Below are 57,671 nucleotides of genomic sequence, written 5' to 3' on the forward strand. Positions count from 1 at the left end.
TCATCGTCCGCCCCCTCTCAGTCCCGCACCATCGGCGCACCCGCGTCCCGCCAGGCGATGATCCCGCCGGACAGGCTGCGCACGTTCCGGTGGCCCATCCGGGTCAGCAGCGCCGCGTACGCCACCGACTGCTCGCCCACCGGGCAGACCAGCAGCACCGGCTGGGACCGGCCGAACGGCAGTCCGCCGTGCAGGAGTTCCGCGAACAGCTCGTCCACGATGTTCACCGACCCCTCGATGTGCAGGGCCGCGAACGCGAAACCGCCCCGCAGGTCGACGACGACGGGCCGCTCCGCCGCGATCCACGAGCGGGCCTCCTCGACGCCGATGACGTGCACCGCGTCGAGTTCCTCCGGGGTCAGCGTGGCGGGGGAGTTGGGCCGCGGGGGCCGCCGCAGCAGCTCGGGCCTGCGCTGCCGCACGTAGCTCATGTAGCTCTCGACCCGGTCGCAGACGATGAACACCGCCGTCCGCCGCCGCCCGTCCTCCCGCGGCCCGCACGCGGCGTCCAGCGCCCGCAGGTGGCGTACGGCCCCGAAGTACGCGGCGCCACCGGTCGGCCCGGCGAGGATGCCGCAGCGCCGCACCAGCGTGAGCATCCCGTCGATGGCCTCGTCGGCGGTCACCGACTCCACCGTGTCGTAGGTGGCGGGGTCGAAGAGGCCGACCTCGTGGACCTCGTCGATGTTCCGGATGCCGGGGATGAAGTCCGACTTGTGGGCGACGAGCCCGATGACCGAGGTGTCCGGGTCGTGGGCGCGCAGCGCGCGGGCCGTGCCGGTGGAGGAGCCGGCCGTGCCCACCGCGGCGACGAACCAGTCGGGGGCCGTGCCGCCCAGGTCCTTGATGATCTCCGGGCCGGTGCCGGAGGCGTGCGCCTCGGCGTTGGCCGGGTTGTAGTACTGGTCGGTGTGCAGGTACTGCCCGTCGTCCGCGGTGAGCATCCCGTGGATGCGGGTCAGCGGGTCCTCGGTCGCCGTCGGGTCGAGGCACTCCGCCTGGCCGGGCAGCTCCTCGATCTCCGCGCCGAGCAGCAGCAGCAGGTCCTTGATCTCGGGGACCTTCATGCGGTTGGTGACGCTCTTGAAAGGCAGCCCGTGCATCCCCGCGATGACGGCGAGCGCCTTCGCGGTGTTGCCGCTGGACAGCTCGACGACCGTGCGGCCCTGCTCCTGCGCCTGCGCGAGGTGCGGGCGGGCCATCCGCCACGCGGCCCGGTCCTTGACCGAGCCGAACGGGTTGAGCAGCTCCAGTTTGGCGTACAGGTCGATGTGGGCGAGCCCGTGGACCTCCGGTGCGATCCGGACGAGGGGCGTGTCGCCGATGGCGTCGGTGATGTGGTCGTACCTCATACGGCGTCCCCCAGGTCGTCGCCCGCGGTGAGGTGGGGCCAGTACTGCTCGTCGAGGCACCAGCGCCAGGCCCCGCCCGGGCCCTCGTACACGGCGGCCTTCCGGGCGACGGGCTGCATCATGGCGTGGTCGGCCGTGAAGTCCATGAAGTACCCGGCGGTGTTGACGAACGCCAGCAGGTCGCCGGGGCGCGGCGCCCGGGGCAGGTACACGGCGCGGCGGCTGATCAGGTCGGACTCCAGGCACAGGTTGCCGAGGAGGTAGGCGCCGACGGGTCCGCCGCCGCCCTCCTCGCGCCGCGGCACGAGCACCGGGTCGACCAGCAGCCCGTGGTCCTCCAGGCCGATGTCCCTGGCGTTCGCGGCGAGCCGCACGAGGTGCTCTCCCGCCGCGGTCACCCGGACCTCCAGCACCTCGGCGAGGGTGAGGCCGCACTGGTCGGTCAGGGCGCGGCCGGGCTCGGTGTGCAGGTCGTACAGGTTCTCCAGGAGCAGGGTGGCCAGCGGCCGGCCCAGCGCGGGCGCTGCCTGCCCGAGCAGCTCGTCCAGGTAGCGCGGACCCGCCACCGGCCGGTGCCCCGGGTAGACACCGAGGGCTCCGCGCAGCGTGCCGTTCTCCCCGCGCAGCCCGTAGCCGTGCCCCTCCCAGGTGATCGGCTCGCGCTTGCCGAGCAGCGCGCGGGTCAGCTCCGTGGTGTACGCCTCCCACTGGGCGCCGTCCGCGAGGTAGTCGACGCCGAAGCCGCCGCCGATGTCGACGGCGCGGGGGCGCAGCCCGCGGCGGCGGCACTCGTCCAGGACCCGCACGGACCCTTCGAGTGCGACGGCCTTCTCGGTGAGGGCCATCGTGTCCAGGTGGAAGGAGACGCCCGTCAACTCGACGCTGTCGCGGTGCTTCTCGGCCAGGTCCAGCAGGGCGTCGGCCTCGTCGGCGGGGATGCCGAAGCGGCTGCGCCGGGTGAGGGTGCGGGTGCCGGGCGAGGAGAAGCCGGAGAGCCGCGGCATCACGGACGCACGGGGCAGCCCGTGGCGCTCGACGAGTGCGGCGAGCGCGGTGAGTTCGCCGGCGGAGTCCACGCAGACGGTGGTGCCGGTGCGGGCGGCCAGCCACAGGAAGGCGGGTTCCTTCGGGCCGGTCGCGGTGATCCGGTCGGGGGTGAAGCCGCAGCCCAGGGCGTGCTGGAGCTCGCCGAGGGACGCCACGTCGACGCCGACGGCCGCCGCCCCGGCGGTGCCCCCGCCGGCCGGGGCGAGCGCCGCCAGCCGGCGGACGAGGGCGCTGGAGCGGTTGGCCTTGTGGGCGAACGCGATCCGCCCGGCGAGCCGGTGCCGGGCGTACACGTCCTGGAAGCGGCGGACGTTGTCCGCGATCTGGTCGGGCAGCACCACGTTCAGCGGCGAGCCCAGGGCGGCCGTCAGGGAGTGGAGGAAGGAGGGGGAGTCCAGCAGCGCCGCCGCCCGTGACTCCAGTCGTGGTGCGAGATACAGCGGTTCGCTCATGCGGGTGTGGTCCTGGTCCTCTCGGAGGGACGGGAGGTCGTCTCGCGGCCGAGTGTGACGGGGCGGTGGACGCAGCACGAGCATGCCATCAACTGACAATGGTTGTCATAAGCACTCCGCTGACGGCCCCTCGGATTCATACAATCGGAATGTGTAGGTCCGCAGTCGGCCGCGGCCAGCTCCGTTCAAGCGCCCCCGCGTGGACACCCGGGCTCATGGGCCCGCTGCGCACCCCCGCCTCATACGGAACGCGTACGCACTGCCGGGACGTACACCGCCCTGCGACGCCCCCGTTTACGGCGTGGAGGGGGAGGCGGCATACGTCATTTGCCGTAGGCGATATGGGGAGCGAGGCGGCCTTGAAAATTCGTTGGCGCCGCCGTCGGTTCCCTGGCTAGCGTGTCGGCGACAACGGACGACCCCTGGGTGCGCCCCTGCGGCGCCGCCTGTGACGACACGGGAGGTGAGGACCTTGGTGACTGTCGCGGTTCCGGGCCCGACCCGGCTTCAGAAGAACACCGATCCCACTTCCGCGGTCTCCGGCTGACACTCCGACACCGTACGCAGCACACGTACGCGGGCGCCGCCGCGCGCCCTCCCACCGGGGACCGCCCTCCCGAAGGGCCATCCCTCTCTTGACTGCTTCTCCTCTCTCCCCCTACGGCTGGGACGCCGAGTGGGAGGCCGAGTTCACCTCCCGCGCCGCACGCGGGCTCGTCCCCGGCCGCGTCGTACGGGTCGACCGCGGCCAGTGCGACCTCGCCACCGAGGCCGGTCCGGTCCGCGCCGACACCGCCCTCGTGACCCCGCCCGACCCGCTGCGGGTCCTCTGCACCGGCGACTGGGCCGCCGTCGACCCGGAGGGCGGCAGCCCCCGCTACGTACGGGAGTACCTGCCGCGCCGCACCGCCTTCGTGCGGTCCACGTCGTCCAAGCGGTCCGAAGGGCAGATCCTCGCCGCGAACGTGGACCACGCGATCGTCGCGGTGTCCCTGGCCGCCGAACTCGACCTCGCCCGGGTCGAACGCTTCCTCGCGCTGGCCTGGGAGTCCGGCGCCCAACCCCTCGTCGTGCTCACCAAGGCCGACCTCGTGCCGGACCCCGTCGGCCTGTCCTACCTCGTACGGGACGTGGAGGCGACCGCCCCGGGGGTGCCGGTGCTGCCGGTCAGCGCCGTCACCGGAGACGGCGTCGACGTGGTGCGCGCCGTCGTCGCGGGCGGCACCAGCGTGCTGCTCGGCGTCTCCGGCGCCGGCAAGTCCACCCTCGCCAACACCCTGATCGGCGAGGACGCCATGGAGGTCCGGGCGACCCGGGAGGTCGACGGCAAGGGCCGTCACACGACCACCACCCGCAACCTGTTCCTGCTCCCCGGCGGCGGGGTCCTCATCGACACACCCGGTCTGCGCGGGGTGGGCCTCTGGGACGCAGGGACCGGCGTCGGCCAGGTCTTCGCCGAGATCGAGGAACTGGCCGGGCGGTGCCGCTTCCACGACTGCGCCCACCAGGCGGAGCCGGGCTGCGCGGTGCTCGCCGCCGTCGACGGCGGGACGCTGCCGCAGCGGCGCCTGGAGAGCTACCGCAAGCTGCTGCGGGAGAACCAGTACATCGTGGCCAAGACCGACGCCCGCATGCGGGCCGAGATGCGCCGCGAGTGGAAGCGCCGCGGCGCCGAGGGCCGCGCCGCCATGGAGGCCAAGCGGGGCGGCGGCCCCCGCCTCCGCTGACGGCACCCCGCCGAACCCCGGGGCGGATGCGTTCCGGGGATGGGCGGGGAGGGCCGCCGGGGGCCGTGGCCGGGGGCCGGTGCCGTGGCCGTGGCGGCGACTGGGGAGAGGGCCTGCCTGGTGTGCGGTGGCCGGGGGCCCGTGCCGTGGCCGGGGGCCGGGGAGAGGGCCTGCCCGGTGTGCGGTGGCCGGTGGCCGGGGCCGGGGGCCGGTAGCCGATGCATGGTGGCTGGTGCCGGTCGATTCGGCGACCTCGCGGGCCCGCTCCCGCTGGGCCCGCTCCTCGCGGGCCGCCCCGGGTCAGCCGCGGCGCGGCCGCGGCAGCCGGCGCCCGGTGCTGGTGCCACGGGCAGGTGGCGGGCGGCGCCTTGGCGGCGGCGGGTTAGCGGGCGGCGGGCTGTGGGCCGGTGGGCTGTGGGTCGGTGGGTCGGTGGGTCGGCGGGTGGCGGGTGGCGGGTGGCGGGCGGCAGGTCGGCGGGCGGCGGGCGGCGGGCTGCTCCCGTGTCCTGCCGGCCGGTGGCGGGGCGGAGCAGGCCGTCCTTCTCGTCGAGCGTCGCGGGTCACCGCAGGTCTTCCTATGGCGTGGGCCGCCGTCCCCTTGCTTACGCCGAGGGGCGCCGTCCCCCTTCCCGCGCCGCGGCGCACCGCGCCTCACCCCCTGCCGCCGGGCACCTGGTGCTTTGCGGCGCCGTCCCGGTCAGCGCGTGACCCAGCCCCGCTCGTACGCCTGCCAGCCCAGTTGCAGCCGCGTCGTCACACCCGCCAGCTCCATCAGCCCCTTCACCCGCCGCTGCACCGTCCGCAGGCCGAGATCCAGCTGCTTCGCCACGCTGGCGTCCGTCATGCCCGCCAACAGCAGCGAAAGGACCTGCAGATCCGTCGCGTCCGGGCCCGACCCGCCCGCCTCGGCCGGCTCCCCGCCGCCGCCGAGCCGCAGCGGCACCGCCTCCCGCCACACCGCCTCGAACAGGCCCATCAGCGACTCCAGCAGCCCGCTCGCGTGCACCACCAGGGCCGCGGGCTCCGCCCCCCGCCCCGTGAGGGGGACCATCGCCATGGACCGGTCCGCCACGACCAGCTTCGTCGGGACCCTGTCCACCACCCGCACCTGCTCACCGCGGCCCAGCGCCGCCCCCAGCTCGGCCACCCCGCCGGGCAGCTCCGTCACCTCACGCTCGACCACCACCCGGTACGCCACGCCCCGCACCGCGGCCCGCTCCTCGGCGTCGTTCTCCGCGCCCGCCACCACGGCGGGCCGCCCCGTGACGAGGGCGCACACCTCCTCCGCCGCACCCAACTGGAGCTGCAGGAACCGGTGCGCCACGGCGCTCCCCCCGGTCACCACCTCCACCAGATCGTGCACCTCCGGCTCCGCCGCCTCCGCCCGGTACTCCCTCGCCAGCAGCGCAGCCGCCAGTTCCGCCTGCTCCAGCTCGTGCCGCTGCTGGGTGAGCAGCGCCCCGAGGGCCACCCCGGGCGGCGCCGCCACCCACCGCCCCTGCCGGTACGACGAGCGGGCCGCGAGACCCTGCGCCTCCAACCGCCGGAGCGTGCGCTCCGTCTCCGGCTCCGGAAGCCCCAGCCGGTGCGCGAGGTCAGCGACCCCCGCCGCGCCCAGCGCCACCAGCGCCCGGTACGCCGCCTCCCCGCGCTCGTCGAGCCCTATCGCCCCCAGCAACCTGAACCGCCCCTCCACTCGATGCCTCGGCGCCGCCGTGGCGGAAAGCGGCCACGGCGCAAACCCGCCGCACCCATCATCCCCACACCACCCGCCCCTCTGCCAGGGTGGCGCCACGGCCGCCCCGGCAGCCCCGCCCTCCGCCGGCGGTGCACGGCGGCGGACCGCTCCCCGACCGTGGCCGCGCCCCAGGGTGTCGCGCTGCGCGACTCCGCGCGCGACGAGCGCCGGCCACGCGGGCCCGCCGGGCGGGACGGAACCCTCCACAGGGGGGAGGGCGCCCGGCGGGCCCTTGCACGATGACCACTTTTTCCCGAAGCCCCGGTGCCGGGCACCCCCCGCGGGGGACAATGCAGGGCATGAGTCCACAGGGGGACAGGCACTCCGCCGGCGCCGACGACTGGTGGGACAAGCTGTACGACGACACCGCCCCGGACACGGCCCCGGCCGCGACGGGCGACACCCTTGACGACCGCTTCGACTCCGCCTCCGGCACCTTCGCCCCAGGCCACGCCCCGCCGCCCTACCGGCCGCCCTCGCCCTGGGAGGCCGCGCCGCCCCCGGGCCCCCGCACCTTCCCCGGCGGGTCGCACCCGCCGGCCGTGGAGCAGGCCCCGCCGGAGGGTCCCGCGCCCCGGCCCCGGGGCGTCCCCGGGGCCCGCCCGGGCGGCGCGCCGCCCCGGTCTGCCGGTGAAGGTTCCGCAGCCCCCGAGGGCCCGGCACCCCGGCGCGACCCCCGCGCCGTACCCCGGCCGGACACCGGCCCCGGCGGCGACAGCCGCACGACGGCACCGGACCGTGCCGGCACGGGCGCTGACACCCCTTCCGGCACGGACTCCGAGCCCCGCCCCGCCACGGGGCCCGCCTCCCACTCCCGCACGGGGCCTGACCCCCGCTCAGGTGCCGACTCCGAGGCCGCCGCGCCGGCGGCCTCCGCCCCCGGCCCGGTCTCCGGCTTCGATCCCGGGCCCGCACCCGGCACCGCCTCCGGCTTCGAGCCCGGCCCCGGCCCCGTGCCGCAGCGGCAGTCCGGTGGCCGCACCCTGCCCCGCATGCGCTTCGCCAAGGCCCTCCGCCCCGACGACGGGTCCACCCGGAGCCCCGTACCCGCCGCACCCGCCGAGGACGCGGTGCCGCCGCGCCGGGCGTCGTACGTCGGGGACGGGCCGCCCACCTACGAGGCGGAGCCGACGGCGCTGCCGCAGGCCTGGCCGCACGAACTGGACGAGGCCGCGCCGGACACCGTGCTGGAGGGCGCCCGCTACGGCGCCTTCACCCTGCGGGCCGCGTCCGTGCGCGGTGACTCCGCGCGGTACCGCGGCGAGTCCCGGCGGGACGCCCTGCTGGCAGCCCGGTTCGGCACCGGGGACGGCGCCCTGGTGCTGGTCGCCGTCGCCACCGGTGCCCGCGCCGTCGACGGCGCGCACGTCGCGGCCCGGGACGCCTGCCGGTGGATCGGCGAGGCCGTCGGCCGCAGCCACGCCCGCCTCGCCGACGACATCCGCGCCGGACGCCGCGAGGACCTCAAGTCCGGGCTGCACCGGCTCACCGACCGGGCCTACGGCAGGCTCCGCGCCCGCGCCGCCGAACTCGGCTTCCCCCACGACGCCTACACCGCGGACCTGCGCTGCCTGCTGCTGCCCGCCGACGCCGACTGCCGCAACCGCATCTTCTTCGGCGTGGGGCCCGGCGGGCTGTTCCGGCTGCGCGGCGGTGCCTGGCAGGACCTGGAGCCGCCCGCCCCGGAACCCGGCGCCGTGACCGGGGCACCCGTCGTCGGCTACGGCTCGCCGCCGCCCGGCGCCGACACGGCCGCGACGGGGAATCCGGCCGCCGCCGGGGACCCGGCCGCGACCCGCAGCGGAGCGGCCGGTGCGGAGCAGGTGCAGGACGCGCCCCTGCCGGAGACCGACGGGCGCACCATGCGACTCGGTGTCACACCGCACCCCGGCGCCCCCTACATCGAGGGCCCCCTGCCGCCGCCCGCCGTGCCGTTCCGCTTCCGCGCCTCCATCGCCCGGCCGGGGACACCCTGCTCCTGGCGAGCGCCGGCCTGGCGGAGCCGCTGCGCTGCGAGCCCGCACTCGCGGCCGAGCTGGCCACCCGCTGGGCGCCTGCCGGACCGGGGCGGGAACCGCCCGGCCTCGCCGCGTTCCTCGCCGACACCCAACTGCGGGTGAAGGGGTACGCCGACGACCGCACGGCGGTCGCCGTCTGGGAGGCGTGACCCCGCGCGCGGCGCGCACGGGTCCGACCACGGCCCGGCGCACCGCCCACGACCTGCCATGACGGCAAGCTCCGGCGCCGGGCCGCCCGCGCGCCGCGCGGGCCGGCGACCGAGGCCCGCCACCTTGACACCCTGCCGTGCCCCACTGCTCCCCTCCGTGCGCCTGCTCGTCGGTGGTTCGCAGGCGTGACCCGGGTGAGGCAAGGGCATGGATCCCGTGAGCCTGTTCGAGGGAAAGGTCCAGTGACGTGGTGGGGGCTATGAGTGGGCGTCAGGCAGAGGCAGTCGGACCCATGGCGGACGGGCGTGACCGGGGCGGGGTCCGGATGACGGGGGCGATACGCCTCCGCCGGGATGTGAGGGCGGGGGACCTCACGGCCGTCGCCGGGGTGCGGCGCGCACTGCGCGAGTTAGTCCGCACCCGCATACCGGCCGACACCGCGGACGTGGCGGAGCTGCTCGTCAGCGAGCTGGTGACCAACGCGCTCCTCCACACCGGCCACGGGGCGGTGGTGACGGCGACCCTGGGCCCCAGCGCCCTGCGGGTGGAGGTGCGGGACTTCGTCCCCGAGCTGCCCGATCCGTATGTACCGGTCCCCGACGAGGGCACCCACGGCAGAGGGCTGCTGCTGGTCCAGGCGCTGGCCGACGCGTGGGGCGTGCACACGCAGGGCGTCGGCAAGGTGGTCTGGTTCGAGCTGTCGGATGTGAAGCCCCCGGCCTGAGCGGACACCGAAGGGCCCGCCCTGCCCGGAGGCTGACGGACCCTTCGAGTGGTGACGCGGCGGAGCTCAGCCGAACTGCTGCTCCAGACTCTTCAGCTTCTCCTCCAAGGAATCGAGTCGGGGAATGGCCTGGGTGTCGTCCTCCGCGGTGAGGTCGACCGTGCGGGGCTCAGGTCCCTTCACGGCCTGCAGGGAGGGCCGGGAGCGGTGCGGCAGCTGTCCCTGCTCTGCTATGGCGGGCTCCGCGACGGCAGCCGACGCGGAGCCCGTGGCGGAGTTCAGGTTCTGCACGTCCACCTGCCGGCCGCCGCGCCCGAGGTTCCAGGAGCGGTGCTGGCGGTTGAAGGCCCGGAGCCTGGCCCGGTCCAGCTTCTGCTGCTCGCGCCGCTGCCGGCGCAGCTGCTGCTTCTCCCGCTTGTCCTCGCGGACCTCCTCCACGGCCTCGTCCAGGGTCCGTACGCCTTCGAGGAGCATCAGCGACCAGGCCGCGAAGGTCTCCCTGGGCGCCCGCAGCCACCGCACGATGCGGATCTGCGGCAGCGGCCGCGGCACGAGGCCCTGCTCGCGCAGCGCCGCCCGGCGGGTCTGCTTGAGTGCCCGGTCGAACAGCACGGCCGCCGACAGCGACATGCCCGCGAAGAACTGCGGGGCTCCGTCGTGTCCGATGCCGCGCGGGGCGTGCACCCAGTTGAACCAGGCGGCCGCCCCGGCGAACAGCCACACCAGCAGCCGGGAGCCGAGCGCGGCGTCGCCGTGGCTGGCCTCGCGGACGGCGAGGACCGAGCAGAACATGGCGGCCCCGTCCAGCCCGAACGGCACCAGGTACTCCCAGCCGCCGGACAGGTTGAGGTTCTGCCGGCCGAAGCCGACCAGGCCGTGGAACGACAGGGCGGCGGCGACCGCCGCGCAGCAGAAGAGCAGCAGATAGGAGGCGATGCCGTAGACGGCTTCCTTGCGGCGGCGGCGTTCCTCGCTGCGTTCCCACGAGTCGTCGGCCGCGGCCTTGTCAGCGGCGCGCTTGCCGCGCGCGAGCACCGCCACCGCCGCCACGGCCCCCGCGAGCATCACACCGCCGGGGAGCAGCCAGTCCAGCGATATGTCGGTCAGTCTCATGCGGTGTCCCTCGCATCGCAGTAAAGCGTTCGGTGCGCCATCTTGGCCGACTCACGCGGTGCGTCACGGGGTTTCGAGGTAAGAGAACGCCATTGGGGCGACAGGGCATACAAATAGGTGCGATCGGGTCGAACTTGCTTCCGTAGGGCGGGGGTTGCGTTCGATTGAACCCACTCGGGAGGGTGGTGTGCCCACGGGGGAGCCCGCCTCCTGTGAAGGGCCGGGACAGCCCGAAGAGGGCCCGGAAGGGCCGAGGGGGCGGAGGAAGGCGGCGGGGCGGGGTCAGCCGGCGGCGGACGCGGTGAGTTTGCGCACCCGGTCGGCGTCGCAGGTCCTGGGGCAGGTCACGCAGGTGTCCTCGGGCCGCAGGGTGTAGAAGAGGCAGCAGCTCGCCCGGTCGCGGGTCGCCAGAGAGCGCCCGTCGGGTGCCGTGAGCTCCCGGAACCCCGCCGTCCCGACGTACGGCTTCGCCGTGCCCGGCAGCAGCAGTTCGAGCTCGGCCATGGCCCGCGGCTCCTCGTCGAGCAGGCCCGCGACGTACCAGAGGCCCTCGACGACCTCGTCCGTCGCCATCCCCCACAGGGCCCGGCTGCCGCGCCGCATCCGGGGCCGGAAACCGTCGAGGACCGGCCCGAGGTGCTCGGCGACCGCCGCCCGCACCTCGGCGCGCAGCGCCTCCTCGTCCGGCACGACGCGGGCGCCGGGCAGAGCGGCGGCGGGGTCGCCGGGAAGGCACGCGAACTCCCGCACCCGCACGGACATCCGGCCCATCGCGCGCTGGAAGGCGACACCGTCGACGGGCACCCGCGGCACGCGGCGGTGCAGGAACCAGGGCACCGTCACCAGCAGGCAGGCGGGCCAGGCGTACCGGTGCAGACCGAAGCTGGCCACCACGTCGGGGCGGGCCTGCCGTCCGTAGTCGCGCAGCACCTGCGCGGCGTCCCAGGACAGGAAGGCGTCCAGAGCGTGGCCGCCCGCCGCGAGCTCGTCCGCGCGGACCCAGCCGCCGCCGCTCGGGAGCTCCTCGCCCTGGCCGGGCTCATGCACGCGCAGGCCGGGGAAGACCGCCGACAGCCGGGCGTACGAGGCGGCGACGGGGGACGTGAAGGGGGCGGGCAGCAGTGCGGTGACGGACATGCAGGGACCACCGATTCACGATCGTTTTCAGGTAAGCCTTACCTTACCCGATCTGATCGATGTGTGGACGGCGACCCTCTGCGCCTATCGTGCACACGGGCCCTCTCCACCGCGAGCCGGGCCGGTACGCCAGCACCAGGAGGACCCGAGTGGAGCAGGGCAGCGGACGCGAGGCCGCGGCACCGGAGGCCGCCCCGGCCCGCGCCCACGCAGACGAGCCGTCCGGGCCCGAGGAGCACTCCTCCGGCGCGGACGGCGCGGCTCTGAAGCCTGCGGGCCCTGGCGCTGACGGTGCGGCTGCGGTGCCTGTGGTGCCTGCGGTGCCTGCGGTGCCTGCGGGCCTCGGGTCGAGCAGTGGCGGTACGGCTCCGACCGCCGAGGGCCCTGGGCGGCCCGTTGTCGATGGGACTCGGGTGCTTGAGCCGCTTGGGCGGAATGGTGCTGTGGGGACTCCGGCACCGGAGCCTTTTCAGCGGAAGGCTGCGGGTGCGACTCCGGCGCCGAAGCCCTTTGGGCGGAAGGGTGCGGGTGTGACTCCTGCGCCTGAGCCTCCTGAGCCTCCTGGGCGGATCGGTGCGGGTGGGGCTCGGGCGCTTGAGGACCCGCGCCTGGGCATGAGGGATGCGGCCGCGACGGCTGGGGGCACTGCCTCCGGTACCGGCGACGGTGCGGAGACGACCGCTGAGGCCCCGGGCTCAGGGGCGGATCGTGCGCCCCGGACGGCCGGGCCGTCAGCCCCTGACGCCGGCGCCCCTGCGGTCCTGACCCCCGAGGACCCGGGCCCCGGTGCTGAGGCCGCGCTGCCGACGGCTGGAGGGACCTCCTCCGCCGGCGCAGGTGCGACGACCGACCCGGGCCGCGGGGTGGTGCCGGCGGCTCGCACGGCCGGTGACCCGGCGCCCGTCACGGCGGGAGGCGGCGTACCGGCACCGGAGGGCGCGCTTCCGCCCGCGGCGCATGCTGCCGTGGTGCCCGAGGGAAGGGACCCCGGTGTGCCGCGAGCGGCCTCGGCGCCCGAGATCCCGTGCCCCCGCCCCTCCCGCGCCCTGGTGCAGCGGCACTCGGTGCGGGGCCAGGTGCTCCAGGCCCTGCGCGACGCACTCGTCGGCGGCGACCTCGCACCGGGCGAGGTGTACTCCGCCCCCGCCCTGGGGGCGCGGCTCGGCGTGTCCGCCACCCCCGTGCGGGAGGCGATGATGCAGCTGGCCCTGGAGGGCGCCGTCGAGGTCGTACCGAACCGCGGCTTCCGCGTCATCGAGCGCACCCGGCGGGAGCTCGCCGAGCTGGCCGAGGTCCGCGCCCTGCTGGAGGTGCCCGTCATGCTGCGGCTGGCCCGCACCGTGCCGGCCGCCCGCTGGGCCGAGCTGCGCCCGCTCGCCGAGGCCACCGCCGCCGCCGCGGTCCGGGGCGGCCTCGCCGGGTACGGGGAGGCGGACCGCGCCTTCCACCGCGCCCTGCTGGGCCTCGCGGGCAACGAACAGCTCGTCGCCGTCGCCGACGACCTGCACCGCCGCTCCCAGTGGCCCCTGGTCAGCCAGCCCGTCACCCGGCGTGCCGACCTCCTGGCCGACGCCGCCGAGCACGGAGCGCTGCTGGACGCCCTGGAGGCAGGGGACCTGGACGTCGTCGAGTCGCTCGTCAGGGAGCACTTCACGGGCGCCGCGTACTGAGCCGGAGGAGGACACGTGCGTGCTGCCGTGTGGACGGCCGCCAACCAGCTCGGCGTGGCCGCCGGCACCCCCGCCGAACTGCTCACCGCCCTGCTGGTGGCGCCCCGCCGCGCCGCCCGCGTCGAACTGCCGGGCGACGACCCCGGCACCGCCGCGCTCGCCCGCGACCTGCGGGCGCTCGGCCGCCTCGACGTCACCCTCCACCCGCCGTCCGCGCCGCCCGCCGGGACCCCGGCGCTTCCGGACCTGTCCGACCCGGAGGGGTCTGCGCCGCCGACCCGCTGCGGGTCACCCGCGCCTACGAAGTGTCGCGGGGCGACCATGGCGGCCTGCGCGCCGCGTGGCTGCGTTGCGGGCAGGCCCTCATAAGGCCCGGGCAGACCCCCGCGGGGCGCGCGCTCGCGCTGCGCGCCGCCCTGCCGGACGACGCCGACCCGCGGCTGGAACCCGTCCTCGGCAGGCTGTCCGCCGGCACTCCGTGGGAGGCGGTGCGGACCCGGCGCGCCCATGCCGGCGCGCTCGCGACCCGCGGCGGCCGACTGGCCGTGTCGGAGGACCCGCGGACCAAAGCGCTCGCGTACCTGCCGGACGGCACCGGCCTGCGCCTCGACGAGCGCGGCCGACTGCACCACACCGCCGGGCACGGCCCCGCCGCGCGCCTGGCCCTGGCCGTGGCCGCCACCCTCGCCACGCACCCGGCGACAGCCCTGGCCGCCGCGGCCGACGCCACGCTGGGCCCGACGATCGTCACCGGTGACCGCATGGGCTCCGTGCACGCCTTCAGCCTCGGCGGCGTGCGCCAGGCCGCGCCGCACTCCGGCCGGGTGACCGCCCTGACCGCGTACGGTTCCCGCGTCTACAGCGGCGGAGCCGACGGCACCGTACGGCTGCGGGGCGCCGCGGCCCCGGTGGCGCGGCGCCCGTACCCGGTGGTCGCGCTGCACGCGGGCCCCGGAGGGCTGGCGGTGGCGTGGGCGGACGGCCTCGTGGAGCTGCACGGCGAGGACGGCGGGGTCCACCCCTTCCGCCCGGGCCCGCCGGTCCGCGCGGTGGCCCTGCAGGAGCGGAGCGTGTACGAGACAGGCGAGGACGGGAAGGCCGAGCACGGGCAGGGCGAGCACGCGGAGGAGCGGCCCGGGGAGGGGGAGCGCAGGCAGGGCGAGCACGCGGAGGAGCGGCACAGGGAGGGGGAGCGCAGGCAGGGCGAGCGCGTCAAGGACCGGTACGGGAGGCACCGGCACGAGAAGGGGGAGCACGCGCACGGCGAGCAGGAGAGTGGCGGGCACAGGGCGGGTGCCGTGCTCACCGTCGCCACCCCCGACACCCTGGTCACCCTGTTCAGTCGGTGAACGGCCTCCCGGTCATGCAGTGACCGGTCACCCTGTTCAGTCGGTGAACGGCCACCCGGTCCTGCGGTGACCGGCCACCCTGCTCAGCCGGCGAACGGTCACCCCGGTCCTCATCCGGTGCACGCGGCCCGCGGGCGGCACCCGCGCGTCACGGACGTTCCTCCTCCCGCGCCGCACGCGTCCGCGACCGGTTCTCCTTGCGGAGCGCCTCCGCCAGCTCGGCCTTGGACATGCGGGAGCGCCCGTCGATCCCCATGCGCCTGGCCATGGCGTACAGGTGCTCCTTCGTGGCGTTCTCGTCGACCCCTTCCCCGCTGCGGGCCGGCTTGTCGCGCGGCGTCGCGGCGCGCGGATCGGACGGCCCCTTCCTGCCCTTCTCCTTGGCCTGCCAGCGGTCGCCGACCTTCTCGTACGAGTGCTTCAACGCGCTGAACGCGACCCGGTGCGCCCGCTCTCCCTCGCCGTACTGGTCGACGGCGGAGTCGTGCGCCTTGATCCAGGTCCGCTGGGCCTTCTTCGAGGACCGCTCCAGCGTCGACGGCAGCTCCTCACGCCCGGGCATGCGCCTCACCTCCGGAAGAAACGGGTGCCTGGGACGGGACGCCGGACGTGTGCCCCGCCCCGCGGGGCCGAAACGGTCCTACGCCGAGCTCAGCCCCTCCAGCAGGTACGCCACTTCGAGACCCGCTTCGAGGTACCCCACGAACCTCTCGTTGTGCAGGGCCCACGGCGAGCGGCGGCGCCGCACCAGTTCGATGGCGCGGGGCGCGCCGGCACCGGTCAGCTCGCACACGGCGCGGGCGGCGACCAGGCCGGAGCGGTTGTACCCGGCGAAGCAGCGGACGAGGGTGCGGTGGCCGGCCCGTACGGCCGCGGCGGTCAGCGCCGCGGCGTCCAGCACCGCGTCGATCTCGGCGGGGGTCAGCGGGCCGTCCGGGATCTCCCGCACCTCGTGCCGTACACCGGGGTGCGGCCCGTGCCCCGGCTGCGTGTACAGGCTGACGACGAGGGCGAACTCCCGGTCCACCACAGCAGGCCGCAGATGGCCGAAACCGTCCGCCCAGACATGGCCGCCCATCCAGAGCCCCGGCAGGATCTCGTCCCAGGCGCTCTGCGGAGCGGGGACCTCGCGGTCCGGCCGACCGGGTGTACGCATGCTCGCCCTCCCAGCTCATCGTCGCTCCACCCGGGCGGCCCCGCCACCGCCGGCGCGGCGGCGGGCTCAGACCGCGGGCCGCGGGCTGAGCTGGGCCGCCAGCCAGGTCGGGACGCCGCCGAGGAGTCGGAAGAGGCGGCGGGCCTCCGTCCGCAGCCGTGTCGCCTCCGGCTCCGGCTCGGTGTCCGCCAGCGCGGCGAGCGCCGGCGCGGTCCCGACCAGGTAGCCGAGCTCCTCCCGGATCCTCAGGGACTCGGCGAAGCCGTGCCGGGCCTCCGCCACCTCGCCGTCATCCAGCGCCAGCGCGGCCAGGTGCCGCCACGTGAACGACAGCAGCAGCGCGTCGTCCTGGGCCGTGGCGCCGGCGTGCGCCCTGCGGTACGCGGCCCGGGCCGCCTGCGGCGCGTCCGACAGGTACTGCGCGAGCAGCCCGCGCCGGAAGTCCAGCAGCGGCCGCCCCGGTGCCGAGGGTCCCAGCAGCGCCGCGGCCCGGCCGAGCGCGGCCCGCGCCTCGTCCGCACGGTCGCGGACGCCGTGCAGGGTGGCTGCATAAGCCAGGTAGCCGCGTTCGCAGGCGGCGGCGCCCCGCTCCTCGTCCTCCTGCGCGACCGCTTCGGCGGCGCGCAGCGCGTCCTCGGCGTCCGCCCAGCCGCGCTCGGTGTAGAGGCACCGCTCGATCAGCAGGGCGGCCCGCTCGACGGCGACGGACGGCCGGTCCGCGGTGGGGGCGAGGAGCGCGGCCGCGTCGGTCCAACAGCCGCGCGAGCGCAGCCGCCATACCGCGGTCCGGAGCGGATCGTCGCCTTGGGTCGTTCCGGATCCAGACATGGCGGGATGCGCCACATTGCCCTCCCCTAGCGCGCCGTCGAGCTGTGTGAGTCCGGACGCATCTCAGCACGAATCGGTTCAAGGAACCAGAGGGCCGCGTGAATTGATTCACAATCAAGCGTCCCGGGTGGCGGTGGGGAGGGCCGGGTCGTGCGGGCGGGTGCTACTCGCCGGTGTGCGCCCGGACGCCGAGGCCGCCGATGCGGACCGCGCCCGCCCCGGCGTCGTTGTGCCGGGCCGCCCAGTTCTCCAGCGCGTGGCGGCAGGCGTGGTCGAGGTGGCGCAGGCCGGACAGGTCCAGCTCGATCAGCCGGTCCTGGGGCAGGGCTTCCAGCGCCTCCATGAGGCGGGGCAGACGCAGGAACGTGGCGTTGCCGACCACGGTGACGACCAGCCGACCCCCGCTGCCTCCGCCGCCCGCGGGGCCGCCGGTGTCCTCACGCGGACCCGGCTGCTTCGGTATGGCCGCGCCCGTCGCCCGATCCGGCTCTGTCGGCTGATCCGGCTCGGTCAGGAGGTCCGGGTCGGTCCGCAGGGCGGTGTCCGTCCGCGCGCCGGTGCCCCGGCCCGCGCCGGCGTGCCCGTGGGCGCCGGAGTCCCGGCGCACGCCGCTGTCCAGGCGGGCGGCGGTGCCCTCCCGTAGGCCGGTGCCCTCGCGCACGGCGGTGTCCTCGCGTACGCCGGTGTCCTCGCGTACGTCGACGTGGACGTGCGAGGTGTCCCACGCCGTCTTCACCACGGCCACCAGCAGTCCCAGCAGCACACCCTCGAACAGGTTCGTCGTCACCACGGCCACCGCCGTCACCGCGAGGACGACGGCCTCGCCCCGGTGGTCCCGCCACAGCGGCCCCCACTCGCGTACGGGCACCAGCTTGCAGCCCGCGTGCACCAGCACACCCGCCAGCGCGGCCAGCGGCACCGTGCCGATCACGGCCGGGAGCAGCGCCGCGAACAGCAGCAGCCACAACCCGTGCAGCACCCGGGACAGGGCGGTGCGGGCGCCCGCCTGCACGTTGGCGGCGCTGCGGACTATGACGGCCGTCATGGGCAGCGCCCCGAGCGCGCCGCACACGGTGTTGCCGACGCCCTGGGCGACCAGCTCCTTGTCGTAGTGGGTGCGGGGGCCGTTGTGCATCCGGTCCACCGCGGCCGCGCTGAACAGGCTCTCGGCGGAGGCGATGAGCGCGAACGCCAGCACCGTGCCGAGCACGGCCGGGGCGAGCAGGCCGGCGAACTCCTCGGCGCCCGGCGGGCGCAGGGCGCCGAGCAGGCCCTGCACCTCCACCTTGGCCACCGGCAGCCCGGCGAACCAGGTCACGGCGGTGGCGAGGGCCACCGCGGCGAGCGCGCCCGGCACGACCCGGGGCAGGCGTCCGGGCAGCCGCGGCCACAGCACGAGGACGGCGACGGTGCCGGCGCCCACGGCGAAGGCGGTGGGAGAGACCACGGCGGTGACCATGTCCCCGGTGAGCCCGGGGAGGCCGGCTATTTTCTGCAGGCCCCCTGACGGGGCGGTGGCGTCCGCCAGCGCGTAGAGCTGGCCGAGGACGATGACCAGGCCGATGCCGGCGAGCATGCCCTGCACGACGGCCAGGGAGATGGCCCGGAACCAGCGGCCGAACCGCAGGGCGCCCATCGCGACCTGGAGCAGTCCGGCCGCCAGGACGATCGCGCCGAGCATGGCGGCGCCGAAGGCGGTGACGGCGTCGTACACGAGTACGGTCAGGCCGGCGGCGGGGCCGCTGACCTGGAGTCGGCTGCCCGGGAGGGCGCCGACGAGCAGGCCGCCGACGATGCCGGTGACCAGGCCCAGTTCGGCGGGGACGCCGGAGGCCACGGCCACGCCGATGCACAGCGGGACGGCGACCAGGAAGACGACGAGGGAAGCGAGGAGGTCCTGCCGCAGCACGGCAGGATCCTTGAGGGCACGGAGCACGGTGGGTTCCTCGGAGCACGGGACCGGTGGGGGGAAGACGCCGGGCGGCGGGGCGCCCGGCGGGGCGCGGGGGCGGGCTCAGGGGCGCGCCGCGCGGGCGCGCGGTCTTCTTCGGCCGGTCCGGGCCGTCATGCCGAGGTGCAGAGGAGAGAGCCGCGAAGCGAGGGCGCGGCGGGGGGCGCAGGGGCGCTGCGCGGGCACCGGTGATCCGGTGGGGGCGGTCCGCGCGAGCTGCACGGGCGCTGTGGGGGAGGGGGAGAGGGCGGGTAAGCGAAGGTTCCGGTGGGGGTCCACGAGTGGCCTGCCTCCTGCGCGCAACGCATGCGGCGCGGTGTGGTCGGGTCAGTCTGCAGAGCGCGCCGCAGCACGGCGGCACGGGCGGCTACGCCACCCGCGACCACGCTCACTTCCGCACTTTACCGTCCCATTACCTTCGTCGGCAGAGCGTGATCGCGCCAAGCGGAGCGCACGGCCGAGGCCGGTTCACGCCCCTGCCGGGCGGCTGGTGCCTTGATCGTCGTCTGTGGTCGCCCTCCGCCGCTGCGTCCCGCGGGCGGCCCGTTCGGAAGCCCGTATGGTGCCCGCGCGCATCACCGACCGGTCGCCGCGGCATTCGGCCAGGCCCGATGCATTCGTGCCATTCGCAGGCGACCCGCCTCCCGACCCACCTGCGCGCCGCTACACATGAGCGCTGGGGCGGTGAGCTGCCGCCCCGCCAGTGATGGCCGGTCGGTGGGGAGGTCCGGACGGTTGCTGACCATCAATGTGGCCGTGCTGCTCGCAGTCATCGTCTTCTTCCGGCTGCGGCGCCGTACGCAGGCTCGCAGCCGGGCCGAGGAGAGGACCACAGCCATCGTCATCCTGACTCTGGGCGTCCTGCTTGCCCCCACCGCGATCGGCCAGGGCATCCTGAACGTCGTGGGACAGCTCGCAGGCGGCGTCACACAGGCCGGCCGATGAGCTCCCGCGGAGGCAAGCGGAGGACACCGGCACCCGGGCGCCGGCCGACCCGGAGGCGTACCCGTGGACCGAGCCGCCGTCGGCGGGCGGACGACCGGCTGGTCGGCTCCCTGCTCGCCGCGACCGCGGTTGTCGCTCTGGTGGTGGCTGTCGTCGACTGGCTCCTGGTCCACTGGTGGGTCCTCGTCTTCTTCGCCACGCTCTCAGCGCTGGTCGGCGGCGGCTGGATCCACCACAAGCGACAGCGAGCACGGTGGGAAGCGGTCCGGGCCCGGGGGCTGCGGTACGCCCTGCCCCACCTCGACGCCCTGCACCACTCACGGTTCGAGGAGGCGGTGCGCGACCTCATGCGCCGCGACGGCTGCCGGGACGCGGTCCGGGTCGGAGGCGGCGGTGACCTGGGTGCGGATGTGAAGGCCACCGACCCCTACGGCCGCCGCTGGGTGATCCAGTGCAAGCACCGGCGCAAGGGGCTCGCAGGCTCCGCGGTGGGGACCCCTGACCTGCAGGTGCTCAACGGCACCGCGCGCCCGGTCCACGGCGCCGACGTCGCGGTCATCGTGACCAACGGCCGTGCCACCGGACCCGCCGTGGACTTCGCCGAGCAGCAGCACCTGCACATCGTCGACCGCCACACCCTGGGGGTGTGGGCGTCCGGCTCGCGCCCCCTGTGGGAGCTGCTCCGGGCCGTTCCGCCGCCCCGCCGCCCCAGCTCGCTGTCCTGAACACGCACGGGATGGCGCCCTGTCGGCAACCGGAGCACCCGGTCCGCCGGTCGCGGCTCGGCCAGGTGCCCGTGTGCAATCCTTCTCCGCCGTGACGCGTGGCATCCCGAGTCGATCACCACCGGACGCCGGGTGCGGCGCGACCGCGCCCGGTCGGGAGCGTACCGGCAGAGGTCACTGCGCCGGGGTTTCGGCGACCGCCGGACGGAGCCGCGTCCGCGTCCGTCCCGATTGCCCGCACGACCCCATAGCGCCGCCACGAAGAGCACCCAGACCAGCCGCCGTTGCGGTGGGACGCGACCGCCGCGCCGCCTCCCCCGATCCTCACGACATGCGCAGCCCTCACGACATGCGCAGCGCCAGGAAGAAGTCCAGCTTGTCCTCCAGGCGGGACAGGTCGCGGCCCGTCAGCTGCTCGATGCGGCCGACGCGGTACCGCAGGGTGTTCACGTGCAGGTGCAGCCGTGTGGCGCAGCGGGTCCAGGAGCCGTCGCAGTCCAGGAACGCCTCCAGGGTCGGGATCAGCTCCGCCCGGTGCCGCCGGTCGTAGTCGCGCAGGGGGTCCAGCAGGCGGGCCGTGAACGCGCGGCGCACGTCGTCCGGCACGAACGGGAGCAGCAGCACGTGGGACGCCAGCTCGTGGTGGCCGGCCGCGCACACCCGGCCGGGACGGGCCGCCGCCACGCGGCGGGCGTGCCGGGCCTCCTCCAAGGCGCCGCGCAGGCCTCCGCCGAGTGCACCGCCGCGCTGACGCCCAGGGTGAGCCGCCCGTCCTCGCCGAGGCCCGCGGACAGCGGCACCCGCACGGCCGCCAGCAGCCGGTCCGCGTGCAGTCCGGGCCCGCCGTCCACCGCCGGGTCCGCGGCGGGCTCGCCGCCGTCCGCTGCCGGTTCGGTGACGGACGGGGGCAGGGCCGGCAGGGGGACGAGCGCGATGGCCTCGTCGCCGGTGTGCGCGACCGCGATCCGGTCCGCCGACTCCGGGCCCGTCGTCGCCGGGTCGACCAGCACCTCCTCCAGCAGGGACTGCGCCACCGGCCCGGGTTCCACCGCCGCGCCGTCCTCGCCCCATTCGACCCGCGCCACGATGACCTGCCAGTGCGGTGCCGTGCCGAGACCCGGCAGCAGCACCGGCGCCGCCACCCGCAGCCGCGCCGCGATCTCCGCGGGGCCGCGCCCGTCTGCACCAGCTCCAGGACCTCCTGGGCCAGTCGGCGCCGCACCGCGCGGGCCGCGTCGCGCCGGTCCCGCTCCACGGCGATGAGCTGGGTGACGCCCTGCAGCAGGTCCAGCCGGGCCGCCGGCCAGTCGCCCGCGTCCGCCTCCACGGCCAGCAGCCAGTCCGACAGCACCGTCTCGCGCACGTCCCTGACCGCCGGCGCGGCGCCGCGCCCGGTGTTGCGGATCGGGAAGAGCGAGTACGTGGTCCCGCCCACCGCGGCCCGGTGCGGTCCGCGCCGCCCCATGCGGGTCGCGGCCAGGTGCTCCCCGGCGAGCAGCGCCCCGAGCTGCGCGGGCAGGTCCGTGCCCGCGCCGGCGATCTGCCGGCCCGTCGGCGACAGCACCCAGGCCCGCAGGTCGAGGTCGGAGCCGAGCAGGTCGAGGACGACCTCGGGGCCGCCGCCGGCCGGGCCGGACGTCATCAGCCTCCTGTGGCGATCGACGACGGCCGCCAGGTCCCCGGCGCGCTCGCCGGACACCTGTCGTACGACATGCTCCGTAATGGTTGCGAATGCAACGGACTCGTTCACGGCGAACAGCGGCAGGCGATGGCGCAAACACGCCTCGACGAGATCCTCGGGGACCGGCCCCAGCTCCGCCTCGCCCGCGGCGAGGCCCGCCACCCCGGCCGCCGACAGGATCCGTACGAACGGCTCGGAGTCCGCGGGGCCGCGCCGCCAGGCCAGACCGGTGAGCACCAGCTCGCCGCCGGACAGGTAGCGGCTGGGGTCCCGCAGGTCCGTCGTCATGACGCCGCGCACGGTGCGGTCCAGCTCGTCCTCGCCGCCGAGGAGCCGCAGGCCCAGCGCGTCGGTCTCCAGCAGTGCGCGCAGCCGCATGTCGTCGCCGCCGATCCTTCTCGTGGGTGTTCGTGGGTGTGAGGGTGTTCCGAGGGGGGCACGGGGCCCCTGGGTGCCCGGGAGGTGTCCGGTTGTCGCCGGTGCCCCGTGGCTTGGTGTTTCCGGGGGGAAACGGAGAGGTTGCCGATCCTCGCCTTTCGTTCGAATCTACAAGATGGCCCGCCCTGCCAGCCAACTCCTTCATGGTTTCGGTGACTGCACCGGGTGGAGCACCGCTGGGTGTACTGGGGCCACAACGCGTTAACACCAGATGAACACCCCGTCCAGGGCCGGCCGTCCCCGACCCCCGGCGAGAAGCCCCGATCGCATCGATCACACCGCCCCGATCCCACCGCCCCACGGGCGCCCCGTACGTCCCGCCCCGGACGTACCAGGCCGCCGGGGGAGGCGGGGGAGACCCGGAGCGGCGGGATCACGTCATCAGAATGAAGAGAGCCACTCATGGACTTCCTTCGCCCCGCAAGCTGGGAGGAGGCGCTGGCCGCCAAGGCCGAGCACCCCACGGCTGTGCCCATCGCGGGTGGCACCGATGTCATGGTCGAGATCAACTTCGACCACCGGCGGCCCGAGTACCTCCTGGACCTGAACCGCATCGAGCTGCTCCGTGACTGGGAGGTCGGCGAGGAGAACGTCCGGCTGGGCGCCTCCGTCCCGTACACCCGGATCATGGAGCACCTGCGCGCCGAACTGCCCGGCCTCGCGCTCGCCTCCCACACCGTGGCCTCGCCGCAGATCCGCAACCGCGGCGGTGTCGGCGGCAACCTCGGCACCGCGTCCCCCGCCGGCGACGCCCACCCGGCCCTGCTGGCCGCGGGCGCCGAGGTGGAGGTCGAGTCGGTCCGCGGCAGCCGCTTCATCCCGATCGACGAGTTCTACACCGGCGTCAAGCGCAACGCCCTGCAGCCCGACGAGCTGATCAAGACCGTCCACATCAAGAAGGCCGGCGGCCCGCAGCAGTACTCCAAGGTGGGTACCCGCAACGCCATGGTCATCGCCGTCTGCGCCTTCGGCATCGCCCTCCACCCGGAGACCCGCACCGTGCGCACCGGGATCGGCTCCGCCGCGCCCACCCCCATCCGGGCGAAGGAGGCCGAGGAGTTCCTGAACGCCGCGCTGGAGGAGGGCGGCTTCTGGGACAACGGCAAGATCATCACCCCGTCCGTCGCCAAGCAGTTCGCGGACCTCGCCTCCGCCGCCTGCAACCCCATCGACGACGTGCGCGGCACCGCCAGGTACCGCCGCCACGCCGTCGGCATCATGGCCCGGCGCACCCTCGGTTGGACCTGGGAGCAGTACCGCGGCAGTGCCCGCACGCTTGAAGGAGCTGCATGACCATGCGCGTCAACTTCACGGTCAACGGACGCCCCCAGCAGGCCGACGACGTCTGGGAGGGCGAGTCCCTCCTCTACGTCCTGCGTGAGCGGCTGGGCCTGCCCGGCTCCAAGAACGCCTGCGAGCAGGGCGAGTGCGGCTCCTGCACGGTCCGCCTCGACGGTGTGCCGGTGTGCTCCTGCCTGGTCGCCGCAGGCCAGGTCGAGGGCTGCGACGTCGTCACCGTCGAGGGCCTCGCCGACTACGCCAGGCAGCGCGCCGAGGGCGGCTGCGCCTCCGGCGCCTGCGGGTCCTCCGGCACGTCCCTCGACGAGGCCAAGGGCTGGTCCGCCAAGGGCACCGACTCCCAGACCGGCGAGGGCACCGAGCTGTCGCCGATCCAGCAGGCCTTCATCGACGCGGGCGCCGTCCAGTGCGGCTTCTGCACCCCCGGCCTGCTCGTCGCCGCCGACGAGATGCTGGAGCGCAACCCGTCCCCGACCGACGAGGACATCCGCGAAGCGCTCTCCGGCAACCTCTGCCGCTGCACCGGTTACGAGAAGATCCTGGACGCCGTCCGCCTCGCGGCCGCCCGCCAGGAACGCCAGGGGCTCCAGGAAGGGACGGTCTGACCATGAGCAGCACGAGCAGCATCCGGGCCGCCGCGGCTCCGGCCGGCACGCCCACCAAGGTCACCCAGGGCGCCCAGGGCACCAAGGGCGGCATCGGCGAGTCCACGCTCCGCCCCGACGGCACCCTCAAGGTCACCGGCGAGTTCGCGTACTCCTCGGACATGTGGCACGAGGACATGCTGTGGGGCCAGATCCTCCGCTCGCCCGTGGCCCACGCCGAGATCGTCTCCATCGACGTCTCGGAGGCCCTCGCCCAGGCCGGCGTGTACGCGGTCCTCACCTACGACGACCTGCCGACCGACGTGAAGAACTACGGCCTGGAGATCCAGGACACCCCGGTCCTCGCCCACGGCCGCGTACGCCACCACGGCGAGCCGGTCGCCCTCGTCGCCGCCGACCACCCGGAGACCGCCCGCCGCGCGGCCGCCAAGATCAAGGTCGACTACCGCGAGCTGCCCGTCGTCACCGACGAGGCGTCCGCCCTCGCCGAGGACGCCCCGCTCCTCCACCCGGGCCGCGACGACCACCACGCCGGGCACGTCCCGCACCCGAACGTCGTGCACCGCCAGCCCATCGTCCGCGGCGACGTCGAGGAGGCCCGCAAGCGGGCCGACGTGATCGTCGAGGGCGAGTACACCTTCGGCATGCAGGACCAGGCGTTCCTCGGCCCCGAGTCCGGCCTCGCCGTGCCCTGCGAGGACGGCGGCGTCGACCTGTACGTCGCCACCCAGTGGCTCCACTCGGACCTCCGCCAGATCGCCCCCGTCCTCGGCCTGCCCGAGGAGAAGGTCCGCATGACGCTCTCCGGCGTCGGCGGCGCCTTCGGCGGCCGCGAGGACCTCTCCATGCAGATCCACGCCTGCCTGCTCGCCCTGCGCACCGGCAAGCCCGTGAAGATGGTCTACAACCGCTTCGAGTCCTTCTTCGGGCACGTCCACCGCCACCCGGCGAAGCTCTACTACGAGCACGGCGCCACCAGGGACGGCAAGCTCACCCACATGAAGTGCCGGATCGTGCTGGACGGCGGCGCCTACGCCTCCGCCTCCCCGGCCGTCGTCGGCAACGCCTCCTCGCTGTCCGTCGGCCCGTACGTCGTCGACGACGTCGACATCGAGGCCATCGCCCTCTACACCAACAACCCGCCCTGCGGCGCCATGCGCGGCTTCGGCGCGGTCCAGGCGTGCTTCGCCTACGAGGCGCAGATGGACAAGCTGGCGGCGAAGCTCGGCATGGACCCCGTCGAGTTCCGGCAGCTCAACGCCATGGAGCAGGGCACGATCATGCCGACTGGGCAGCCGGTCGACTCCCCGGCCCCGGTCGCCGAGCTGCTGCGCCGCATCAAGGCCCGGCCGCTGCCGCCCGAGCGCCAGTGGGAGACCACCGAGGGCGCCGACGTGCGCGCCCTGCCCGGCGGCCTGTCCAACACCACCCACGGCGAGGGCGTCGTCCGCGGCGTCGGCTACGCGGTCGGCATCAAGAACGTCGGCTTCTCCGAGGGCTTCGACGACTACTCCACCGCCAAGGTGCGCATGGAGGTCATCAACGGCGAGGCCGTCGCCACCGTCCACACCGCGATGGCGGAGGTCGGCCAGGGCGGCGTCACCGTGCACGCGCAGATCGCCCGCACGGAGCTGGGCGTCACCCAGGTGACCATCCACCCGGCCGACACCCAGGTCGGCTCCGCCGGCTCCACCTCCGCCTCCCGGCAGACGTACGTCACCGGCGGCGCCGTCAAGAACTCCTGCGAGCTCGTCCGCGAGAAGGTCCTGGAGATGGGCCGCCGCAGGTTCGGCACCTACCACCCGGCCTGGGCCACCGCCGAACTCCTCCTGGAGGGCGGCAAGGTCGTCACCGACGGCGGGGAGGTCCTCGCCGACCTCGTCGACGTCCTCGGCGACGAGGCCGTGGAGATCGAGGCCGAGTGGCGCCACCGCCCCACCGAGGCGTTCGACCTGCGCACCGGCCAGGGCAACGGCCACGTCCAGTACTCCTTCGCCGCCCACCGCGCGGTCGTGGAGGTGGACACCGAGCTCGGCCTGGTCAAGGTCATCGAGCTGGCCTGCGCCCAGGACGTCGGCAAGGCCCTCAACCCGCTGTCCGTCGTCGGCCAGATCCAGGGCGGCACCACCCAGGGCCTGGGTGTGGCGGTCATGGAGGAGATCGTCGTCGACCCGAAGACCGCGAAGGTGAAGAACCCCTCCTTCACGGACTACCTCATCCCCACCATCCTCGACACGCCGACCATCCCGGTCGACGTGCTGGAACTCGCCGACGACCACGCCCCCTACGGGCTGCGCGGCATCGGCGAGGCCCCCACCCTGTCGTCCACCCCGGCCGTCCTCGCGGCGATCCGCAACGCGACCGGGCTGGCACTCGACCGTACGCCGGTGCGCCCGGAGCACCTCACCGGTACGGCGTGACGGCGCGCCGGGGGGACCCGTCCCCCCGGCCCCACGAACCCTCCGGGCGGAGCGTGCCTCACAGGAACGTCACAGGTCCGCGCCCGCCCCGCCCGGAGCCACCCCCCGCAACCCCCCCCCACCGTTCGTCTCGGGCCGTCCCCCGGGTCGTGCAGCCAAGCAGCATCCCAAATCCCGCACTCAGACCCGGACAGGCGTCCCCGCGGGTGCCCCTTTGAACCTTGGGAGTCAGGCACCATGACCCAGTCGTCAGTGGAGCCCAGAACCGTCTCGGACGACGCGGGCCAAGGCCCGCGCATCCCCGCCGGACGGTCCTGGCTCGACCGGTACTTTCACATCAGTCACAGAGGATCCACGGTCGCGCGCGAGGTGCGCGGCGGCGTCACGACCTTCATGGCCATGGCGTACATCCTCCTGCTCAACCCGCTGCTCCTCGGCGGCGAGGACGTGCTCGGGAACAAGCTGAGCCAGCCCGCCCTGATCACCGCCACCGCCCTGGCCGCAGCGGTCACCACCCTGGCGATGGGTCTCATCGGCAAGGTCCCGCTCGCCCTGGCGGCGGGCCTCAGCGTCGCGGGCGTCGTCTCCACCCAGGTCGCGCCCAGCATGACCTGGCCGCAGGCCATGGGCATGTGCGTCATCTACGGCGCGGTGATCTGCCTGCTGGTGGTCACCGGCGTCCGCGAGTTCATCATGAACGCGATACCCCTGGCGATGAAGCACGGCATCACCATCGGCATCGGCCTGTTCATCGCCATGATCGGTTTCGTCAACGCCGGCTTCGTCGGCAAGAGCGAGGGCGGCGGCCCGGTCACCCTCGGCGTGAACGGCTCGCTCACCGGCTGGCCCGTCGTCCTCTTCGTCGTCACCCTGCTGCTGATCTTCATGCTGCAGGCCCGGAAGGTGCCCGGAGCGATCCTCCTCGGCATCGTCGTCGGCACGGTCATCTCCGTCACCGCCACCGCCGCCGGCTGGATCTCCGAGGACGAGTGGGGCGGCAGCGCGCCGATCCTGCACGGCAGCGTCGTCTCGATGCCGGACTTCTCACTCTTCGGCCAGGTCGAGTTCGGCGGCTGGGAGCAGCTCGGCTACGCCGCCGTCGCCATGGTGGTCTTCACCCTGGTGCTGGCCGGCTTCTTCGACGCGATGGCCACCATCATCGCCGTCGGCCAGGAGGCCAAGCTCGCCGACCACGCCGGCAAGATGCCGGGCCTCAACAAGGCCCTCTTCATCGACGGCGCGGGCGGCGCGATCGGCGGCGTCACGAGCGCCTCCGGCCAGACCGTCTTCATCGAGTCCGCCACCGGCGTCGGCGAAGGCGCCCGCACGGGCCTCTCCGCCTCGGTCACCGGCCTGTTCTTCGCCGCGTGCCTGTTCTTCACCCCGCTCACCCAGCTCGTCCCCGGCCAGGTCGCCTCCGCCGCCCTCGTCGTGATCGGCGCGATGATGCTGCAGAACGCCCGCCACGTCGACTGGGGCGACTGGTCGGTCGCCGTACCGGTCTTCCTCACGGTCGTCCTGATGCCGTTCACCTACACCATCACCACGGGTGTCGGCGCCGGAGTCATCGCCTTCTGCGCCATCAAGGCGGCGCAGGGCAAGTGGCGGGAACCGAGCATCCTCATGTGGATCCTCTCGGCGGTCTTCGTCTTCTACTTCGCCACCGGCACAGGACACTGACCCGCCCCTGACCGCCGCCCCCCTCCACCCTTCCGCTCCCGAGACCCGAGGAGGCCGACATGCTGGACATCGCCGAAGAGCTCGCCCAGTGGGCCGAGCAGGGGCGCGACTTCGCCGTCGCCACCGTCGTCGCCGTCAGCGGCAGCGCACCCCGCCAGCCGGGTGCCGCGCTCGCCGTCGACGCCGCCGGCACGGCCGTCGGCTCGGTCTCGGGCGGATGCGTGGAGGGGGCGGTGTACGAACTGTGCCGGCAGGCCCTCGAGGACGGCGAGACCATCCTCGAACGCTTCGGCTACAGCGACGAGGACGCCTTCGCCGTCGGCCTCACCTGCGGCGGCGTCATCGACGTCCTCGTCACCCCCGTCCGCGGCGGGGTCTACCCCGCCGCCCTGGCGACGGCCGCCGCGGGCAGCGCGGCGGCCCTCGCCAGGGTCGCGGACGGCCCGCGCGAGCTGATGGGCACCGCGCTGCTGGTGCGCCCCGACGGCTCGTACGAGGGCGGCCTCGGCGGCCACCCGGAGCTGGACCGCACCGCCGCCGCCGAGGCCCGCGCGCTGCTCGACGCGGGCCGGACCGGAACGGTCGCCATCGGTGCGGACGGCTCGCGCTGCGGGCGGCCCCTGACGCTCCTGGTCGAGTCCAGCGTGCCGCCGCCCCGCATGATCGTCTTCGGCGCCATCGACTTCGCCTCGGCCCTGGTCAGGGTCGGCGCGTTCCTCGGCTACCGGGTCACGGTGTGCGACGCCCGCCCGGTGTTCGCCACCGCCGCGCGCTTCCCGGAAGCCGACGAGGTCGTGGTGGGCTGGCCCCACGAGTACCTCGACTCCACGGACGTCGACTCCCGTACGGTGCTGTGCGTGCTGACGCACGACGCCAAGTTCGACGTGCCGCTCCTCCAGCGCGCCCTGCGCCTCCCGGTCGCCTACGTGGGCGCGATGGGCTCCCGCCGCACCCACCAGGACCGCAACCGCCGGCTGCGGGAGGTCGGCGTCACCGAACTGGAACTGGCGCGGCTCCGCTCGCCCATCGGCCTGGACCTCGGCGCCCGCACCCCGGAGGAGACCGCGATCTCCATCGCCGCCGAGATCGTCGCCCACCGCCGCGGCGGCAGCGGCGTCTCGCTCACCGGCGCGCACACCCCCATCCACCACGACGGCCCCGACGCCCCGGCGGGCCGCATCGACTCCGTGGCGTGACACCACCCGGCGGCGCCGGGCCGCCGAACCCCTGAAGGCCGGCCGCCCCCGCGCCCCCGCCCCCGGCTGACCGGACGGGGCTGGGACAGCGGCCCCTCTGAGGGCCGGACGTGCTGCGTGGCTGCGCCGCTGCAAGCCCCGCGGCCCGGCCGCCCGCGCCACCGCGCTGCCGGCCTCGGCTGCCGGCGCCCCCGGCCGCCCCGCGCCGCCCTCGGTTGCTGGTGCCCTCGGCTGCTCGCGCCGCCCTCGGCTGGCGCCTGTGGCTGTCCCCGCGCTGCCGTCCTTGGCTGCCGGCGCCTTCGGTTGCTGGTGCCATCCGTTGTCCCCGAGCCGCCGCCCTCGGCTGCTCGCGCCGCCGCCCCAGTTGCCCGCCTGCCGCCACCCCGCGGCCGTACGGCTCAGGCCCGCAGCCGCGTCGTGCGCCCTGCGGAGTGCCCGTCGAGGGCCCCGCCGCGGCTGCCGGAGGGCGTCCGTTCCGTTCGGGCTCTTGACGTGTACGCGGCTGTGGCGGAAGGCTCCTGGGAGCGCTCCCAGTAGTCGTTGCCGGAGGTCCCGCCATGCGTATCCGCACGCACCTGCGCAGCCGTGTGCCCACCCGTGTCCGCCGAAGAGCGGCCGGCGCCCTGCTCGCTCTGCCGCTCGCCCTCGCCGCCGCCCTGCCGCCCGCCCCCGCGGCCGCGGGGAGCGGTGCGCACGACACCGCCCGCCTCCACACCCCGGCGCCCAACCCGGGCGCCGTGGAGCAGATCCGCGACCTGGCCCGGGAGGGGAGGTACCAGGACGCCGTCGGGATCCTCCGCATGGTGCGCACCCCCCAGGCCGTCTGGCTGACCGGAGAGTCGCCCGGCGAGGCGGCCGGCGCCGCCCGGGACGTCGTCCGCGCCGCGGCCCGCAAGGGCGCCCTGCCGGTGCTGGCGCTCTACAACGTCCCCGGCCGGGACTGCGCCAACTACTCCGGCGGCGGGGCCTCGAACACGGCCGAGTACCAGGCCTGGATCGACGCCGTCGCCCGCGGCATCGGCGGCCACCGGGCCCTGGTCGTCCTCGAACCCGACTCGCTCGCCCTGATGCCCTCCGACTGCGGCCAGGACGACGCCGAGGGCACCCTCACGGCGGCCCGCTTCAAGGAGATCCGGTACGCCGTCGACGTCCTCGGACGGCTGCCGCGCACCAAGGTGTACCTGGACGCGGGACACCCCGGCTGGCACAGCGTCCGCAGCATCGTCCCGCGCCTCGCGGAGGGCGGCGTCGACGGGGCGGCCGGCTTCTTCCTGAACGTCTCGAACTACCAGACCGACGCCGCCAACGTCCGCTACGGCACACTGATCTCCGCCTGCCTCGCCCACGCGGCGGGCGGCGGCGACCCCGCGCACTGCCCGGACCAGTGGACGCCGCAGGAGGAGGCCGACGCCTGGGTCGCGGCGAACGCGCCCGCCGACCCGCGCGCGATGAAGCACTTCGTGACCGACTCCAGCCGCAACGGCCGCGGGCCCTGGACGGCGCCCGCGGGGCGTACCCGGACGCCCAGGAGTGGTGCAACCCGCCGGACCGCGGCCTCGGCGCCCGGCCGACCACCCGCACCGGCGAGCCCCTGCACGACGCCCGCCTGTGGATCAAGATCCCGGGGGAGTCGGACGGCCTGTGCCTGCGCGGCACCCCCGGCCCCGAGGACCCCGCCCGCGGCACCGTCGACCCCCGGCGGGCGACTGGTTCCGCAGCAGGCCCTCGAACTCGTACGGTTCGCCGGCCCGCCCATCGTCTGAGCCGTCCGCAGGGGAGGGAGAGCGGGGCGGGGCCGCCGGGACGCCGGTGGCCCCGCCCCGCCGCCGGGCCGCCCCGAAGACCCGTACGATTCCGGCCCCGCTGCCGCTCCGGCGTCGGTGGGGCAGGGGCTGCGCCGCACGGCGGAGGCGCCAGGGAGGAGTGAGCCGGGCCGGCCGCGGCATGTTTGGAGCCGGTCCGGCGGGAACTCGCCAGATCCCGCCGACGGCCTTCCTGGACGGTGCGCACGACCGCGGCACCAGGGATGATGGTGCGTCCAGCACGACCGCACCAGCGTTCAGCACGTCCGGCAGTTCCGTCAGTTGTCCCTCTCAGGATGCGATCGGAAAGGCGGGTTCCTTTGCGCAGTGTCGGAGTGGAGGAGGAACTCCTCCTCGTGGACCCGCGGACGGGAGAGCCCCGCGCACTCTCCACAGCGGTACTGGCCGTAGCGGCCAGACGGAACGAGGGCAGGGCACACGCCTTCACGAAGGAGTTGCAGGGCCACCAGCTGGAGTTCGGGACACACCCCCAGACCGCCATGGCCGAACTGGCCGCCGACATCGAGCGCTGCCGCGCGGAGGCCGCCGCCTTCGCCGCGGAGGCGGGCGCGGCCGTCGTCGCGCTGGCGACCTCGCCGCTGCCCGTGCGGCCCGCGCTCACCGAGGACAAGCGCTACCAGTGGATCGAGGAGCACTTCGGCCTCACTGCGCGCGAACAGCTCACCTGCGGCTGCCACGTCCACGTGTCCGTCGCCTCGGACGAGGAGGGCGTCGGCGTCCTCGACCGCGTCCGGCCCTGGCTCCCGGTGCTGCTGGCGCTCAGCGTCAACTCGCCGTTCTGGCAGGGGGACGACAGCGGGTACGCCAGCTACCGCAGCCGCGTCTGGAACCGCTGGCCCTCGGCCGGACCGGTGGAGCTCTTCGGCTCCGCGGACGGCTACCACCAGCAGGTGCGCGACCTCCTGTCGACCGGGGTCCTCCAGGACGAAGGGATGATCTACTTCGACGCCCGGCTGTCGAGCCGCTACCCGACCGTGGAGATCCGCGCCGCGGACGTGTGCCTCGACGCCTCCACCACCGTGCTCGTGGCCACGCTCGTGCGCGCGCTCGTCGACACCGCCGCCCGCGAGTGGCGCGAGGGCCGGCCCCCTGCCCGGCACGGCATCGGACTGCTGCGGGCCGCGTCCTGGCGGGCCGGGCGGTCCGGCCTCGACGACGAGCTCATCCATCCGGCCACCATGCGCCCGGCCCCCGCGGAACGGGTCGTCCAGGCGCTCTTCCACCACGTGGAGGCCGCCCTCGACGACAACGGCGACCTCGCCCACGCCCGCAAGGCGCTGGACGACCTCATGAGCGGCGGTACCGGCGCCCACGTCCAGCGGCGGCTGCTGCGCCGGCACGGGGACCTGGGCGCGGTCGTCGCGGAGTGCGTGCGGCGCACGCAGGAAGGGGTGCGCTGACCCGGGACGTACGCAGCCGGGGCCGCGCCCCGGCACGTGCCCGCGCGCCGCGGCGACCGGCCGCGCGGGCACTCCCGCGCCGGGTCCTCCAGGCGGGCGGACGCCCCGTGCAGGGGGCAGTGGGATATGCCACAGCATGGCCGGACGGCTCCCCGGGCAGGCGTACGGCCGCGCGGACCGCGGCCCCGGCCGCCCCGCGCCCCAGCATTCCCGAATTTCCTCCAGGAGTCCCGCATGTCCCCGCAGACCCCTCACCGTTCCGGTTCGCCCATCTACGACCAGGTGGTCGAGGAGCTGGGCGACGTCCTGAACGAGGTCCGCGCCCTGGCCGAGCGCACCCGTGAGCAGGCCGACCGCGCCCTGAGCTGGGACCTCCCGGGCAGGCCGCGGGAACTCACCGAGACCTCCTGAGCGCCGGCCCCCGCCGGGCGGCCTCCGACGGGCGCCCGCGTCGCCCGGTTGCCGGGTGCCCGGGGTGCCGGGAGGTGTGACCTGGCTCAGGCTGGATACGCGAGCAGGGCGAACCGACGGCGGACCGAGCAGCACACGGGAGCCAGCCATGGGAACCGAAGAGACGATGGGCGACCAGGTCTACCAGCCCGACACCACCGACGACCGGGAGGTCAGGGAGGACCACGGCATCCTGGACGAGGAGGACACCCTCATGGACCGGGCCGCCGGCCCGTACGAGGAGGGCTACTCCCCGCCGGAGCGGCCGCTGGGCGTCGGGCACCACGGCACCACCGCGCGTGAGCAGCGGGAAGGGGAGTCGCTCGACCAGCGGCTCGCCGAGGAGGAACCCGACACCACCCAGCCGCCCACCGGACCGGAGGCGCTCCCGGACGGGATCGGCGACCTCCCGGGCGGCATGGGCGAGCCGTACGACGACCAGGTCGGCCGGCGGCGCTCCGGACGGCTGGTCGCCCCCGACGAGGGCGTCCGCGAGGACACCGAGAAGGACGTGGTCGGCCGGGACGTCGGCGTCAACGGCGGCGCCGCCTCCGCGGAGGAGGCCGCCATGCACGAGGTGCCCGCGGACGGCGAGGACGAGGCGCTCTGAGCCGCCGGGCGCCGACGCCCCGCCCGCGGCCGAGCCCCCGCCGCGCCCCGCCCCGACCCCCAGGAAGGCCCCGCACCGTGCAGCCGAGCACCCCGCACCCGCAGGAACCCGCGGTGGCCGACCCGGACCCGTACCGGTCCGCCGTCGCCCTCACCGTCAACGGCAGCGCCCGCGCCCTCACCGTCGACCACCGCACCACCCTCCTCGACCTGCTGCGCGAGCAGCTCGGGCTGACCGGCGCCAAGAAGGGCTGCGACCACGGCCAGTGCGGGGCCTGCACCGTCCTCGTCGACGGGCGCCGCGCCAACAGCTGCCTCCTCCTGGCCGTCGCCCAGGACGGGCGGCACGTCACCACCGTGGAGGGGCTCGCCGCACCCGACGGCGCGCTGCACCCGCTCCAGCGGGCGTTCCTCGACCGCGACGCCTTCCAGTGCGGCTACTGCACGCCCGGGCAGCTCTGCTCCGCCGCCGGCGTGCTCTCCGAGGCCGCCGCGGGCCACCCCTCGCACGCCACCCCCGCCGACGCGCCGCCCGCGCAGGGCGCCGTCACCCTGACGCCCGACGAGATCCGGGAGCGGATGAGCGGCAACCTGTGCCGCTGCGGCGTCTACCCCCACATCGTGCAAGCCGTCGAGGACGTGGCGCGGTGAAGCCCTTCGCGTACGTCCGCGCCCGCAGCGTCGAGGAGGCCACCGCCGCCCACGGCGGCCGGACCGGCGCCCGCTACCTCGCGGGCGGCACCAACCTCGTCGACCTGATGAAGCTCGGCGTCGAGCAGCCCGACCTCCTCGTCGACGTCGGCCGGCTGCCGCTGGACGACGTGCAGGAGACCGGCGACGGCGGGCTGCGGATCGGCGCCGCCGTGCGGGGCAGCGACCTCGCCGCCCACCCCCTGGTCCGCGCCCGCTACCCCGCCGTGTCACGGGCCCTGCTCGCCGGCGCCTCCGGCCAGCTGCGCAACACCGCCACCCTCGGCGGGAACCTCCTGCAGCGCACCCGCTGCCCGTACTTCCAGGACCTGTCCAAGCCCTGCAACAAGCGCTCACCCGGAAGCGGCTGCGGCGCACGGGACGGCGTCCACCGCGACCACGCCGTGCTCGGGCACTCCGCGCACTGCATCGCCACCCACCCCTCCGACGTCGCCGTGGCGCTCGCCGCCTGCGACGCCGACGTGGAACTGCGCGGCCCCGGCGGGACGGCCCGCAGCGTGCCCGCGGCGGACTTCCACCGGCTGCCCGGTGACCACCCGGAGCGCGACACCGTCATCGAGCCCGGCGAACTCGTCACCGGCGTGCTGCTGCCCGGGGCCGTCGCCGGGCGGGCGTCGGCGTTCCGCAAGGTCCGCGACCGCGCCTCGTACGCCTTCGCCCTCGTCTCCGCCGCCGCCGTCCTCGACCTCGACGAGCACGGGGCCGTGCGGCACGTGGCCCTCGCCTTCGGGGGCTCGCCCACCGGCCGTGGCGGGCCCGCCGCGCCGAGGCCGCCCTGCTCGGCGCCGCCCCGACCGCCGACGCCGTCGACCGGGCCCTCGCCGACGAACTGGCCGCCGCCGAGCCGCTCCGCGACAACGCCTGCAAACCCGCCCTCGCGCGGCGCCTCGGCGCGGCCGTCCTCGCCGACCTCGCCGGCACCCGCCGCCCCCGCCCCTGAGAGGACCGCCATGGCCGACCAGCCGCCGCGCCGCACCGTCCTCGGCGCGCCCGCCGAGCGCCTGGAAGGCCGGGCCAAGGTCACCGGCGCCGCCCGCTACGCCGCCGAGCACACCCCGCCTGGCTGCGCCTACGCCTGGCCCGTGGCCGCCGGGGTCACCTGCGGCAGGCTCACCTCCGTCGACACCGCCGACGCGCTGGCCCTGCCGGGGGTCCTCACCGTCCTCACCCCGTTCGACGCGCCCCGCTTCGCCGTCCCGCCCGACGACCCCGCCCTCGACGTCCTCCAGTACGACACCGTCCCGCACCGCGGCTGGTACGTCGCCCTCGCGGTCGCCGACACCCTGGAGGACGCGCGCGCCGCCGCTGCCGCCGTCCGCGTCACCTGCGCCGACCACGGCGACGAACCGGAGCCGCACGACGTCGTCCTCGCCGAGGACCACCCCGAGACGTACACACCGGACGAGGTCAACGGCGGCCACCCCGCCCACCGCCGGCGCGGCGACGCGGCCGCCGCCTTCGCCGCCGCGCCGGTGCGCGTCGACACCCGCCACCGGCTGCCGCCCCTGCACAACCACCCCATGGAGCCGCACGCGGCCACCGCCCACTTCGCCGGCGGCCGACTCACCGTCTACGACTCCTGCCAGGGCACCGGCACCGTGCGGGCGGTGCTCGCCGCGCTGTTCGGGCTGCCCGAGGACCGGGTCACCGTCGTCGCCGAGCACGTCGGCGGCGGCTTCGGCAGCAAGGGAACCACCCGCCCCCACGCCGTCCTCGCCGCCATGGCCGCCATCCGCACCGGCCGCCCCGTCAAACTCGCCCTGCCCCGGCGGCACCTGCCGACCGTGACCGGCCACCGCGCGCCCACCCTGCACCGGCTGCGCCTCGGCGCGGAACGCGACGGCACCCTCGTCTCACTCAGCCACGAGGTCCTCACCCACACCTCCCGCATCAGCGAGTTCGTCGAACAGGCCGCCGTCCCCTCCCGCGTCATGTACGGCTCGCCGCACAGCCTCACCACCCACCGCGTCGTCCCCCTCGACGTGCCCACCCCCTCCTGGATGCGCGCCCCCGGCGAGACCCCCGGCATGTACGCCCTGGAATCCGCCGTGGACGAGCTCGCGGACGCCCTCGGCATGGACCCCGTCGAGCTGCGCGTGCGCAACGAGCCCGCCGTCGAGCCGGACAGCGGCCGCCCCTTCAGCAGCCGCCACCTCGTCGACTGCCTGCGCGAGGGCGCCCGCCGCTTCGGCTGGCACCACCGCGACCCGCGCCCCGCCGCCCGCCGCGAGGGCGACCTGCTCATCGGCACCGGCGTCGCCGCCGCCACCTACCCCGCGTACGTCTCCCCGTCGGCCGCGTCCGTCACCGCCCACCCCGACGGCACCCGCACCGTCCGGACCAACGCCACCGACATCGGCACCGGCGCCCGCACCGTCCTCGCGCAGATCGCCGCCGAGGTGCTGGGCGTGCCGCTGGACGCCGTGCGCATCGAGATCGGCAGCACCCGGCTGCCCCGCGCCCCGCTCGCCGGCGGCTCCTCCGGCACCGCCTCCTGGGGCTGGGCCGTCCACAAGGCCGCCACCGGACTCGCCGCGCTCCTCGCCGCCCACGACGGCCCGCTCCCCGACGAGGGCCTCACCGCCACCGCCGACACCGGCGCCGAGGCCCGCCGCACGCCCCCGTACGCACGGCACGCCTTCGGCGCCCAGTTCGCCGAGGTGCAGGTCGACACCGTCACCGGCGAGGTCCGCGCCCGCCGCATGCTCGGCGTGTTCGCCGCCGGGCGGATCCTGAACCCGCGCACCGCGCGCTCCCAGTTGACCGGCGGCATGGTCATGGGCCTCGGGATGGCCCTGACGGAGCACAGCACCATGGACGCCGCCCACGGCGACTTCGCCGAGAGCGACCTGGCCTCCTACCACGTGCCCACCCACGCGGACGTGCCCGCCGACCTCCAGGCCCACTGGATCGACGAGGACGACGGACTCCTCAACCCCATGGGCAGCAAGGGCATCGGCGAGCTCGGCATCGTCGGCGCGGCCGCCGCGCTCGGCAACGCCGTCCGGCACGCCACCGGCATCCGCTTCCACGAACTGCCCCTCACGCCCGACCGGGTGCTGCCCGCCCTGGAGGCCGCGGCCCGCGCCCCCGGCGCAGGGCTCGGCGGCTGAGCCCGCGCAGCGGGGCGGGCCCGCCCGCACGGCCGGGACCGGGGTCCGGCGCCGCGGGCGGCTCCAGGCGGGCCCCGCCCGCACGGACGGGAGCGGGGTCCGGCGCCGCGGGCCGACCGGCGGGGCGTCCCCGCGGCCCACGTGCACAATAGGGGCGAGATCGAACAGAACTACGCACACGCCGGAGTGAGCACGCCCGTGGCCCCGACCGCCTTCCTGCCCGTCCTCGAACAGATCGCGGCCGACATCGCCGCCACCCCGGGCCGGGGCCGCCCCGCCGACTACATCCCGGCACTCGCCGCCGTCGACCCCCGCCGTTTCGGCATGGCCGTCGCCGAACTCGACGGCACCGTCTACGGCGTCGGCGACTGGCGGACCCCGTTCTCCACGCAGTCCATCACCAAGGCGTTCACCCTCGCCCTCGCCCTCTCCCTGGAGGGCGAGGCACTGTGGGAGCACGTCGGGCGCGAACCCTCCGGCAACCCCTTCAACTCCCTCGTGCAGCTGGAGTACGAGAACGGCATCCCCCGCAACCCCTTCATCAACGCCGGCGCCCTCGTCGTCACCGACCGCCTCCAGAGCCTCACCGGCGACGCCGCCGGCACCCTGCGCGCCTTCCTGCGCGCCGAAAGCGGCAACCCGGACCTGGACTTCGACCGGCAGGTCGCCTCCTCCGAAGCCGCCCACGGCGACCGCAACGCGGCCCTGGCCTACTTCATGGCCTCCTACCGCAACATCGCCAACCCGGTGCCGGACCTGCTGGACCAGTACTTCCGGCAGTGCTCGCTGGAGGCGTCCTGCGCCGACCTCGCCCTGGCCGCGTCCTTCCTGGCCCGGCACGGCATCCGCGCCGACGGCTCCTCGCTGCTCACCCGCAGCCAGGCCAAGCAGGTCAACGCCGTGATGCTGACCTGCGGCACCTACGACGCCGCGGGCGACTTCGCCTACCGCGTCGGGCTGCCCGGCAAGAGCGGCGTCGGCGGCGGCATCATCGCCGTCGTCCCCGGCCGCTGCACCCTGTGCGTGTGGAGCCCGGGCCTCGACGAGCGCGGCAACTCCGTCGCGGGCGTCGCCGCCCTCGACCGCTTCACCACCCTGACGGGGCTGTCGGTGTTCTGACCCCGGGACCCGCCGCCCCGGTGGGTCCCGCTGCCGCGGTGGGTCCCGCTGCCGCGGTGGGTCCCACTGCCGTGGCGGGTTTCGCTGCCGCGGTGGGTTTCGCTGCCGCGGTGGGTCCTGCTGCCGTGGCGGGTTTAGCTGTCGCGGTGGGTCCTGCTGCCGCCGGGCGCCTGCCGCTGCGGCCCTCTGCCGGCGCCCGGATGTCCTGCCGCCGTCAGGCCCGTTGCTCCTCCGGCTCCCTGCCGCCGGACGCCCTGCCCCGTCGCGCCGACCGCCCGTCCCACCGCCGCCGCGCCCGCCGTCCCGACCGCACCCGGCGCACCATCCACACCGCCCCCACCGCACCACCCCCGACGGCTCCCGCCGCCACACCCGCCGCGTGGGCCGCGCGTGTCCCCGTGCGGACGGCGCGCCGAGCGGCGACGCTGGACACCTGCGGCGAGCGCGAACAGGAGGCCCCATGAGCACACCGGAGAACCCGACCGGCCCCCTGTGCCTGGTGACAGGTGCCAGCGGCTACATCGGCGGGCGGCTGGTGCCGGAGCTGCTGGAGGCCGGCTACCGCGTCCGCTGCCTGGCCCGCTCCCCGGAGAAGCTCCGCGACCACCCGTGGGCGGGCCGCGTCGAGGTGGTGCGCGGCGACGTCACCGACGAGCGGTCCCTCGGCGAGGCGCTGCGCGGCGCCGACATCGCGTACTACCTCGTCCACGCCCTCGGCACCGGCCGCCGCTTCGAGGACACCGACCGCCGGGCCGCCCGCCTCTTCGGGCAGGCCGCCCGCGAGGGCGGCGTCCGCCGCATCGTCTACCTCGGCGGCCTCACCCCCGCGGGCGTCCCCGAGGAGCGGCTCTCCCCGCACCTGCGGTCCCGGGCCGAGGTGGGCAGGATCCTCCTCGGCTCCGGCGTCCCCACCGCCGTGCTGCGCGCCGCCGTGATCCTCGGCTCCGGCTCGGCGTCGTTCGAGATGCTGCGGTACCTGACGGAGCGGCTGCCCGTCATGGTCGCGCCCCGCTGGGTCCGCACCCGCATCCAGCCGGTCGCCGTCCGGGACGTCCTGCGGTACCTCGTCGGCAGCGCCGAACTCCCGCCGGACGTCAACCGCACCTTCGACATCGGCGGCCCCGACGTCCTCACCTACCGCGGCCTGATGCAGCGGTACGCCGCCGTCGCCGGGCTGCCGCGGCGGCTGATCGTGCCCGTGCCCGTCCTGACCCTGCGGCTGTCCAGCCTGTGGATCGGCCTCGTCACCCCCGTGCCGGCCGGGATCGCCCGGCCCCTCGCCGACTCGCTGCGCCACGAGGTCGTCTGCCGGGAACACGACCTCGCCCGGTACGTCCCCGACCCGCCCGGCCACCCCCTCGGCTGCGACCAGGCCCTGGAACTCGCCCTGCGGCAGGTCCGCGAGGCGCGCGTCGCCACCCGCTGGTCGAACGCCGCCGTCCCCGGAGCCCCCAGCGACCCGCTGCCCACGGACCCCGACTGGGCCGGCGGCACCCTCTACACCGACGAGCGGGAGCGGACCGTCGACGCCACCCCGCAGCAGCTGTGGCGGGTCATCGAGGGCATCGGCGGCGACAACGGCTGGTACTCCTTCCCGCTCGCCTGGGCGGTGCGCGGCTGGCTGGACCGCCTCTTCGGCGGCGTGGGGCTGCGGCGCGGCCGCCGCGACGCCCACCGGCTGCGCGTCGGCGACTCCCTGGACTTCTGGCGCGTCGAGGAGATCGACCCCGGCCGGCTGCTGCGGCTGCGCGCCGAGATGCGCCTGCCCGGCCTGGCGTGGCTGGAGATGTACGCCGAGCAGGACGGCCGGGGGCGCACCCGCTACCGCCAGCGCGCCCTGTTCCACCCGCACGGGCTGCTCGGGCACGCGTACTGGTGGGGCGTCTCCCCCTTCCACGCGACCGTGTTCGGCGGCATGGCCCGCAACATCACCCGCGCCGCCACCGGGCACGCCCCCGGGGCCGCCCCCTGACGGGCACGGCCTTCGGCGCGCCCCGGCGCGCGGACCCGCCCGGCGGTCGGCCGGGCGGACCCGCCCAGTGCAGGCAGCCCGCGGGCCGCCCGGCACCTCAGCGGGCGCGGTTGCCCCGGCGCAGCTGCCACACGAAGTACGGCGTGCCGATCAGCGCCGCCAGCAGCCCCGACGGGATCTCCGCCGGGGCGATCGCGGTCCGGCCCACCGTGTCCGCTGCGATCATCAGCGCCGCCCCCAGCAGCCCCGCCGCCGGCAGCAGACGGTGCGCCCGCGACCCCACCAGCATGCGCGCCGCGTGCGGCGCCACCAGGCCGACGAACGCCACCGTGCCCACCACCGCCACCGCGGCCGCCGCCATCGCCACCGCCAGCAGCAGCACCGCCAGCCGGGCCCGCTCCAAGGGGAGGCCCAGCGTCCGGGGCGTGTCCTCGCCGAGCGCCAGCAGGTCGAGGCGGCGGAACGCCACCAGCAGCAGCGGCACCCCGACCGCCGCCGCCACCGCCAGCACCGCCAGATCCGTGGTGTCCCGCGCGTACGTCGACCCCGACAGCCACGTCAGCGCCTGCGCCACCTGGAAACGGGCCCCCGTCACCAGGTAGTTCGTCGCCGCCGTCGTCAGCGCGAACGTGCCGATGCCGACCAGGACGAGGCGCTCCGGCGCCACCGACCCGCGGCGCAGCGACAGCCCGTACGTCAGCGCGAACGCCGCCGTGCCGCCCAGCAGCGCCGCGAACGGCAGCGCCGCGTACGGCACCGACGGAAGCGCCACCAGCACCAGCGCCGCACCGAAGCCGGCACCGCCGCTCACCCCCATCACCGTCAGGTCCGCCAGCGGGTTGCGCGACACCGTCTGCACGATGCCGCCCGCCACCGCGAGCAGCGCCCCGGCGAGCGCCGCCACCAGCAGCCGCGGCAGCCGGTACTCCAGCACCACCCCGCGCAGCAGCTCGTCACCGCCGCCCACCAGGAACCGCGGCAGCTGCCCGGGCGGCACCCCGATGTCGCCGAGCGCCAGACCCGCCGCCAGCAGGGCGCACACCAGCGCCGCGCCGCCCGCCAGCAGCGGCGGGTACGGCAGCCGCCGCCCCCGCCGCCCCGGCATGACCGTGCCCGGGGCGGCCGGCTCCGAGGGCAGCCGCCGCGCCAGCCACAGGAACAGCGGCGCCCCGAAGAGCGCCGTCACCACGCCCGCGGGCACTTCGTTGCCGGTCGGCGACGTCACCCGGGCCAGCAGGTCCGCGGCCAGCAGCAGCGCCGCGCCCCACAGGGCCGCGCCCGGCAGCAGCGCGGCATGCCGCCGCACCCCCGCCAGCCGCACGAGGTGGGGCGCCGCCAGCCCGACGAAGCCGATCGGGCCGGTCACCGACACCGCGCACGCCGTCAGCAGCACCGACAGCACCACGGCCGTCAGCCGCACCCGGCCCACGTCGACCCCGAGGGCACGGGCCGTGTCGTCGCCGGTGGCGAGGATGTCCAGGGTGCGGGCCATCAGCAGCCCGCCCAGCAGCCCCGCCGCCAGCAGCGGCAGGACGGCCAGCGAGCGGGCGCTGTCGGCCACCGCGAGCGAGCCGTGCCCCCAGAAGAAGACCGCGCCGGTCTCCTCCTGGAAGAGCACCACCAGCACCGCCGTCACGCTCGTCAGCGCCAGCATCACCGACATCCCGGCCAGCACCAGGTGCGCGGGGCGGCCCCGTGCGCCGCCCGCCACCGTATACACGAGCGCCGCCGCGAGCAGCCCCCCGGCGAACGCCACCGCGCCGCGCGGCACGTCGCCCAGCGAGAAGCCGGTGACCGCGGTGACCGTCACCGCCAGGTACCCGCCCGCGGTCACACCGAGGGTGTCCGGCGACGCCATCGCGTTGCGCACCGACGACTGGAGCAGGCATCCGGCGACGGCCAGCGCCGCGCCCGCCACCAGCCCGGCCAGGGTGCGCGGCAGCCGACCGCCCAGCAGCACCGAGCGGGCGTCGGCGTCGTCCCCGCCCGCCAGCAGCCCGAGCAGGTCGGTGAGGCCGACGTCGCTGCGGCCGTGCCCGAGGTGGGCGCTCGCCACGAGCAGCAGGACGAGCACCCCGCCGAGCAGGACCAGGGCCGGGCCGCCCGGGAGGCGCCGCGGCCCCCCGGTGCGGCCCTTCACTCCGCCGCGGGCGGCGGATGTCCCGCCGTCCGCGGGACGGGTCGCGACGCCCGTCATGACGTGAGCGCGTCCGCGATCTCGTCGGCGACCAGCGCGGTGGAGAACGGCCCGCCGAAGAACCACGTCCCCGGGTCGAGGGCGTGCACCCGCCCGCCCTTCGCGAAGTCCAGGTTCCGCCACAGCGCGTTCTTCGGCAGGGCCGTCGCGAACACGTCGTCGTCCTTCGCCGCCACGTACAGCAGGCTCGACTTCTCGACCGGCTTCAGGCCCTCGATGTCGACCTTGCTCATGCCGTACGCGTCGGCCTTCCCGGCCCAGGCGTTGCGCAGCCCCAGCTGCGGCAGCAGCCCGCCCGGGATGGTGGAGTCGGTGAGCACCTCCACGACCGCGGCGCCGTCCGTGGTGTAGCCGCGGGCGACGGTCACCTCGGCGCCGTCGCGCTGCGCGTCGGCGAGCCGCTTCCGGGCCGCCGCGATCTTGCCGTCGAGCTCCTTGAGGGCGGCGCCGGCGGCCTCCTGCCGGCCGACGGCGGTGCCGATCTTCTCCAGCGTCGACCGCATCTCCTGGTACTCGCCCTCGGCCGAGTACGGATCGAACATCAGGGTCGGCGCGATGTCGTCGAGCTGGTCGTAGTTGGCCTCGGAGCGCACCTTGGAGGTGATGATCAGGTCGGGCTTCAGCGCCTTCACGGTCTCCAGGCTGGGCGCCTGCCGGGTGCCGACGTCCTTGACGGACGGCGCGAGGCGCGGGCCGCCGGTGACCCACTGGTCGTAGCCCTTGATGTCGGCGACCCCGGCCGGGGACACCCCGAGGGCGAGCAGGTCCTCGGCGTAGGTCCACTCCAGGGCGACGACCCGGGTGGCGGGCTCCTCCAGGGTGGTGGTGCCCTTCAGGTGGGTGACGGTGAGCGGGCCGGAGGCCGCCTCCTTCCCGCCGGGGGCCTTCCGGGGGGCGCCGCCCCCCGCCTCCTCGGCGGCGGACCCGCAGCCGGCGGCGGTGACGGCGAGCGCCGCGGCGGCGAACAGGGCGGTGAGGGCACGGGCGGCCCTGGGTGGGGTACGCATGGGCTGGGGCTCCTTCGTCCGGTGGTGCGTCGTACGGGGGCGGGTGGTGCTCACGGGGCCGCGGCGGCCGCCGACGGCTCTCGCCAGGTCGGCAGGCAGGTCGGCACCCCGGTGCGGGGGTCCCGGGTGACGGTGGTGTCGATCCGGAAGGCCGTGCGGACGGTGTCCTCCGTCAGCGCCTCCCCGGGCGGGCCGGTCGCCACGATCCGGCCGTCCGCCAGCACGACCATCGCGTCGGAGAACGCGGCGGCCTGGTTCAGGTCGTGCAGCACCACCGCCACGGTGATGCCGTGCTCGTCGGCCAGCCGCCGCACCAGCCGCAGCACCTCGATCTGGTAGCGGATGTCGAGGTACGTGGTGGGCTCGTCGAGCAGCAGCAGCCCGGTGCGCTGGGCCAGGGCCATCGCGATCCACGCCCGCTGCCGCTCGCCCCCGGACAGCCGGTCCAGGGTCCGCTCGGCCAGCGGCCGCAGGTTGGTGGCGTCCAGCGCCCACGCGACGGCCTCCCGGTCGCCGTCGCCGCTCCCGCGGGCCAGCAGCCCCTGGTGCGGGTGGCGCCCGTAGGCGACGAGCTCCTCCACGGTCACCCCGGCGGGCACGATCGGGGCCTGCGTCAGGAAGCTCAGCTTCCTGGCCAGTTCCCGCGGCCGGTACGAGCCGAGGGCCCGGCCGTCCAGCACGATCTGCCCGGCGTCGGGGGTGTGCAGCCGCGCCAGCGCCCGCAGCAGCGTCGACTTGCCGGAGCCGTTGGGGCCGACGAGCGCCGTCACCTCCCCGGGCGCGAGCGCCACGCTGATGCCGCGGGCGACGGGCGCACCGCCGTGCCCGAGGGTGAGGTCCGAGGCACTGATCCCGACGCTCATGACAGCGGGTTGGGGACGGTGCCGTTGGGCCGCAGCGCGTGGCGTAGGGCCCGGTCGACATAGCGGGTGACGACGAGCCGGTCGGTGTTGAACGGGTAGCGCGGGAACTCGGCGGCGAGCATGTCGTACTCCGCGAAGCGGTCCTTCCGGTCCGGGAACCGCTTCTGGTACGACACGACCGCCTGCCGCACCAGCCGCCAGAACCGCTTCTCGTCCACGCCCAACTGCGCGGCGGCGAGCGGCGCCAGGTAGCGGAAGTGGCCCAGCAGGAGCTGGTCCACGACATGCTGGCGGATCACCACCGGGTTCTTGCGGGGCAGCACGTGGTCGTGGCCGTCGGGCTCCGGGCCCCGCTCCGGCACGGGCGTGTGCGACACGGACACGTCGTCGACGAAGTCCTTCAGGAACAGCCGGCGCGGCACCTCCTGCTCGTCGTAGCCGATGAGGGTGTTCTGGCCGTGCGGGTTGAAGGTGATGCCGTACGTGTACATCACGTGCAGCACCGGGTGCATGACCGTCTCGAACAGCCGCGACAGCCACTCCTCGGCGCCCAGCCCTGACGCCCGGGCCAGCTCCGCCGCGAACGACGTGCCGCGCTCGTCGACGTGCAGCAGCGAGGCGAAGGTGCGCACCCGCTCGCCCTCGTCGCGCCGCGACGACACCGACTCCCGCCAGATGCAGCCCAGCGTCTCCAGGTGCTGGTAGGGCATGTCCGGCACCCGGTCCAGGTAGGGGTGGCGGACCGTCACCGACGCGACCTCGCCCAGGAACACCGTCCGCAGTTCGTCGCGCAGCAGCGGGTCCTTCTCCAGCAGCCCCTTCAGCCACTGCGTGGTGAGCGGCGCACCCTGCGTGCAGTGCGGCGGGATGCCGCGCCAGATCAGCGTGTTGACGATCTTCAGGGGCAGTTTGACGTCGTAGCGGCCGCGCTCCGACACGTTCGTCATCGTCCGCACGGACTGCTGCGGCAGGTAGCTGTCAGGGCTCTCGCCGAGCGGCACGATCCGCCGCTGGGCCACCTCCCCGGCGAACAGCACCTGCACCGCGTGGTCCCACTGCCACGGGTGCACGGGCATCCACACGTACGCGTCCGGGTCGCCGCCCGCGGCGGCGATCCGCTCCCGGAACGCGGCCGCGGTGCGGTCGTCCAGCTCGTGCCGGACGACGGCGTGCTCGCTGAGGCCCGGGGTGCCCCGGAACTCGGCGAGGCCGCGGTGCACGGCGACCCACTGCAGGGCCACGGTCCGCTCCGACTCCGGGGCGTAGGCCCGCACGTCGGTCGCGGAGAAGCCGATGCGGCCCTTGTTGGCGACCAGCGTGGGGTGGCCCGTCATGGCGCACTCCAGCTCGGCGTGGTCCAGCAGCCGCAGCTCGGCGGCCGTGCGCCCGCCGTGCTCGATCCGCGCCGCGTCGACCGCGAGGGTCGCGGACAGCTCCGTGAGGTACATGCCGAGGGTCGGCGCGTCGGTGCCTATCGTCCCGGCGCAGTCGACGAGGAACCGCTGCACGTCCCACGCCGGGGTCTCGATCTCGTTGCCGAGCAGCCCGGCCGCGCCCCGCGTCACGGAGTCCGCGTCCACCCGCCACGAGCCGAGGGCGCCCCGCGCGGCGGCGAAGACGTAGGACACCCCGCTGTCGAGGTCGACCCGGTAGCGCCCCGGCTGCTCCAGCTCCCGGGGCGTGATCAACTCCTCGAACGCGAACTCGGAGAGGGTCTTGGCGAGCAGCCTGCGGTTGGCCTCGCGCCAGGACTCGGGGGACACGTCGGCGAGGTCGGGGACGGGGTGGCCGTCAGTCATGCGGAGGACACCTTCCTGTGGGTGGGATGGGGTGGTGTTCCTGTGGAGGGATGGAGAGATGGAGGGACGGGGTGGAGGGATGGGGTGGAGGTGGAGGGGGCGGGGCCCTTCCCGGCCCGTATACCGCTCGGGTACGCGGCCCGTATGCCGCTCGGGCACGCCGCTCGGGCCCGCCGCGCGCCCACCGCGTGGTGCGCGCGGCGGCGCCGTCCCGGAGGAGCGCGCGGCGCCCCGGCGGCGCCCGTCACGCGGCGTCCTCCTCCGCGGCCTGCCCGGCGCGGACGACGGCCGCGAGCAGCCCGTCCACGTCGCCGGCCGTGGCCTGCGGGTTCAGCAGCGTCAACTTCAGGCGGACGGTGCCGGGCCCGCCGTCCCCGGCCGCGTCGGTACGGCCCACCAGCGCCGTGCCCGCGCGCAGCAGCCGGCGGCGCAGCGCCCCGTTCACGCGGTCGGACGCGGCCGGGTCCCGGGTGACGTACCGGAACACGACCGTGGACAGCGTCGCCCCGGCGGTGAGCGCCAGCCGCGGATGCGCCGTGACGGCCGCCTCCGCGTGCCGGGCCAGGTCGTGGCAGGCGTCCAGCATGGCCCCGACGCCGTCCGTGCCGAGGGCGAGGAACGTGGCGGCGACCTTCAGGGCGTCGGCGCGGCGGGTGGTCTGCAGCGACAGGCCCAGCAGCCCGTCGTAGCCCGCCTCCCCGTCGTCGTCCGGGTTGAGGTACGCCACCCGCCGGCCGGTGGTCGCGGTGAAGTCGGCGGCGTCCCGGGCCAGCAGGACGCTGGCGGACGCGGGCTGCCAGGCCGTCTTGTGCAGGTCGAGCGTGACGGTGTCGGCCTCCTCGATGCCGTCCAGCAGCGGCCGCAGCCGCCGCGAGAACAGGGCGCCGCAGCCGTACGCCGCGTCGACGTGCAGCCGCACGCCGTGCTCGCGTGCCACGGCCGCGACCTCCGGCAGCGGGTCGACGGAGCCGTAGTCGGTGGTGCCCGCGGTCGCGACGACGGCGACCGGCAGGTGCGTTCCGCGGTCCGCCGCGCGCAGCACGGCGTCCAGTGCCTCCGGCCGCATCCGGTGCCGGTCGTCGGTCGGCACGGTCCGCACCGCCTCCTCGCCGAGCCCGAGGACGGCGCAGGCGCGGGCCACGGAGAAGTGCGCCAGTTCCGAGCAGAACACCAGCGGCGCGCTGCCGAGCCCGGCCAGTCCCGCGGCGCGCACGTCGCGCAGCTTCGCGGCGGCGGCGTCGCGGGCTATGAGCAGGGCCTGCAGGTTGGACGCGCTGCCGCCGGAGGTGAACACCCCGCCGCCGTCCTGGCCGTAGCCGGCGAGCCGGGCGAGGCCGCGGACCAGCCGCCGCTCGATCTCCACGGCGTACGGGCCGGAGTCCCAGGTGTCGACGGACGCGTTGAAGACCCCGGCGAGCGCGTCGGCGGCCGCGGCGACGGCCAGCGACGGCGGCTGGAGGTGGGCGGCGGCCCTCGGGTCGGAGAGGTCCACGGTCGTCTCGGCGCAGGCACGGGCCAGCGCCAGCACGGCCTCCCGGCCGCCGCCGGTGCGCGGGACCGGCCCGTCGGGGAACTGCTCGTCCACCAGGCACGTCAGCTCCTCCGGGCTCAGCGGGGGCAGCGGGCCGCCGCGGCGGCGCAGCCCGGCGGCCGCCTCCCGGGCGAGTTCCCCGACCAGCCGGCCGACTTCGACGAGGCCGGCGGGGGCGGCGGCGAGCAGATCGGGTTCGAGCAGCGGTGACGGGGCGTTCGCGGACGTGCGGGTCGCCGCGTGGCGCGCGGCCCGACCGGACAGGGCACTACCGGGCATCGTCATGGCAGGTCATTCCTGTTGGCCCTCGGGGAGGGGCGGGCAGGGGCAGGGGTGGTTCGTGCGGGGCTCCGGGTGTCAGCCCCGGCCGGGCGGCGCCGCCGCGGCACCGGGGACCGCCGCGGCGCGCCGGCCGGGGAGCAGGGGAGCGGCGGCCGTGTCCGGCAGGGCGGGCGCGGCAGTCCCGGGCATCCGTGTGCCGGGATCGTCCGCGGCCGGCGCGGCACGTGCGGAGCCGGACGCGGCGCCGTCGGGACGTCCGGCGCCCGGTGCCGGGGCGGGCGGTGCCGGGGCGGCGGGGGCGGCGTGGGCGGCGGAGGGGCCGGTGCCCGGTCCGGTGGGGCGGCCGCCGCACCGGGCGGCATGGGAAGGACGGGCACGGGGTTGTGCGCCGCGGCCGACCGGTCGGCCGCCGGCCCCGGCGGCACGGAGCCGGCGGGCGGGGCCGGGTCAGGGGCAGCGGCGGGCCTCGCGGCGGGTCCTGCCGGCGGCGGGGCCCCGACGGGGGATACGGGCACCACGGGGCCGCCGGCGGGCTCCGCGGCCGGCGCGGGTCCGACGGGCGCCGGACCCGCGGCCGGACCCGGTGGTGCGGGGGCCGCCGCCGCGCCGGGCGGTGCCGTGCCGCCGGGTGCGGGCGCCGGGGCGTCCGCGCGGGTCAGCACCGCCAGGGCGGCCAGCAGCGCGGCCGAGGCCAGCAGCGGTGCCCACAGGGCCGCCGCGGCCGCCGCGGTGGCGACCAGCGGGGCCAGCACCAGGCCCGCCGTCTGCGCCATGGCGACGACGCTGTACGCCGCCCCCGACGCGCTCGCCGCGATCACCCGCTCGTCCACCGCCACCTGGCTCAGGGCGAGCCCCGCGCCGAAGCAGGCGCGCCCCCGCCAGCGTGCCCGGGGACACCGCGGCCGCCTGCACGGCCAGCCCGGCGGCGGCCAGCAGCAGCCCGTACGGGAGCAGCCGAGCGCCCAGTCGCAGCCGCAGCCGCCCGACCAGCGGCAGCAGCGCCAGCACCGCCGCGTGCGGCAGCACGAACAGCACCGTCGCCGTGCCCGCGGACCCGCCGGCGCCCGTCGCGTACTCCGTGAAGTACGGCCGCGCCGCGTACACCGCGACCGTCGTCAGCAGCACGTACCCGGCGAGCCGCAGGACCCGCCGGTCCTCCCGGCCCGCACCGCCGCGCGGCGCGGCGTGCGGCGCGGCGTGCGGCGGGGCTCCGGGCGCCGCAGCACCCGCACGCAGGCCGCAAGCAGCGCCGCCTCCAGCAGCACCAGCAGCGGCAGCGCCGTGCGGGGGTCGGGTACGGACACCACCGCGCCGCCCAGCAGCGTCGCCGCGACCGCCGAGGCGTGCAGCACGGCCACGTACTGCACCACCCCCGGCAGCACCCCGCGCGGATGGCTCCGCGCGAGCCCGGGGTACGCCAGCAGGACCACCGCTTTCGCGGCCGCCAGCAGCACCGACACGGCCGTGAACGCCGCGTAGGACGGCGCCAGCACCAGGCCGCCCGCCAGCAGCACGGCAGCCGACTGGCCCGCCGTGACCAGCGCGGGCAGCGGGACCCGGTGGGTGGCCCGGCCCCACAGCGGCAGCGCGGCGACCGCGGCGAGCTGGCACACCACCAGGAACAGCCCGGTCGCCGCCAGCTCCTCCACCCCGTAGGCGGCCCGGAACAGGGCGGGGTAGAAAGGGGCCAGCGCCGACTGGGTCACCATGTGCAGCCCCGCCGCCGCGAGCAGCACCGGCCGCCCGCGCGCCACCGCCATCCCGGCCCCCGTCATCCCGCTGCCCCCCGTCATCCGGTGCCCCGCCCCGTCACGCCGTGCGCTCGCGGACCATGAACGCCGCCTGCTTGACCGGCAGGTCGAGCAGGCCGGCCGGCCGGAACCCGGCCCGTTCGAACACCCTCACCGAGCGGGCGTTGCGCACGTCCGGCTCCGCCACCACCCGCTGCGCGTACGGATCGGTGCGCAGCTGCCAGTCCGTCACCGCCCGCAGCAGCGCCGCGCCCAGCCCCCTGCCCCGGTACGCGGACGGCCCCAGCAGCAGGTGCACGCCGGCGTCCCGGGGGCGGGCGTCGTAGTGGTGGCGCAGCGGGTCCAGGTCGGCGCGGTACAGCTCCCAGTAGCTCATCGGCACGCCGTCGACACAGCCGATCCACGGCGTGGAGTGGGCGCTCGCCACCTGCTCCCGCAGATACGCGGCGATCCGCTCGGCGGGCTGCGCCAGCTCCCAGTACGCCGCCACCTCGGGGTCGTTCATCCAGGTGTGGACCAGCCCGGCGTCCGCGCCGGGGTCGACGGGCCGCAGCGCGAACAGCCCCGCGTCGAGCCGCGTCTCGGCCACCGTGGGCGGTGCGCCCGTCACTTGCGCACCTCCGCGATCGGGTTGGGCAGGTCCACGTACACGGACTGGGCCTCCAGCGGGCCCGTCAGCTCGTCCATGCCGTGCACCCGGGTCAGCAGGTTCGCCTTGCAGCGCAGCACCGGCTCGTCCCGCAGCAGCGCGGCGAGGCGCAGCCGGTCGCCGTGCTCGGCGGCGAGCCCGGCGAGGAAGGCGTCCGCGCGGCGCAGCAGCGCCTCCTCGTCCGCGAGCCCCTGCGAGCCGAGCGCGCCGGCCAGGCCGAGGAGGTTGTTGATGCCGACGTAGTAGGCCAGCCGCTCGTCGATGACCTCGTCCGCCACGTACGTCCCCAGGTCCCGGCCGATGCCGGGCACCCAGCCGTACAGCGCCTCGCTGCGGGCGGGGGAGAAGTAGTAGCCCTGGTTGTCGCGGTAGCGGCCGCCGACCGGCCGGCCGTCGGCGTCGAGGACGACGAGCGTGTTCTGCTGGTGCGCCTCCAGGCCCAGGCCGTACGTCGCGTACAGCCACAGCACCGGGGCGACGACCTGCTCGGCGTACTGGGCGAACCACTCCTCGCCGACCTCCGCGGGCGGCCGCCCGGTCGCCTCGGCGAGGCCGTGCACCAGCCGGGCGAGCTGCGACCGGCCGTCGGGCAGGTCGGGGCGCGGGGCGACCAGCCCCGCCACGCACACGGCCTGCTCCGCGGCGCCCGCGGGGAACGGGTTGGCGCGCACCACGACGTCCAGGCCGGTGGACTCGCGGTGGCCTTCGGGTGCGTCGACCGCCAGCCACGCCGGATCCCGCACCACCGCGAAACCGGGGTGGGCGGCGTGCAGCGCGCGGGCGAGCCCGGCGGTCAGCAGCCGGTCCACGGCCAGGCCCCGGTGCGCTCGGACCGCATGTTCTCGCGGCGGGAGTTGGTGATGCGCAGGCCCAGCGAGAACTTGAGCATCACCGGCGCGTCCGCCCGGTACAGCGTCCGCACGGAGGACGTCGGCGACCAGTCGGGGCCCGCGGGCCCCAGGTCGCGCAGCAGCCCCGCGTCGAGCAGCGCCCGCACCGGCGGCCGGTGCACCACGTCCTGCGCCTGCCACGGGTGCGCGGGCACCAGGACCGTGCCGGCCGGGGGCCGCAGGCCGCCCGCGAAGGACGCCAGCAGGTCCTGCGCCGACCGGTCGAGGGAGGAGTCGGCCTGGACGACGGACGGGTCCGCGGCGAACCAGTGCAGCGGGAAGGCGCCGCGTGCCTCGGGGGAGTAGCGTGCCGCCTCGGCCTCCGTCAGGCCCTCGCGGCTCTTCGGTGTCGGATGCAGCGGATGGCCCGTGATCAGCGCCTGCTCCGCGGCGAGGAACGCCGTCGTGCCGTCCGGGTCCCGCGGGGCGGCGGACCTGTCCCGCACGAACGCGGCGGTCCGGCGCACCGAGTCGCCGACCCGCCCGGTGAGGTCGGTGACGCACTCGGTGTCCCCGTCGGCGGCCTCCGTGCCGAGCAGCGCGGCCAGCGCGGTGGCGGGCAGCGGCGTGCCGGAGCGCAGCCGCGCCGGTCCGAAGCGGTGCCAGCCGACGGGCGACCAGTACAGGACGGGGACGTCGACGCCCGTACCGGACGAGGGGAACTCCAGGCGCAGCACGCCGTCGTCGGGGCGCTCCACCCCGGTCTCCCGCACCCAGCAGCGCAGGAGGCTTTCGGTGGCGGCGCGGTCGGCGACGGCGAGGGGCGGTTCCTGGGTCTGGGTCATGCGGCCTTCCTTCGTGTACTCGTGTCCGCGTGCGTCGGGGGCGGTCGTTCAGCGGCGCGTGTCCGCCAGGCCGAACGTGGTGAAGGCGGTGCGGCTGGGCAGCGGGTAGGGGGAGCGGCCGGTGAGCGCGTTGAGGATGACCGCGGAGCGCCAGGCGGCGAGCCCGAGGTCCGGGGTGCCCACGCCGTGCGTGTGCCGCTCGGCGTTCTGCACGAACACCGCGCCGCCGACCTTCTCGTCGAGGGCGAGCCGCTGGTCCCGGTCGACCAGCGGGCGGCCCTCCGGGTCGCGGGCGACGTACTCGCCCAGCGGTTCCAGCAGCGCGTCGACGGGCCGCTCCGCGTACCCGGTGGCGAGGACGACGGCGTCGGTGCGCAGGCTTGCCGCGGAGCCCTCCTCGGTGTGCCGCAGCGCGAGGTCGATGCGCCCGTCGCGGCGGGCGGCGCCGGTCACCGCGACGCCGGGGGTGAGGACGACGTCGGGCCAGCCGCCGGGCAGCACCCGCCGGTACAGCTCGTCGTGGATGTCGGCGAGGGTGTCGGCGCTGACGCCCTTGTAGAGCTGCCACTGCCCGGGCAGCAGCCGGTCCCGTGCGTCCTGCGGCAGCGCGTGGAAGTAGCGCGTGTAGTCGGGGGTGAAGTGCTCCAGGCCCAGCTTGCTGTACTCCATGGGCGCGAACGCGGGGGTGCGCGCCAGCCAGGCCAGGCCCTCCCGGCCGCGGGGGCGGGCCCGCAGCAGGTCGAGCAGCACCTCGGCGCCCGACTGCCCGGCGCCGACCACGGTGACGTGCTCCGCGGCCAGCAGCCGCTCCCGATGGGCGAGGTAGTCGGCGGAGTGCAGCACCGGCACGTCCGGGTCGCCGGCCAGCGGGCGCAGCGGCTCGGGCACGTGGGGGGCGGTGCCGACGCCCAGGGCGAGGTGGCGGGCGAGGATCGTGCCGCGGCCGGCGGGTGCGCCGTCGCCGTCGAGGCGGGTGTAGGCGACCTCGAACGCCTGGCGGGACTCGTCCCAGTGGACGGTGTCGGCGCGGTGGCCGAAGCGGCAGGACGGCAGCCGCTCGCTGACCCAGCGGCAGTAGGCGTCGTACTCGGCGCGCGGGATGTGGAAGCGCTCCGCGAAGTAGAACGGGAACAGCCGTTCCTGGGACCGGATGTAGTTCAGGAAGGACCAGCGGCTGGTGGGGTCCACCAGGCTCACCAGATCGGCGAGGAACGGCACTTGGAGGGTCGCGCCGTCTATCAGTAGTCCCGGGTGCCAGCGGAAGGCGGTGCGCTGCTCCAGGAAGACGGCGTCCAGCCCGGGAACGCCGTCGGCGAGCGCGGCGAGCGACAGGTTGAACGGGCCGATGCCCACGCCGAGCAGGTCGACGGGCGCCGGGGTGCCGGCGCCGCCGTCCCCCGTGCCGTCGGCGTCGTCCGCGGAGTGGTGGTTCATCGTGTTCCTTCCGGTGGGTGGTGCGGCGTGCGGGTGCCCGGCGCCGTGGCGGCTGCCGCCGCGGCGCCGGCTACCAGGTCGAGGAGGCCCGCGAGGTCGGCGCCGGCGGCCGCGGGTGCAGCAGCGTGGCTTTGAGCCACAGCCGCCGGCGCCCGTCGGCGTCGTCCGCGGCGGCCCGTCCGACGACGGCCCTGCCCTCGCCCAGCAGGCGGCGGCGGACCTCCGCCACCAGGGCGTCGCCCTGCTCCGGCGGCAGGTCGTCGGCGGCGCGGGGGCGGAACAGGACGGTGCTGATGCCGATGGGTCCCGGGCGGCGGCGCAGCGCCGGATGCGCGTCGACGCGTCCCGCGAGTTCCTCCGCGGCGGCCACGCAGTGCTCGACGAGCGCGCCGAGCCCGGTGCGCCCGAGGGCCCGCAGGGTGGCGGCGATCTTCAGGACGTCGGGCCTGCGGGTGGTGCGCAGGGACCGGCCCAGCAGGTCGGGCAGCCCGGCCTCGGTGTCGTCGTCGGCGTTGAGGTAGTCGGCGCGCAGCTCCAGCGGGGCCAGCAGTGCGGAGTCGGGGACGGCGAGCAGGCCCGCGGCGACCGGCTGCCAGCCCAGCTTGTGCAGGTCGAAGGTGACGGACACGGCGTCCGCCAGCCCGTCGAGCCGGGGCGCGAGCCGCTCGCTGAAGAGCAGCGGCCCCCCGTACGCGGCGTCGACGTGCAGCTCGGCGCCGTACCGGCGTGCCGTGGCGGCGATGGCGGGCAGCGGGTCGATGAGCCCCTCGTCGGTGGTGCCCGCGGTGGCGACGACGAGGGCCGGGCCGTCCGCGCAGGCGAGCGCCGCCGGCAGGGCACCGGGGTCCAGCCGCCCGTCCCGGCACGGCACGGTGACGGGGTCGGCGAGGCCCAGGACCCAGGCGGCGCGCCGCACGCTGTGGTGGGCGTTGGTGCCGCAGACCACGCGCAGCCCGGGTGCTCCGGAGGCCCGGGCCCGCTCCCTGGCGAGCAGCAGGGCGACGAGGTTGGACTCGGTGCCGCCGCTGGTGACCAAGGCGTCGGGCGCGGCCCGCCCGGGGTGCACGAGGGCGGCGAGGGCGCGGGTCACCTCCTGCTCCAGGGCGGTGGCGGCGGGCGCCTGGTCCCAGGAGTCCATCGACGGGTTGAGCGCGGCGGCGGCCAGGTCGGCGGCGGCGGCCACCGCCAGGGGCGGGCAGTGCAGGTGCGCCGCGCACCAGGGGTCGGCCGGGTCGGCGGCTCCCTCGGCGACGGCCCGCACCAGGGTGCGCAGCGCCTCCTCGGCCCCGGTGCCGTGCTCCGGCAGCACCGCCCCGCCCGGGTCCCGCGTGTCCGTGTCCGCTGCCAGCGCCCGGCGTAACCGCCGCGCCACCTCCTCGGGTCCGCCCGCGGGCAGCGGCCCGCCGCGGGCCTGCGCGCCCTCGGCCAGCGCGTCCAGCACGACCGCGGTGAGCTTCCCGAGGGCGTCGGCCCCGTGCACCCCGCCGGCCAGCGCCGGGGCGCCGGCCACCGGGGCTGTGTCGCTCCGGTGCGCGGTCACAGGACGTCCTCCAGGGCCCTCGCGAGGCGCTCCACGACCGAGTCGGCCTGCTCGTCGCTGAGGACCAGCGGGGGCAGCAGCCGCAGGACGGTGTCGTCGCGGCCGCCCAGTTCCAGCAGCAGGCCGCGTTCCCGGCAGGCGGTGCGCAGCGCGCGGGCCAGCGCCGGGTGGCCCGGGAGGACCCCGTCGCGGTCGGGGGCGGCGTCCGGGTCGACCAGCTCCACGCCGATCATCAGGCCCCGGCCGCGGACCTCCCCGAAGACCGGCCGGCGGGCGGCGATCTCCCGCAGGCCCCGGCGCAGCCGTTCGCCCAGTTTCAGCGCTCTCTCCGCGAGCTGCTCCTCGGCGACGGTCCGCAGGGTGATCTCGCCGGCGACCATGGCCAGGGTGTTGCCGCGGAAGGTGCCGGTGTGGTGGCCCGGCAGCCAGGTGTCGAGTTCGGGGCGGTACGCGATGAGCGCGAGGGGCAGGCCGCCGCCGACGGCCTTGGAGGTGACCAGGACGTCCGGGGTGACGCCGGCGCGTTCGCAGGCCCAGTACCGGCCGGTGCGGCCGACACCCGTCTGCACCTCGTCGAGGACGAGCACGATGCCGTGGTCGGCGGTGATCCGGCGGATCTCGCGCAGCCAGCGGTCCGGGCCCTCGACGACCCCGCCCTCCCCTTGGACCACTTCCAGGATCACCGCCGCGGGCAGCCCCACCCCGCTGCTCGGGTCCGTGACGAGGCTCTCCAGCAGCCGCGCCGACAGCTCGCCGGACCGCTCGGCGCTGCCGGTGCCGAAGGGGCAGCGCATCCCGTACGGGTAGGGGAGCCGGGTCACCGGCACGCCGTCCGCGCCGACCGCCCCGCTCATCCGCGGCGGCCCCGACACGGCCGAGGCGCCCAGGGTCATCCCGTGGTACGCGCCGGTGAAGGCGACGATCCCGCGCCGGCCCGTGGCGTGCTGGGCCAGTTTGAGCGCGGCCTCCACCGCGTCGGTGCCGGCCGGGCTGCAGAAGTGCAGCCGCGCCGCGTCGCGGAGCCCGCCGGGCAGCCTGCGGAGTAACTCCGCGCTGAAGGAGTCCTTCTGAGGGGTGATCATGTCGAGCGTGTGCAGGGGCGCTCCGGAGGAGAGGACCGCTTGGAGGGCCGCGACCGTGGGCGGGTGGTTGTGCCCCAGGGCGAGGGTGCCGGCACCGGACAGGCAGTCGAGGTACGTGCGCCCGTCGGCTCCGGTGACGACCGCCCCGGAGGCGTGGACGGGGGCGACGGGGAGGGTGCTGGCGTAGGTACGGGCGGAGGACTCGCGACGCTTCTGGCGTTCGAGCAGCTCGGCGCGCAGCGCACCGTTCGGCATGGCGGATGCCCTTCGGTCGTGTTGCGGAGGGTCGCGCACTAGCGCACGGAAGGTTAGGTTAGCCTAACCTGCGCTGAGATCAAGTGGCTGAGCCGCGGCACTCCAACGTCAGGGGGTGAATACCCCTCCACGCGCCCCCTGTTGCGCCCCTCGGTGCCCGATGTGGTGCGTGAGCGCAGGCCTGTTGACGGTGTGACAGGTGCGGTCGGCCGCCTGGCCGGGACAAGCCCGACGGCCGGGTTGGTATGAGCTGTCTCCCGGGGCAAGACCCGTCGCCCGGGGCAAGACCCCTCGCCCGGGGCAAGACCCGTCGTCCAGGCCGGGCCCCTCGCCCGGGCCTAGCCTCTCGTCCGGGCCGAGTCCGTCGTCCGGGCCGAGCCAATCTGCCGGGCTCAGTCCGACAGGTCGAGCGTCATCGCGCGGCCCGGCTCGATCGACACCGAACGCCCCGGCAGCACGATGTCGATCGACGCCACCCCCGAGTCCGGCACCGACACGTGCAGGCTCCCCGGACGCATCCGCAGCCGCACCCCCCAGTGCCCGTGGAACCGCAGCGCGAAGTCGTACTCCGACAGTTCCGGCAGCGGCACCGGGTCGAGGCGCAGCACCCCGTCCCGCGTGTCCAGCCCCGTCAGCCCGCGCTGCACCAGGTCCAGCGTGCCCGCCATCGCACCCAGGTGGACCCCCTCGCCGGTGGTCCCGCCGTGCAGGTCCGCGATGTCCGACTCCAGCGTCTCCTGGCAGAACGCCCACGCCTCCGACCTGCGTACCCGCGCCAGCACCCAGCCGTGCACCAGACCGCTCAGCGTCGAGCCGTGGCTGGTGCGCCGCAGGTAGTAGTCGACGGTCCGCCACCACGTCTCGTCGTCCAGCTCGTGCCCCAGGCGCCGCATCAGCCCCCGCAGCTCGGCGGGCGAGAACAGGTAGCCGAGCATCAGCACGTCGGCCTGCTTGGAGGCCTGGTAGCGGTTGACGGAGTCGCCCTCCGCCTCCAGGATCCGGTCGAGG

At 75.8% G+C, this 57,671-nt stretch carries 41 protein-coding genes and 6 pseudogenes (2 of these 47 cut by a window edge); 23 read left to right on the forward strand and 24 right to left on the reverse strand.

Annotated elements, in window-relative coordinates; translation table 11 throughout:
- The 3 genes in view from L6E17_RS04065 to L6E17_RS04075 are tightly spaced (at most 13 nt apart) and all read right to left on the reverse strand, a layout consistent with a single transcriptional unit that may run on beyond the window.
- A protein-coding gene (locus tag L6E17_RS04065) for an aminotransferase class V-fold PLP-dependent enzyme (RefSeq protein ID WP_236239352.1) crosses the window boundary here: on the reverse strand, positions 1 to 4 show its 5' end (the start). Its footprint begins 1,232 nt before the window's first position; only the first 4 of its 1,236 coding nucleotides appear in the window; it begins with the start codon at positions 2 to 4; its stop codon lies off the left edge, out of view.
- A 13-nt stretch (positions 5 to 17) separates the two neighbouring features.
- Positions 18 to 1,352 (reverse strand): pyridoxal-phosphate dependent enzyme, encoded by a 1,335-nt coding sequence (locus L6E17_RS04070; protein ID WP_236239353.1) that lies wholly within the window; start codon positions 1,350 to 1,352, stop codon positions 18 to 20.
- Entirely contained in the window at positions 1,349 to 2,851 is a 1,503-nt protein-coding gene (locus L6E17_RS04075) for an alanine racemase (RefSeq protein ID WP_236239354.1), read from the reverse strand. The genes L6E17_RS04070 and L6E17_RS04075 overlap by 4 nt, the downstream gene beginning before the upstream one ends.
- 635 nt (positions 2,852 to 3,486) lie before the next feature.
- Between L6E17_RS04075 and rsgA the strand changes: the two genes are divergently transcribed.
- Entirely contained in the window at positions 3,487 to 4,578 is a 1,092-nt protein-coding gene (rsgA, locus tag L6E17_RS04080; protein WP_236239355.1) for a ribosome small subunit-dependent GTPase A, read from the forward strand.
- 697 nt (positions 4,579 to 5,275) lie between these two features.
- Here rsgA and L6E17_RS04085 read toward each other — a convergent pair.
- Positions 5,276 to 6,256, reverse strand: a complete 981-nt coding sequence (locus tag L6E17_RS04085; RefSeq protein WP_236239356.1) for a helix-turn-helix domain-containing protein — start codon at positions 6,254 to 6,256, stop codon at positions 5,276 to 5,278.
- Between the two features lie 359 nt (positions 6,257 to 6,615).
- On the opposite strand from L6E17_RS04085, the pseudogene L6E17_RS31360 reads away from it, so the two are divergent.
- Both L6E17_RS31360 and L6E17_RS04095 read left to right on the forward strand, forming a co-directional pair.
- Positions 6,616 to 8,483 (forward strand): annotated as a pseudogene (locus tag L6E17_RS31360) (protein phosphatase 2C domain-containing protein).
- Between the two features lie 293 nt (positions 8,484 to 8,776).
- Entirely contained in the window at positions 8,777 to 9,208 is a 432-nt protein-coding gene (locus L6E17_RS04095; protein ID WP_236239357.1) for an ATP-binding protein, read from the forward strand.
- 66 nt (positions 9,209 to 9,274) lie between these two features.
- On the opposite strand, the gene L6E17_RS04100 is transcribed toward L6E17_RS04095, so the two are convergent.
- Positions 9,275 to 10,321 (reverse strand): DUF2637 domain-containing protein, encoded by a 1,047-nt coding sequence (locus tag L6E17_RS04100; RefSeq protein WP_236239358.1) that lies wholly within the window; start codon positions 10,319 to 10,321, stop codon positions 9,275 to 9,277.
- A 282-nt stretch (positions 10,322 to 10,603) separates the two neighbouring features.
- A complete protein-coding gene (locus L6E17_RS04105; RefSeq protein ID WP_236239359.1) occupies positions 10,604 to 11,458 on the reverse strand; it encodes a (2Fe-2S)-binding protein in 855 nt (284 codons plus the stop codon).
- 863 nt (positions 11,459 to 12,321) lie between these two features.
- Between L6E17_RS04105 and L6E17_RS04110 the strand changes: the two genes are divergently transcribed.
- Genes L6E17_RS04110 through L6E17_RS04120 form a run of 3 tightly spaced genes read left to right on the forward strand, consistent with a single transcriptional unit; the run spans position 12,322 to position 14,477 of the window.
- Positions 12,322 to 13,128, forward strand: a complete 807-nt coding sequence (locus tag L6E17_RS04110; protein WP_374108983.1) for a GntR family transcriptional regulator — start codon at positions 12,322 to 12,324, stop codon at positions 13,126 to 13,128.
- Between the two features lie 15 nt (positions 13,129 to 13,143).
- Positions 13,144 to 13,497 carry a hypothetical protein gene (locus L6E17_RS04115; protein ID WP_236239360.1) on the forward strand — a complete coding sequence of 118 codons (354 nt, stop codon included), beginning with the start codon at positions 13,144 to 13,146 and terminating at the stop codon, positions 13,495 to 13,497.
- Positions 13,434 to 14,477, forward strand: coding sequence for a hypothetical protein (locus tag L6E17_RS04120; protein ID WP_236239361.1), 1,044 nt, complete (start codon positions 13,434 to 13,436; stop codon positions 14,475 to 14,477). The genes L6E17_RS04115 and L6E17_RS04120 overlap by 64 nt, the downstream gene beginning before the upstream one ends.
- Positions 14,478 to 14,625: 148 nt before the next feature.
- Here L6E17_RS04120 and L6E17_RS04125 read toward each other — a convergent pair whose 3' ends face one another.
- The 4 genes from L6E17_RS04125 to L6E17_RS04140 form a co-directional block, all read right to left on the reverse strand.
- A complete protein-coding gene (locus L6E17_RS04125; protein ID WP_236239362.1) occupies positions 14,626 to 15,039 on the reverse strand; it encodes a ChaB family protein in 414 nt (137 codons plus the stop codon).
- Positions 15,040 to 15,117: 78 nt separating this feature from the next.
- The gene (locus tag L6E17_RS04130; protein ID WP_236239363.1) at positions 15,118 to 15,633 is read right to left on the reverse strand and encodes a protein phosphatase; all 516 of its coding nucleotides are present in this window, start codon (positions 15,631 to 15,633) and stop codon (positions 15,118 to 15,120) included.
- Positions 15,634 to 15,699: 66 nt separating this feature from the next.
- Positions 15,700 to 16,461 (reverse strand): hypothetical protein, encoded by a 762-nt coding sequence (locus tag L6E17_RS04135; protein WP_236239364.1) that lies wholly within the window; start codon positions 16,459 to 16,461, stop codon positions 15,700 to 15,702.
- 163 nt (positions 16,462 to 16,624) lie between these two features.
- Complete coding sequence (locus L6E17_RS04140) at positions 16,625 to 18,397, reverse strand: SulP family inorganic anion transporter (protein WP_236239365.1); 1,773 nt, start codon at positions 18,395 to 18,397, stop codon at positions 16,625 to 16,627.
- A gap of 750 nt (positions 18,398 to 19,147) precedes the next feature.
- On the opposite strand from L6E17_RS04140, the gene L6E17_RS04145 reads away from it, so the two are divergent.
- Positions 19,148 to 19,357 (forward strand): hypothetical protein, encoded by a 210-nt coding sequence (locus L6E17_RS04145; protein ID WP_236239366.1) that lies wholly within the window; start codon positions 19,148 to 19,150, stop codon positions 19,355 to 19,357.
- 143 nt (positions 19,358 to 19,500) lie between these two features.
- On the forward strand, positions 19,501 to 20,082 hold the full coding sequence (locus L6E17_RS04150) for a restriction endonuclease (RefSeq protein ID WP_308315820.1): 582 nt from the start codon (positions 19,501 to 19,503) through the stop codon (positions 20,080 to 20,082).
- A 342-nt stretch (positions 20,083 to 20,424) separates the two neighbouring features.
- On the opposite strand, the pseudogene L6E17_RS04155 reads toward L6E17_RS04150, so the two are convergent.
- Positions 20,425 to 22,141: pseudogene (locus L6E17_RS04155) on the reverse strand (PucR family transcriptional regulator).
- Positions 22,142 to 22,603: 462 nt separating this feature from the next.
- On the opposite strand from L6E17_RS04155, the gene L6E17_RS04160 reads away from it, so the two are divergent.
- The 15 genes and pseudogenes from L6E17_RS04160 (at position 22,604) to L6E17_RS04230 (ending at position 40,598) form a co-directional block, all read left to right on the forward strand.
- Complete coding sequence (locus L6E17_RS04160) at positions 22,604 to 23,494, forward strand: xanthine dehydrogenase family protein subunit M (protein ID WP_236239368.1); 891 nt, start codon at positions 22,604 to 22,606, stop codon at positions 23,492 to 23,494.
- 2 nt (positions 23,495 to 23,496) lie between these two features.
- On the forward strand, positions 23,497 to 24,105 hold the full coding sequence (locus L6E17_RS04165) for a (2Fe-2S)-binding protein (RefSeq protein WP_236239652.1): 609 nt from the start codon (positions 23,497 to 23,499) through the stop codon (positions 24,103 to 24,105).
- A 2-nt stretch (positions 24,106 to 24,107) separates the two neighbouring features.
- The gene (locus tag L6E17_RS04170; RefSeq protein WP_236239369.1) at positions 24,108 to 26,525 is read left to right on the forward strand and encodes a xanthine dehydrogenase family protein molybdopterin-binding subunit; all 2,418 of its coding nucleotides are present in this window, start codon (positions 24,108 to 24,110) and stop codon (positions 26,523 to 26,525) included.
- 237 nt (positions 26,526 to 26,762) lie between these two features.
- Entirely contained in the window at positions 26,763 to 28,205 is a 1,443-nt protein-coding gene (locus tag L6E17_RS04175) for an NCS2 family permease (protein WP_236239370.1), read from the forward strand.
- A 59-nt stretch (positions 28,206 to 28,264) separates the two neighbouring features.
- Positions 28,265 to 29,401, forward strand: a complete 1,137-nt coding sequence (locus L6E17_RS04180) for an XdhC/CoxI family protein (RefSeq protein WP_236239371.1) — start codon at positions 28,265 to 28,267, stop codon at positions 29,399 to 29,401.
- Positions 29,402 to 30,201: 800 nt separating this feature from the next.
- Positions 30,202 to 30,822, forward strand: a pseudogene (locus L6E17_RS30395) (glycoside hydrolase family 6 protein); the annotation flags it as partial.
- On the forward strand, positions 30,786 to 31,328 hold the full coding sequence (locus tag L6E17_RS30400; protein ID WP_308315833.1) for a glycoside hydrolase family 6 protein: 543 nt from the start codon (positions 30,786 to 30,788) through the stop codon (positions 31,326 to 31,328). The pseudogene L6E17_RS30395 and the gene L6E17_RS30400, both read left to right, overlap by 37 nt.
- A 195-nt stretch (positions 31,329 to 31,523) precedes the next feature.
- Complete coding sequence (locus L6E17_RS04190; protein WP_236239372.1) at positions 31,524 to 32,624, forward strand: glutamate--cysteine ligase; 1,101 nt, start codon at positions 31,524 to 31,526, stop codon at positions 32,622 to 32,624.
- Positions 32,625 to 32,858: 234 nt separating this feature from the next.
- Positions 32,859 to 33,035 (forward strand): hypothetical protein, encoded by a 177-nt coding sequence (locus L6E17_RS04195; protein WP_236239373.1) that lies wholly within the window; start codon positions 32,859 to 32,861, stop codon positions 33,033 to 33,035.
- A 148-nt stretch (positions 33,036 to 33,183) separates the two neighbouring features.
- Positions 33,184 to 33,684: a DUF5709 domain-containing protein gene (locus L6E17_RS04200; protein ID WP_236239374.1), complete on the forward strand. Its 501-nt coding sequence runs from the start codon at positions 33,184 to 33,186 to the stop codon at positions 33,682 to 33,684.
- Positions 33,685 to 33,761: 77 nt separating this feature from the next.
- On the forward strand, positions 33,762 to 34,334 hold the full coding sequence (locus L6E17_RS04205; protein WP_236239375.1) for a 2Fe-2S iron-sulfur cluster-binding protein: 573 nt from the start codon (positions 33,762 to 33,764) through the stop codon (positions 34,332 to 34,334).
- A pseudogene (locus tag L6E17_RS04210) lies at positions 34,331 to 35,334 on the forward strand (xanthine dehydrogenase family protein subunit M). Before L6E17_RS04205 ends, L6E17_RS04210 begins: the two are co-directional and overlap by 4 nt.
- Before the next feature lie 10 nt (positions 35,335 to 35,344).
- Positions 35,345 to 37,507, forward strand: a complete 2,163-nt coding sequence (locus tag L6E17_RS04215; RefSeq protein WP_236239376.1) for a xanthine dehydrogenase family protein molybdopterin-binding subunit — start codon at positions 35,345 to 35,347, stop codon at positions 37,505 to 37,507.
- A gap of 186 nt (positions 37,508 to 37,693) precedes the next feature.
- A complete protein-coding gene (locus tag L6E17_RS04220; protein ID WP_236239377.1) occupies positions 37,694 to 38,626 on the forward strand; it encodes a glutaminase in 933 nt (310 codons plus the stop codon).
- Positions 38,627 to 39,086: 460 nt separating this feature from the next.
- A complete protein-coding gene (locus L6E17_RS04230) occupies positions 39,087 to 40,598 on the forward strand; it encodes an SDR family oxidoreductase (protein ID WP_236239378.1) in 1,512 nt (503 codons plus the stop codon).
- 97 nt (positions 40,599 to 40,695) lie between these two features.
- Here the strand turns inward: L6E17_RS04230 and L6E17_RS04235 are convergent, their stop codons facing one another.
- From L6E17_RS04235 to L6E17_RS04295, 13 genes and pseudogenes are all read right to left on the reverse strand, one after another.
- Positions 40,696 to 42,795: an iron ABC transporter permease gene (locus L6E17_RS04235; protein WP_236239379.1), complete on the reverse strand. Its 2,100-nt coding sequence runs from the start codon at positions 42,793 to 42,795 to the stop codon at positions 40,696 to 40,698.
- Positions 42,792 to 43,802, reverse strand: a complete 1,011-nt coding sequence (locus tag L6E17_RS04240) for an ABC transporter substrate-binding protein (protein ID WP_236239380.1) — start codon at positions 43,800 to 43,802, stop codon at positions 42,792 to 42,794. The genes L6E17_RS04235 and L6E17_RS04240 overlap by 4 nt, the downstream gene beginning before the upstream one ends.
- A gap of 50 nt (positions 43,803 to 43,852) precedes the next feature.
- Positions 43,853 to 44,665, reverse strand: a complete 813-nt coding sequence (locus L6E17_RS04245) for an ABC transporter ATP-binding protein (protein WP_236239381.1) — start codon at positions 44,663 to 44,665, stop codon at positions 43,853 to 43,855.
- Positions 44,662 to 46,464 (reverse strand): IucA/IucC family siderophore biosynthesis protein, encoded by a 1,803-nt coding sequence (locus L6E17_RS04250; RefSeq protein WP_236239382.1) that lies wholly within the window; start codon positions 46,462 to 46,464, stop codon positions 44,662 to 44,664. The genes L6E17_RS04245 and L6E17_RS04250 overlap by 4 nt, the downstream gene beginning before the upstream one ends.
- Before the next feature lie 244 nt (positions 46,465 to 46,708).
- Positions 46,709 to 48,280, reverse strand: a complete 1,572-nt coding sequence (locus L6E17_RS04255) for a pyridoxal-dependent decarboxylase (protein ID WP_236239383.1) — start codon at positions 48,278 to 48,280, stop codon at positions 46,709 to 46,711.
- Positions 48,281 to 49,392: 1,112 nt separating this feature from the next.
- Complete coding sequence (locus L6E17_RS04260) at positions 49,393 to 50,070, reverse strand: hypothetical protein (protein WP_236239384.1); 678 nt, start codon at positions 50,068 to 50,070, stop codon at positions 49,393 to 49,395.
- A gap of 16 nt (positions 50,071 to 50,086) precedes the next feature.
- Positions 50,087 to 50,638, reverse strand: coding sequence for a GNAT family N-acetyltransferase (locus L6E17_RS04265; protein WP_236239385.1), 552 nt, complete (start codon positions 50,636 to 50,638; stop codon positions 50,087 to 50,089).
- Entirely contained in the window at positions 50,635 to 51,351 is a 717-nt protein-coding gene (locus L6E17_RS04270; protein ID WP_374109002.1) for an IucA/IucC family C-terminal-domain containing protein, read from the reverse strand. Before L6E17_RS04270 ends, L6E17_RS04265 begins: the two co-directional genes overlap by 4 nt.
- Positions 51,343 to 52,352: pseudogene (locus L6E17_RS04275) on the reverse strand (IucA/IucC family siderophore biosynthesis protein); the annotation flags it as partial. The gene L6E17_RS04270 and the pseudogene L6E17_RS04275, both read right to left, overlap by 9 nt.
- Positions 52,353 to 52,400: 48 nt before the next feature.
- On the reverse strand, positions 52,401 to 53,786 hold the full coding sequence (locus L6E17_RS04280; protein WP_236239388.1) for a lysine N(6)-hydroxylase/L-ornithine N(5)-oxygenase family protein: 1,386 nt from the start codon (positions 53,784 to 53,786) through the stop codon (positions 52,401 to 52,403).
- Positions 53,783 to 55,326: pseudogene (locus L6E17_RS04285) on the reverse strand (aspartate aminotransferase family protein). Before L6E17_RS04285 ends, L6E17_RS04280 begins: the two are co-directional and overlap by 4 nt.
- Positions 55,323 to 56,663 carry a diaminobutyrate--2-oxoglutarate transaminase family protein gene (locus tag L6E17_RS04290; protein WP_236239389.1) on the reverse strand — a complete coding sequence of 447 codons (1,341 nt, stop codon included), beginning with the start codon at positions 56,661 to 56,663 and terminating at the stop codon, positions 55,323 to 55,325. The pseudogene L6E17_RS04285 and the gene L6E17_RS04290 overlap by 4 nt, the downstream one beginning before the upstream one ends.
- 392 nt (positions 56,664 to 57,055) lie before the next feature.
- On the reverse strand, positions 57,056 to 57,671 hold the 3' portion of the coding sequence (locus L6E17_RS04295) for a glycoside hydrolase family 65 protein (RefSeq protein WP_236239390.1). The gene runs 1,817 nt beyond the window's last position; only the last 616 of its 2,433 coding nucleotides appear in the window; its start codon lies off the right edge, out of view — the gene reads right to left on this strand; its stop codon occupies positions 57,056 to 57,058.

Source organism: Streptomyces sp. CC228A (assembly GCF_021390935.1).
Lineage (GTDB): Bacteria > Actinomycetota > Actinomycetes > Streptomycetales > Streptomycetaceae > Streptomyces.

Excerpts from the sequence above, each read along its gene's own strand:
- L6E17_RS04255 (WP_236239383.1), bottom strand. The coding sequence starts at position 48,280 with ATGACGATGCCCGGTAGTGCCCTGTCCGGTCGGGCCGCGCGCCACGCG.
- L6E17_RS04260 (WP_236239384.1), bottom strand. The coding sequence starts at position 50,070 with ATGACGGGGGGCAGCGGGATGACGGGGGCCGGGATGGCGGTGGCGCGC.
- L6E17_RS04180 (WP_236239371.1), top strand. The coding sequence starts at position 28,265 with ATGCTGGACATCGCCGAAGAGCTCGCCCAGTGGGCCGAGCAGGGGCGC.
- L6E17_RS04095 (WP_236239357.1), top strand. The coding sequence starts at position 8,777 with ATGGCGGACGGGCGTGACCGGGGCGGGGTCCGGATGACGGGGGCGATA.
- L6E17_RS04195 (WP_236239373.1), top strand. The coding sequence starts at position 32,859 with ATGTCCCCGCAGACCCCTCACCGTTCCGGTTCGCCCATCTACGACCAG.
- L6E17_RS04245 (WP_236239381.1), bottom strand. The coding sequence starts at position 44,665 with ATGAGCGTCGGGATCAGTGCCTCGGACCTCACCCTCGGGCACGGCGGT.
- L6E17_RS04100 (WP_236239358.1), bottom strand. The coding sequence starts at position 10,321 with ATGAGACTGACCGACATATCGCTGGACTGGCTGCTCCCCGGCGGTGTG.
- L6E17_RS04235 (WP_236239379.1), bottom strand. The coding sequence starts at position 42,795 with ATGACGGGCGTCGCGACCCGTCCCGCGGACGGCGGGACATCCGCCGCC.
- L6E17_RS04240 (WP_236239380.1), bottom strand. The coding sequence starts at position 43,802 with ATGCGTACCCCACCCAGGGCCGCCCGTGCCCTCACCGCCCTGTTCGCC.
- L6E17_RS04250 (WP_236239382.1), bottom strand. The coding sequence starts at position 46,464 with ATGACTGACGGCCACCCCGTCCCCGACCTCGCCGACGTGTCCCCCGAG.
- L6E17_RS04130 (WP_236239363.1), bottom strand. The coding sequence starts at position 15,633 with ATGCGTACACCCGGTCGGCCGGACCGCGAGGTCCCCGCTCCGCAGAGC.
- L6E17_RS04075 (WP_236239354.1), bottom strand. The coding sequence starts at position 2,851 with ATGAGCGAACCGCTGTATCTCGCACCACGACTGGAGTCACGGGCGGCG.
- L6E17_RS04175 (WP_236239370.1), top strand. The coding sequence starts at position 26,763 with ATGACCCAGTCGTCAGTGGAGCCCAGAACCGTCTCGGACGACGCGGGC.
- L6E17_RS04290 (WP_236239389.1), bottom strand. The coding sequence starts at position 56,663 with ATGCCGAACGGTGCGCTGCGCGCCGAGCTGCTCGAACGCCAGAAGCGT.
- L6E17_RS04200 (WP_236239374.1), top strand. The coding sequence starts at position 33,184 with ATGGGAACCGAAGAGACGATGGGCGACCAGGTCTACCAGCCCGACACC.
- L6E17_RS04230 (WP_236239378.1), top strand. The coding sequence starts at position 39,087 with ATGAGCACACCGGAGAACCCGACCGGCCCCCTGTGCCTGGTGACAGGT.
- L6E17_RS04170 (WP_236239369.1), top strand. The coding sequence starts at position 24,108 with ATGAGCAGCACGAGCAGCATCCGGGCCGCCGCGGCTCCGGCCGGCACG.
- L6E17_RS04160 (WP_236239368.1), top strand. The coding sequence starts at position 22,604 with ATGGACTTCCTTCGCCCCGCAAGCTGGGAGGAGGCGCTGGCCGCCAAG.
- L6E17_RS04105 (WP_236239359.1), bottom strand. The coding sequence starts at position 11,458 with ATGTCCGTCACCGCACTGCTGCCCGCCCCCTTCACGTCCCCCGTCGCC.
- L6E17_RS04135 (WP_236239364.1), bottom strand. The coding sequence starts at position 16,461 with ATGTCTGGATCCGGAACGACCCAAGGCGACGATCCGCTCCGGACCGCG.
- L6E17_RS04070 (WP_236239353.1), bottom strand. The coding sequence starts at position 1,352 with ATGAGGTACGACCACATCACCGACGCCATCGGCGACACGCCCCTCGTC.
- L6E17_RS04125 (WP_236239362.1), bottom strand. The coding sequence starts at position 15,039 with ATGCCCGGGCGTGAGGAGCTGCCGTCGACGCTGGAGCGGTCCTCGAAG.
- L6E17_RS04280 (WP_236239388.1), bottom strand. The coding sequence starts at position 53,786 with ATGAACCACCACTCCGCGGACGACGCCGACGGCACGGGGGACGGCGGC.
- L6E17_RS04215 (WP_236239376.1), top strand. The coding sequence starts at position 35,345 with ATGGCCGACCAGCCGCCGCGCCGCACCGTCCTCGGCGCGCCCGCCGAG.
- L6E17_RS04165 (WP_236239652.1), top strand. The coding sequence starts at position 23,497 with ATGCGCGTCAACTTCACGGTCAACGGACGCCCCCAGCAGGCCGACGAC.